Source organism: Pseudomonas sp. Yb2C2 (assembly GCF_052112325.1).
GTDB classification, from domain to species: domain Bacteria; phylum Pseudomonadota; class Gammaproteobacteria; order Pseudomonadales; family Pseudomonadaceae; genus Aquipseudomonas; species Aquipseudomonas marginalis.
The window spans coordinates 170,291-226,030 of sequence record NZ_JAVAJK010000001.1; the positions used below are offsets into that span (position 1 = coordinate 170,291).

The window sequence follows — 55,740 nt, forward strand, 5'->3', positions numbered from 1 at the left end:
TCCCTTGGGAATTACCACGCCTTCCCCGGCCTTGAGGCGCACCGTCAGTTCGGGGCTGGCGACGAACTCCAGCTCGCCTGATTCGACCCAAAACAGTTCGTCATTCGGGTGGGTATGCAGCACCGACAGCTCGTGTTCGGTCTCGGTAATCCTCAGGTCCACGGGTTTGTGGCCCTGGAGCGCCGCTGCCTGTGCGCGATGCTCATCGAACGCGTCATGCCAGTTGATATGGGCATACAACTCTTCGTCGGCGATGTCCTGAAGCAGCCTGAACTCTTCAAAGCCGCGAATAAGGTCGGGGATGATCTGGGGGCCGAACTGCTTGATCATGGGAATGATCAGGCGCTGGAGGGCCATTCTTCCGTGGTGCACATCGATGTGGGCATGCTCATCGAAATAGCCCGTGGAGACGCTGCCGTTAAAGATGGTCTTGATCGCGCGTGACTGGTGCTTGGTGGTCAGCGCCAATGTAGCTTCGGTGTAGTACATGGCGCCGATATAGCGGAAAAGCTCGCCATGGTTGGCCGATACGTAGTGGAAGTAGTTGGTGAGCGACAGCGACGCCGGCGTATAGAACTGCCAGTAGTGGTGCACATGATGGGACATGCCCATGTCCTGGAGCATGTCTTCAAAAATGGTGCTGTGCTTCTTTTTGTCGACGCCGTAGCCATACTCGTCGATCAGGATCTTGAACAATTCGCTGGTGTACACACCGCTGTTGCCCAGTACGTTGCGGGCCATGGCCGATGCTTCACTGAGGAAGTCTCCCGCACATTGCGTCATGAAAAACCTGGCGGCTCGCTCGGGATGGCGGCTGGTGGTCAGCACTTCATGGAGTTTGGACTCGGATCGGGCGACGTCATCCAATACTTTATCGGTGTGGGCGATAAAAGAGTCCAGGCACCAAGGGCCATTGATATGTACTTCTTCCTTGAGCCAGTTGTACAAGTAGTGTTCCAGCAACGGGCGGATCTTTTTGCCACTGGCCGCGTGCTGCGGATCATAGAAACGCTTGAACGCCTTGAAGTCCAGTTCCAATGGCGGCTTGGGCAAGAAGACCAGGTCTTGTTCGTAGATATTCAATAACAACCGCTGTGCCAATAGATGCTGGCTGTTTGAAAGCTGGTCGCTGGTCAGGCAGGTGGTGATGATTGAATCGGTTACGTCCTGCGGCCGCGAAGGGCGCTGGTAGGGGTTTTGGGTATAAAAATCGTGGGGTTGAGCAAAGGCGCCAGCACCACAATAGTGGGTCAATGCTTCGGCATTCGAACTTAATACAAAGTCTGCTGCATTATCGGAAAGCTGAGTTGTCCATAACATGAGGGGGGCCTTTTGCTGGCGTTGTTTGATGGCCAGATGCTAAGGCGTGGATTTTTTTTAAAACAGATTAGAAATAGTGCGCGCAAGTAGTGAAATTCACTAAAGGCGTAGGAGAAATTTTCTTTATGGAGTGGGCCCGTTGAATAATCGGCAGCAGCGGCTATACATAGACGCTGGCTTTTATCGGTCGTGTTTAGATGAATACGGTTGCGCCCATCGTCCTATATAGCGACGAGGCGCTTACCAGCCCCTCGTCGATATCGTTGTCACTACGCCGGGGTTTCCAAGGTTCGGGCAGTGCCTGCCAGGGCCAGTATCCCGGTGCGCAAGTCGGTGCCGCTGGGTTGCTGGTACAGGTTCAATCCGAACTCCGGCAACACGGCCAGCAGGTAGTCGAAAATATCCCCCTGGATCCGCTCGTAATCGGCCCACACGGTGGTGCGGGTAAAGCAGTAGATCTCCAGCGGCACGCCCTCGGCGGTGGTTTGCATCTGGCGCACCATGCAGGTCATGTTCGGCTGGATATCCGGATGGCTTTTGAGGTAGGCCAGGGCATACGCGCGGAAGGTGCCGAGGTTGGTCATGCGCCGGCGGTTCGCCGACAGTTGCGCGCTGTGGCCCTGGGCTTCGTTCCAGGCCTTGAGTTCGGCCTGCTTGCGCCCGATGTAGTCGGTGAGCAGGTGCACCTGGGTCATGCGCACTTCTTCATCGTCACGCAAAAAGCGCACGCCGCTGGCATCGATAAACAGGCTGCGCTTGATGCGTCGCCCACCCGAGGCCTGCATGCCGCGCCAGTTCTTGAACGATTCCGACATCAGGCGCCAGGTCGGGATGGAGACGATGGTCTTGTCGAAGTTCTGCACCTTGACCGTGTGCAGGGTGATGTCCACCACATCGCCATCGGCGCCGACCTGGGGCATTTCGATCCAGTCGCCGACGCGCAGCATGTCGTTGCTGGTCAATTGCACGCTGGCGACGAATGACAACAGCGTGTCCTTGTAGACCAACAGGATCACCGCCGACATCGCACCCAGGCCCGACAGCAGCAACAGTGGCGAACGGTCAATCAGGGTCGCGACGATGATGATCGCGCCAAACACGTACAGCACCATCTTCGCCAACTGCACGTAGCCCTTGATCGAGCGGGTACGCGCGTGTTCGGTGCGCGCATAGATGTCCAGCAGGGCGTTGAGCAGGGCGCTCATGGCCAGCATCAGGAACAGGATGGTCAGGGCCAGGGCCACATTGCCGATAAACAGGATGGCGGTCTTGCTCAGGTCCGGCACCAGGTACAGGCCGAACTGGATCACCAGCGACGGCGTCATCTGCGCCAGGCGGTGGAAGACTTTGTTGTGCCGCAGGTCGTTGAGCCAGTGCAGCGCCGGTTGCCGGCCGAGCAATTTGACGGCGTGGAGGATGAGGTAACGCGCCACCCGTCCGAGCAGCAGGGCCACCACCAGCAACACCAGGAAACCGAGGCTGGCATGCAGCAGCGGGTGTTCGTCGAGGGTGCCCCAGAGGTCTTGGACGTTGAGCCAGAGCTGTTTGATATCCATGGATGAAACCGATTCTTCTGTAAGACAAGACGGCGCGATTAGAGCATTTAAGTGCAACAAAGTTGATGCCGTGGACAAATGCTCTGACAAAAAAGCAACTGATTAGCGCCGTTCGCGTAAAGACACTCGGTTTGGACGCCCGAAACCGGTACCCTATGCAGCTGATTTTTTGTATTTCTTCGAGGTAGCACCCGTGTTTTCCCAATTCGCCCTGCACGAACGCCTGCTCAAAGCCGTGGCCGAGCTTAAATTTGTCGAGCCTACGCCTGTGCAGGCAGCGGCCATCCCGCTCGCGCTCGAAGGGCGTGACCTGCGGGTGACGGCTCAAACCGGGAGTGGCAAGACCGCCGCTTTCGTGCTGCCGATTCTTAATCGCCTGATCGGCCCGGCCAAAGTCCGCGTCAGCATCAAGACCCTGATCCTGCTGCCGACCCGCGAGCTGGCCCAGCAGACCTTGAAGGAGGTGGAGCGCTTCTCGCAGTTCACCTTCATCAAGTCCGGCCTGATCACCGGTGGCGAAGACTTCAAGGTCCAGGCCGCCATGCTGCGCAAGGTGCCGGACATCCTGATCGGCACGCCTGGGCGCATGATCGAGCAACTCAATGCCGGCAACCTTGACCTCAAGGAAGTCGAGGTGCTGGTGCTCGACGAAGCCGACCGCATGCTCGACATGGGCTTTGCCGACGACGTGCAACGCCTGGTGGCTGAATGCGTGAACCGCCAGCAGACCATGCTGTTCTCCGCTACCACCGGTGGTTCGACCCTGCGCGAGATGGTCGCCAAGGTCCTGAACAACCCTGAGCACCTGCAGGTCAACAACGTCAGCGACCTGAACGCCACCACGCGCCAGCAGATCGTCACCGCTGACCACAACGTGCACAAGGAACAGATCCTCAACTGGTTGCTGGCCAACGAGACCTATCAGAAGGCCATCGTGTTCACCAATACCCGCGCTGCCGCCGACCGCATCTACGGCCGCCTGGTAGCCCAGGACTACAAGGCGTTCGTGCTGCACGGCGAGAAAGACCAGAAGGACCGCAAACTGGCGATCGACCGTCTCAAGGCCGGCGGCGTGAAGATCCTGGTCGCCACCGACGTCGCCGCGCGCGGCCTGGACGTGGACGGCCTGGACATGGTCATCAACTTCGACATGCCCCGCAGCGGCGACGAATACGTGCACCGTATCGGCCGTACCGGGCGTGCGGGCAACGATGGCCTGGCGATCTCGCTGATCTGCCACGGCGACTGGAACCTGATGTCGAGCATCGAGCGCTACCTCAAGCAGTCGTTCGAGCGCCGCACCATCAAGGAAGTCAAAGGCACCTACACCGGGCCGAAGAAGGTCAAGGCATCGGGCAAGGCCGTTGGCGTGAAGAAGAAAAAGACCGACGCCAAGGGCGAGAAGAAAAAGGCCGGTGCCAAGTCGCCGACCAAGCGCAAGATCGCCAACCGGCCGAAGACCGACAACCTATCGCTCGTCAGCAAGGATGGCATGGCGCCGCTCAAGCGTCGCAAGCCAGAAGCACCCGCTGCCGAGTAAGGCTTGAGGAATGTGAAAAAACCGGACGTTGTCCGGTTTTTTTATAGCCTCAGTTTTTCGTTTTGGCGGCAGCTTCTTTCAATTCCTTGAGCCGGGCATCGATCAACTGACACTTGTCAGGGAACTCTGCGCTTTCAGTATCCAGGTCCATCTTCTGCAGCTCGTCGTTCATCTCCTTGGCCTTGGTCGGGTTCTGCTCGGTGAGTTTGGCCACTTCCTGGGCCAGTTGCTCGCGCTTGGCCGTGGCCTCTTCCGGGGTGCAGGCCCAGGCGGGCAGGGCGGTGAGCAACGTGGCGGCGATGGCCAGGTTCATCAGGGTTTTCATGGTCGGACCTCCTTGGCGGTGATGCTCAGTTGAGGGGGCGAACGTCTGGAAAGTTCAGAGAAATGACGCCCGTCGGTTGGTATGAACGGCCACAGCCCCATAGGGTCACTCCTACAGACGGGCTACTTTCCTTAGGCCTGCAGGAGGAATCAGGATGACGACTTACAACTGGGATCTGATCGAACGTCTGCTGCATGAAGTGCAGAACGGCGAGGGCAGTTTTGCCCCGCGCAAATACGCCGAGCAGGAAGCGGCCGAGAAGGCCACGGCGGGCGAGTCCACCGGTAACCTGGATGCGCTGAAAAAGACCGCCGCGGACTATGAAGCGCTGTTGTTCAAGCGTGGGTTTATCGAGTCGCGGCCTGAGGAAGAAGGCGGTAACGGAGAGAATTTCATTCTGACCGCCCTGGGCGCGCAGCTGTTGGCGCTGATCGACAGCTCCATCCCGGGCAATGATCATCCGCGCCAGGTGCTGGATGAGCAGGCCGATGCGTTGGACCCGGCGACCTTTGCAGAAGTGGCCTCCAAAGCGCAGATCGCCTGACCCCTCCATGCCCCGGCACCCAGGCGGTGCCGGGCACGCCGAAACTGTCGGATCGGTAATCTGCCGCTAAGGTTGCTGACAGCCGACGCCCCCTAATCTGCTGCCATTCAACTGACGGACTTGAATCGGCATGCACTCTACTACCTCCAGACGAACCTTCGTCAAAGGCCTGGCCGCCGGCGGCCTGCTCGGCGGGCTCGGGCTATGGCGCACGCCGGTATGGGCGCTGACAAGTGCGGGCGAGCCCACCGTGCTGGCGGGCAGCGAATTCGCTCTGTTTATCGACCAGACGCCGGTCAACCTCACGGGTCAACAGCGCACCGCGTTGACCATCAATGGCAGCCTGCCCGGCCCGTTGCTGCGCTGGCGTGAGGGCGACACCGTGACCCTGCGCGTGCACAACCGCCTCAGCGAGCCGACGTCGATCCACTGGCACGGCATCGTGTTGCCGTCGACCATGGACGGCGTGCCCGGCCTGAGTTTCAAGGGCATCGAGCCGGGTGGCGTGTTTGTCTATCAGTTCAAGGTCAGACAGCACGGCACTTACTGGTACCACAGCCATTCCGGGTTCCAGGAGCAGCAGGGGGTGTACGGCCCGCTGGTCATCGAGCCGTTGGAGCCCGAGCCCTTCACCTGCCAGCGCGACTACGTGGTGATGCTCTCGGACTGGACCGACGAAGACCCCGTCGCCCTGATGAAGACCCTCAAGAAGCAGTCCGATTACTACAACCGGCATAAGCCCACCGCGGGCGATTTCGTACGGGATGTGGGCAAGCAGGGCTGGTCGGCCACCGTCAGCGACCGGCTGATGTGGGCGCAGATGAAGATGAACCCTACCGATCTTGCGGACGTCAGCGGCCAGACCTACACCTACCTGCTCAACGGCCAGCCCCCCGGCCTCAACTGGACCGGGGTATTTGAGGCCGGGGAGAAAATTCGCCTGCGCTTTATCAACGGTTCGGCGATGACCTATTTCGATGTGCGCATCCCGGGGCTGAAGATGACCGTCATCGCCGCCGATGGCCAGCCGGTCAAGCCGGTCAGCGTCGATGAGTTCCGCATTGCGGTCGCCGAAACCTTCGATGTGCTGGTGGAGCCCACGGCAACGGCCTACACGCTGTTTGCCCAGTCCATGGACCGCACGGGTTATGCCCGTGGCACGCTTGCCCGCCAGGCGGGGGCGACGGCGCCCGTACCGGCGCTTGAGCCGCGCCTGTGGATAACCATGGACGACATGGGCATGGGTGGGATGGATCACGGCGCCATGGCGGACATGCCGGATATGGCGGGCATGGATCACAGTGCGATGGGCGCGATGTCGATGCAGAGCCACCCGGCCAGCGAGCAGAACAACCCTTTGGTGGACATGCAGGCGATGAGCCCGGTGCCCAAGCTCGACGACCCGGGGATCGGCCTGCGCAACAACGGTCGGCGAGTGCTGACCTATGCCGACCTGCACAGCACCTTCGACGATCCCGATGGCCGCGATCCCACGCGCACCCTTGAATTGCACCTCACCGGGCATATGGAGAAGTTCGCCTGGTCATTCAATGGTGTGAAGTTCTCCGATGCCGAGCCCTTGCAACTGACCTATGGCGAGCGCGTCCGGCTGGTGCTGGTCAACGACACGATGATGAGCCACCCGATTCACCTGCACGGCCTGTGGAGCGACCTTGAGGATGAAAACGGCCAGTTCCAGGTTCGCAAGCACACCATCGACATGCCGCCGGGCTCGCGCCGCAGTTACCGGGTGACCGCCGATGCCCTGGGGCGTTGGGCCTATCACTGTCACCTGCTGTACCACATGGAAATGGGCATGTTCCGTGAAGTGCGCGTGCATGAATGAGGAAGCGAGCATGAACCGTCGGGTTTTATCTGTGTGTATCGCGCTGGCCGGGTGGGCATTCGGCTCGCTGGCGCAGGCCGAGGAGTTTCAAGGCATGAGCCCGGCGGTTCCGGCGTTGAGCGAAAGCCGTACGCCGATCCCGCTGCTCACCGACGCGGATCGCGCCGCTGTGTATAACGCGCCGGGCGGGCATGTGGTGCATGACAGCGGCATCAACTCAATGCTGCTGGTCAATCAGCTGGAATGGCAAGGCGGCGGTGGCGGTGGTGCGCTGAACTGGGACATCAAGGGCTGGCTCGGTGGTGACATCGACCGCCTGTGGCTGCGCAGCGAAGGCGAGCGCAGCGCCGGTCGCACCGACAGCGCCGAAGCCCAGGCGTTGTGGGGGCACGCCATCAGCCCTTGGTGGGACCTGGTTGGCGGCGTGCGCCAGGACTTCAAGCCCGCAGATAGCCAGACCTGGGCGGCGTTCGGCCTGCAGGGCATGGCGCTCTACGACTTCGAGGCCGAGGCGACGCTGTTTGTGGGTGAGTCGGGCCACACCGCGGCACGTCTGGAAGGGGACTACGACATCCTGCTGACCAACCGCCTGATCCTTCAGCCGACGGCCGAACTCAATTTTTATGCGCAGAACGATCCGCAGCGCCGGGTGGGCGCAGGCCTGTCAGAAAGCGAGCTGGGCCTGCGCTTGCGCTACGAGGTGCGCCGGGAGTTGGCGCCTTACGTGGGGGTGAGTTGGAACCGCAGCTATGGGCGGACGGCGCAGTACGCTCGCGACGAAGGCGAAGACATCAGCCAGCTGCGCTGGGTGGTCGGTGTGCGCCTTTGGTTTTAACCGGTTTCTTATTCCTATAACTCGCCGCCTTGAGCGGCCTGGAGCCTTGCATGTCGATGTTGAAAACCGCGTTAACAGGGGGGGCGCTGTGGGTCGGATTGATGATCAGCCTGCCGGCCTCGGCCCATCCGAAACTGTTGTCCTCCCTCCCTCCAGCCGGGGCCCAAGGTGCCGCGCCGGCCGTCATTGAACTGCGCTTTTCGGAGAACCTGCTGACGCAGTTTTCCGGGGCCAGGCTGACCATGACCGATATGCCCGGCATGCCCAATTCGCCGATGCCCATCAAGGCCAGTGTCGCGGCGAGCACCGACCCCAGGGTGATGCTGATCAAGCCGGCCTCTGCACTGGCTACCGGCACCTACCGGGTCGATTGGCGCGCAGTGTCATCCGACACGCACCCGATTACCGGTAACGTGGTGTTCAGCGTCCAGCCATGAGCGAATTGACCCAAGTCACACTGCGCTTTGCGCTCTATCTTGACCTGATGCTGTTGTTTGGCCTGGGGCTCTTTGGTCTCTACGGGCTCAAGGCGCCGGAGCGCGTGCTGCTGAATTTGAAGGGCCTGCTGCGGCTGACGGCTGGCGTCGGGATAGTGCTGTCGATGGCGTCGCTGTTGACGCTGACCCAGGCCATGAGTGGCGCGACGGATTGGCAGACGCTGTGGCCGCATCTGCACATGATGCTCTGGCAGACCGACCTGGGCTTGACGTGGTGGCTACGGATGGCGGCGCTGGTGGTGGCTGCGCTTGGCACTCGCCTGCCATTGGCCACGTTGTCGGGCGCCGCCGCGTTGGTGACGCTGGCGTGGACCGGGCACGGCGTGATGCATGAAGGCACGCTGGGTGTGTGGCACATCCTCAGCGACGGCGCGCATCTGTTGGCGGCCGGCGGCTGGGTCGGGGCGTTGGCGGCGTTCGGGTTGTTGTCGAGGCGCACGTCTTTGCACGATGCTTATCACGTTCGGGTGCTGGCAAGGGCGCTGAAGGGGTTCGAGCATGTGGGAGCGGGATTTGTCGCGGTGCTGATCGGCACCGGTGTGGTCAACTATCTGCTGGTGGTCGGGCTGAATCTGGAGGGCCTTACCGGCGGTGTCTACGCGATCCTGTTGTGCCTGAAGCTGGGACTGTTTGGCTTGATGCTGGGGCTGGCGGCGCTCAATCGTTTCCACCTGACGCCGCTTCTGCAACGGTCCGTGGCGACCGGTGATTATGTCGCTGCCATGGCTGCGCTACGGCGCAGCATGGTGCTGGAGATGGGGGCAGGGGCGCTGATCCTCGCGCTGGTGGCCTGGTTGGGCACCCTGGCGCCCAATTAGGACTGCGCGCTTTTCAGGCATTTGAGCGCCTGGAAGTCACTGCGGACCTTGTCGATTTTCTGGGTGAGTTTCAGCCGTTGCGGCACGCTGCTGTCGGCCATGACGTCGATGATCAGGCTGCGCGCGGCGGCTTCGGTCTGGGCATACGCCGCGCGATACTCCGGTGTCCACAGGCTTTCGCGGTCCACCAGCAGTTGCTGGATTTTCTGCGGGAAATCGGCGCTGTGGCGTTGCTGCACGGCGTCGATGAATTGTGCCTGCCAGTGGGCACGGTTGCCGATCCACTGCTCGTTCTGCTCGCCCAGGCTGATGGACCAGGCCATGACCCGGTTCTTCTGGCTATCGCTCAGTGGCCCCATCCACGCATCCAGACGCTTGTTCATACGCTCGGCGCGGTCCTGGATCTGCTTGGCCAGCGGCGGCTTGAGGTATTCGTCCTGGCGTTTGCGCAGGTCCTTGGCCAGGGCATCGTTCATGTCGTTGACCTGTTGGTCATCCAGTCCTTGTAACAATTCAATCGCCGACGGGGTGATTTCCCGCGCCACCTCGGCAATCGCCTGCTTGGCCTCAACCGTGCGGGTTTGCAGCGCTGCATCGGTGACCTGGTTGCTCTCGACCATTGCTTGCAGGCGGTCGAGCCAGTCGAGGTAACCCGGCAATTGTGTGGTGCAGTGCCAGGCCAGGTGGTCCTTGAGCTTGTCGTTGAACCAGCTCTTCTGCCCGGCGTTCATGTCCAGGTAGTCGTTGAGGGTCCAGGGGATGATCACGTCCAGGTTGCGGTAGGCCAGGCCCACACGGTTGCAGCCGGCTAGCACCAGGCTCAGGGTCAGGAATACCACCAGCAGTTTGAGCCGATGCAACATGGGCGTGTCCTTGCGCATAGGGGAGTTAATGCATGTGAACCCGCGGCGCACGCGACAGTTCAGCCCATCAATAAAACGACCGCACCGCCTTCAGGGTCAACAGGCCATCGCATTGCGAATTGTGTCCGGAGTAGGCCGAACAATCGCCACCGCTGAGGCTGGAGTCGCTGTAGATCAGGTCCAGGTCGATGCCTTTCCAGGCGCGGGAGAACTGTACCGACCAGTCGCTGAAGCTGCTGATGGTGCCGCCCTCTACCGAAGCCGGCGTGCCCAGCTGATGGGTGGTGTATTTCATGCTGACGCCGATGCCGAAGGGCTGGGTACCGCCGAGGTCGGCGAACAGCGTGCTGTCCTGGCGGTCCGGGTCGTTGCTGAAGGAAGCGCCGAAACGATTGCCGAGTAGATTCAGACCGCCGTAGAACTCCTGGCTGTCGAGGGGGCTGAGCTTGGGGTAGCTGTAGTGGATCAGGCCGACTTCATAGCCCAGGGTCTGGTCGAAAGGGTGCTTGAACCCCATGTACGAATCGACTTCGAGAGTGCTGGCCGAGGACAGGCCCATGTTCGGCGAAAACTGGCCGAAGTACAGGCCGCTGTCATGGCTCAGGTCCAGCCCGCCATGGAACGAGTCACTGCCCGGCGAGGTCGGCTTGACCAGGCCCTGGGCCATGCTGCGGCTGGGGGTGGTGCCCAATTTCAGGTCGAAGTCGCCCAGTTCACGCTGGAAAATCTGCGCTTCGGCGAGAGGGCTGGCCGCCAGGATACTGGCCACGAAAATGCAGCGTTTAAGCATGCTTCACTCCATGAAAAGCGAGGAGCAGTAACGGAAAAATAGGGCAGATGCCCGTGCTAGACGTGTGCAAGCATACCGGCGAATGTCAGGAGGTGAGGCCCGTTCGTCGATTTGCACGTTCTGAAGGTGACGCGAGAGGGTATTTCGGGCTCTAGTCCTAGCGCCTTGAAGGCAAGACGCTTAGGGACCAGATGTGCTGCGCGGTATTACTTTTTACCCAGGCTGATCTGCTTGGACGGGCCGAAAGTCTGGCCGCTCACGCCCTTGGCAATTTGCTGGATTTCGCCACCGGACTTGAGGAAAGCAGCAATCTGGCTGTTGATCGATTCGCTGGTTTCAACGGCGGGAGCTGGCTTTGCTTTGCTGTTGGATGCTTTTACACGCATGGCGGCCACTAACCTGTAGAAAATTAACTTGGCCAGGCATCGTACAGGAAATACTTGACAATTGCTTGGTAAATATCCCCCGGGAATAAGAGCGGCAGCTGAAAACAGCCAAAGTTTATTTTTGATATTAGCCCCTAACTTACTGTTTTAACTCGAAACCACGGGCTGAGCCGGCACCGGCGGCGTGGCAAAACTCAGCCGAATGATCGGACGAGCGGGGCGGTGCCACTGGAACGCCAGGCAAACCCGCGATTTTTCAGGCGCACGCGCGTGGCAAGCGCAACTCGGGTAGAATGCCGCCCACGCAATGAGGGTATTGGAAATGGCTTTAGTCGGGCGCTACAACAGCTTGCAAGTGGTTAAACACACTAACTTTGGTTTGTACCTCGATGGTGCGCAAGATGGCGAAATCCTCTTGCCTAATCGGTATATCCCCAAAGATATTCCCAGTGAAGATGAAGACTGGCTTAACGTTTTCATTTATCTGGACAGCGATGACAAACTTATCGCCACTACCGAAAAACCGAAAGTTCAAGTCGGCGAATTTGCCAGTTTGAAAGTCGTGGAAGTCAACAGTATTGGCGTGTTCCTCGACTGGGGCTTGCCAAAGGATCTGTTGCTGCCGTATTCGGAAGAGAAACGTCAGATGACCGCCGGTGAATACTGCGTGGTGCATGTCTACCTCGACAAACACACCAAGCGTATTACCGCGACCGCGCGCCTCGACCGCTACCTGGACAAGACGCCGGCCAACTACGTCGTGGGCCAGGAAGTCGACCTGCTGGTCGCCGAAGCCACCGACATGGGCTTCAAGGCGATCATCAACAACAAGCACTGGGGCCTGATCCACAAGAACGAAGTGTTCAAGTTTCTGCGCCCGGGCAAGGAAGAGAAAGGCTTTATCAAAGAGATCCGCGCCGATGGCAACATCAGCCTGAGCCTGCAACCGGTCGGCCAGGAAGCGGCGTCCAGCCTCAACTCGAAGATCCTCGCCAAGTTGCGTGAAAACAACGGCAGTTTGCCGGTCAGCGACAAGAGCGATCCGGCGGTGATCAGCAACTTGTTTGGCGTGAGCAAGGGCAACTTCAAGAAAGCCATTGGTGCACTCTACAAGCAGGGCCAGATCGTGATTCACGCGGATCGCATTGAACTAAGCTGAGTGCGGTTTGCTCTTCTGTAGGAGCGAGCTTGCTCGCGAAAAAGGTCCATCCGACACCGTGATGCGCCTGGAATATTTTCGCGAGCAAGCTCGCTCCTACAGAGGCTGCATCAATGTCCAAGAAGTCTGTCTTTGCCTACCTCGGCACCTTGCTTGCCTTCCTGGTCCTCGACGGCCTCTGGCTTGGCGTCCTCATGGGCCCGACCTACAAATCCCTGCTGGGCCCGCTGATGCTCGATCAGCCTCGCCTGTTGCCCGCAGTGCTGTTCTATCTCCTGTATGTCCTCGGTTGCGTGGTGTTCGTGGTCTTGCCCAGTGCCAGCTGGCAGCGCGCGGCGCGACTGGGTGCATTGCTGGGCCTGGTGGCCTACGGCACCTATGACCTGAGCAATTGGGCCACGCTGCAAGGCTGGTCCGGCGGGTTGGCGGTGATGGACATGGCCTGGGGCACCTTCCTCACAGCGGCCTGTTGCACGGTCGGGTACTTGTGTGCACATCGGGTGCACCGGTGATTGTGTACAGGATTAATCTGCACCGTTGCTGAGCGCAGTCCCCGTTACTAAAGCTCTGTGTAGCCCTTTGGAACGCGGTTTTAGAGGGATTGTGTGCTATTGGCACGTATTCTGCTGACTGTCTCGTATACAAACCATGCCGCCTCCCGTATGCACCCCGTGACGGAAGCGCAGGCCGGTATGACGAGGAGCCCGCGATGACCGAACAATTGCCCAAAGGCTACAGCCCCCGCCTGTACAACCAGGACCTGGGGCCGCTGCCGCAAAAGTGGACCTGGTACAACATCTCTGCCTTCTGGATGAGTGACGTGCACAGCGTGGGTGGCTATGTGTTCGCCGCCAGTCTGTTTGCGCTGGGGCTGGCCAGTTGGCAGGTATTGATTGCCTTGCTGGCAGGCATTTGCATTGTGCAATTGATTGCCAACCTGGTGGCCAAGCCCAGCCAGCAGGCCGCCGTGCCCTATCCCGTGATCTGCCGGCTGGCGTTTGGCGTGTTCGGCGCGAACATTCCCGCCGTGATTCGCGGCTTGATTGCGGTGGCTTGGTACGGGATTCAGACCTACCTGGCGTCGAGTGCCCTGATCATTGTGGTATTGCGCTTTTTCCCACAGATGGCGGTGTTTGCAGAGCCGCATTTTGCCGGCCTGTCTTACCTGGGCTGGTTTGGTTTCCTCAGTTTATGGGTGTTGCAGGCGGCCGTGTTCTGGGCCGGCATGGAGTCCATCCGCCGCTTTATCGATTGGGCGGGGCCGGTGGTCTATGCGGTGATGTTTGCCCTGGCCGGCTGGATCGTCTGGAAGGCAGGGTGGGCAAATATCAGCTTTACCCTGGCGGAAAAATCCCTGTCGGGCTGGCAGGCGTTCGGCCAAGTGATCGTGGCGACGGCGCTGGTGGTGTCGTATTTTTCCGGGCCAACCCTGAATTTCGGTGATTTCAGCCGTTATTGCCGCAGCATGCAGGACGTGCGGCGTGGCAACTTCTGGGGCCTGCCGGTGAACTTCCTGGCGTTTTCCCTGGTGACCGTGGTGATCGTCTCGGGCACCTTGCCGGTGTTTGGCGAAATGCTCCATGACCCGATCGCTACCGTCTCGCGCATTGATAACAGCATGGCGGTGCTGCTGGGCGCTTTTGCATTTGTGACTGCCACCATCGGCATCAACATCGTCGCCAACTTCGTGTCACCGGCGTTCGACTTCGCCAACGTCGCACCGAGCAAAATCAGCTGGCGCGCCGGCGGCATGATCGCCGCGGTGGCGTCGATCTTCATCACCCCGTGGAACCTGTTCAATAACCCGCTGATGATCCACTACACCCTGGATATCCTCGCGGCCTTTATCGGCCCGCTGTTCGGGATTCTGCTGGTGGACTTCTACCTGATCAAAAAGCAGAAGATCGACGTGGACGCGCTGTTCGATGACAGCCCGAGCGGGCGCTATTACTTCGACGGCGGTGTGAACTGGACGGCGGTCAAGGCCCTGGTGCCTGCGACCCTGGCAGGTGTTGCGATCACCTTCACGCCGGCGTTGCAGGGCATGGCTAACTTTGCCTGGTTCACCGGCTGCTTCCTGGGTGGGCTGTTTTTCCTGGTGTTGGCGCGGCGTGAGCAGGTTCGTGCGCCGGCACCGTTGGTCGCCGGCTGACCAACACCCCTCCCGCCACTGACAGGCCTGCACCGGCAATCACCAACGCCGCTTGCAGGCCACCGCTCAGGTGGCTGCTCACCGACGCCAGCAACGGCCCACTCAACTGGCCGATGGCAAAGCTGGCGGTCAGCAGCCCGGTGTTGCGCTGATAGCCGTGGGGCGCAACGTCCCGCAGGCGCGCCATCACCAACTGCATGCAGGCCAGGAACGGCCCGCCGCACAGCAACACCCCCAGCGCCAGGCCCCAACCGTTGCCCAGCAGGCAGGCGAATACCCCGGCCGCCTGCAGCCACAACGTGGTCATCAGCCAGCGGCGGGTGGTGTCCGGGTCCTTGGGACGCAGGCTTGCGACCACTACCCCAATCGCCGCGGCCAAACCAAAGCAGGGCCAGAACAGATCAGCCTGCCAGGCGCCCTTGAATTGCGCGCTGGCCATCTGTGACAGGAAGGTCGCCGGAATGATGTAGCCCAGGCCGAACAACACGTAGATCCAGCACAGGTGAGTAATGCTGCCGTTGCTGGCCGTGTCGGCGCGGCTTGCAACAGGCGCAGTGACGGCGGACGGCTGTGGCAGGAAGGGCAAGATTGCCAGCAGCATCACCAGCGCCACTACGCCGTAGATCAGCCACAAGGTTGCAGAGCTTTGGCCCAACAGGTTGGAGCCCAGCGCCAGCAACCCGGTCAATACAATCCCCAGCCCCGGCCCGGCGAACACCAGGGCGCCGAGGCGTGCACGCCCGGCGGCAATCGCCAGCGGCTGGCTCAGGCTGGTGATCATCACCAATGCCCAGGCACTTGCAACGCCGGTACCGAAGCGCAACAGCATGTGTGGCCAGAAACCCTGGGTCCAGTAAGACGCCAGGGTCAGCAGCACGCACAACCAGAGCCCGCCATACAGGCGACCCCGCACATGGTGATGGCTGCGCGCAAAAATCGAATCCACCGCGCCTACGAAGTAGCCCAGGTAATTGGCCGCTGCGATCAGTCCGGCGCCGGTCAGGTCGATCTGGCCTTCACTGAGCAAGTGGGGCATTTGCGGGGTAAGGGCGAAGCGGCCAATGCCCATGGCCATCATCAGGGCGATAAAGCTGGCGAGTAAGCGGGTGAGGGGTGACATGGTCGGGTGTCCTGCGGGTAAGCGAATACCGTCAGGCTAGAGCGGATTGACTTTCTGTAAAAATGAATAATAGTGATTAACTTGTTCAGTTTTGGAGAAAGCCATGGAGTTCAGTCAATTGCGCATCTTCCAGGCCGTGGCGGAAGAGGGCTCCATCACCCGCGCTGCCGAGCGCCTGCATCGAGTGCCGTCGAACTTGTCGACCCGGCTCAAGCAGATGGAAGAACAGCTTGGCGTGGAATTGTTCGTGCGCGAGCGCCAGCGCTTGCAGCTTTCTCCGGCGGGCAAGGTGTTGCTGGACTACAGCACTCGTCTGCTGGCGCTGCATGATGAAGCCCATGGCGCCGTGCAAGGCGGGCAACCGGCCGGCAATTTTGTACTGGGCAGCATGTACAGCACGGCAGCAGTGCATTTGCCGAAGCTGCTGGCGTGCTATCACAAGGCGTATCCGATGGTGAACCTCCAGGTGCTGTCGGCGCCCAGCGGTGAACTGCTCGAAGGGTTGATCACCGGTCGCCTGGACGCCGCATTTGTGGACGGGCCCATCACGATTGCCTCCCTGGACGGTGTGGCCCTGTGCGAAGAACGCCTGGTGCTGATATGCGAAGCCGACCACCCACCGGTGCGCGGGCCACAGGATGTTGCTGGCCGTTCGGTGTTCACTTTTCGCCGCAGTTGCGCCTACCGCGCGCGCCTGGAAACCTGGTTTTCCCACGAGCACGTCGCCATGGGGCGGGCGATTGAGATCGAGTCTTACCAAGGCATGCTCGCCTGTGTCATCGCCGGTTCAGGGGTGGCGCTGATGTCCGAATCCATGCTCGACAGCCTGCCAGGTAAGGACAGCGTGTCCGTTCATCCGCTGACAGGGCAATTTGCCACTGCGACGACCTGGCTGATGTGGCGAAAGGGTATGCTCGGCGCTAACCTCAACGCATGGATCGACCTGCAGCAAGAGGGCAGGGCCGAGGTCCTGCAAGACGCACGTGCGATTGCTTGAGCGATCCGTCAGGATTTGCATCAATTCAGTAACAGTTCGTTGTGGTTTCATTCAAGCAATACGTAGGACTTAGGGCTACTATCAATGTAGGAAAAGGCGACAGAACTTGCGCCGACCAGCATTTCCCTCAAAGGGGGCAAACCATGAAAGAGAAAATCCAGAACTGGCTCCACGACCTTGGCGTTGCATTGGGCTTGATCGAGCCACCCCTGCAACCGGTGCCGATTCGTACCGATGACGAGCAGCGTCGTCCTCGCCGCAGATAATCTCTGGCTGAAGCAGGATTAAAGGTGGGGGCGAGTAAGCCCGCTCCCACCGTTTATTTTGCGCCAGGCAAAACCAGCGGGCGTGACATCCCACGTCGCAGCGTCCACACAGCGTTTCCAACGCCAGTCCTACCTCCCGCCGCCCCAGTCACCCTTGCCTCGGGCCTGCGCGATAGCCCCCTCACGCCATAACACTCACTCGCCCCTCGGTAGCTTGGGCGAGTAGTCCGAATCCATGCAGGTCAGTCAGGCCTCTGACCTTCACGTGTCGGAATCAGGCTACTTGTTCATCAGAATTGGCTGGCTTATTCAATTCAAACCATGAGCGTAGGTTGAGTTCCTCAACGGCCTTCCAATAACGCCCACCTTTATTGAAGGGCTCTCTGCGAGGCATCAGTCCGTCAGAAGTGTTGGAGACACAGCTATGAGGCTCTCTTCCATTCCGCCAGTCGCCGCGTCACTCATCGCCATAACCGGAAATATCCTGCATCTCGCACCAGTGTCGAGAGTCTGGAAGGCTCACGCACCCAGCAACGTGGTGTTCTTTCCCCCGACATTGACCAAACACGATCTGCTCATACAGATCGGTCTCCTGAGTCCATCGGCGATCATTGTCGGGGACCAGGCGATCGATGCAGACGTCATCGCTCAATGGCGCATATCCCACCCGTTTGGCGACCTCCATTTGATCCGCAGAGGTACGAGCCTGGATAAGGTGCGACTGGACCTTTGCGGCTCCAACGACATCCGCGTAGTCAATACGCCGGGGGTCAACGCGCCACATGTCGCCGCCTATATGGCGCGCTGGCTGACACTGGCCGATGGCTCCCTGCCGCGCGACATCTGTGTGCTGGGATACGGCAACGTGGGCAGGGAGCTGGTCAAGTTGTTGCTTGATCGAGATCCGGAGGTTCGGATCAAGGTATTGGATCGACATGGTCAGAGGCCGGACACTCTCGGCAGAGCCTATTCCGACAGCCGAGTGTCCTTTGGCGTGGACTGGTTCGAGGTGCTGGAGGGGGCTCGTGCCGTCGCTATCTGTTTATCCCTGAATGATGAGTCCACCCATCGCATTGATCGGGCCCTTATTCAGTGCCTGCACAGACAGGCTCGTCTGGTCTGCGTCGCCAAGCCGGATGTCTTCAGCGATGACGCTTTGCGGGCCCTGGCAACGGCTGAAGCTATCCAGCTTGTATTGGACTACGGGCCTGGGACACTGGATGCATTTCGGGTGCGCGCGCAGGCACTCGGCTGCAGTGTCTCCAAGTGGCGCAAACCGGCGACCCTGACAACCCAGGCGGCAATGACTGAAGCCTGCCATGGCGACCTTGACTATGCCGTCTCGATTCAACTGAGCCTGACCACCTTGCGCTGCCTGGTCCGGCGCAAACTTGCCCACTCATTGATGATCCCCGCGCAACAGGCAGATGCCGGCGCGCCGCGCGTATCGATCATCGGTCGAGGCATCAACGGCCTGCTCCAAGCCGTGATGTTCCGCCTGGCCAATTATCAGGTCTCGGTCTACGGAGGACATCAGCAGAGCGATGGCGCCACTCATAAGCAGGTGAACATGCGCCACCTTTCAGCCACGGAGACGACTGCAAAGCCGCTGGACAACGCTTATCTGACGCCTGGAAACCAGTACCTGGCCGTGGAGTGCAACCGTGCAGGCATTGAGCTGTTTGAAAAGTTTCTGGCCGACAATCCATCGTTAGCACGGTTTGCACGGTCGCGGATTGTACGAGCGTTTATGGACGACGCTAGTGGCGTAGAAGCCGCGATCCACGAGCAACGCGATATTGAAAAAAGGCCTTGGCCGAGTGGCAAGCCAGGACGTGAACTTGTAGAGATCAGTCGCCTTCAATTCCAGAAAAGTTATGGGGTCCCAGGGATCGCTCGGGCTATTGAAGTATCGGGTTACGATGTGGAATTTGTACAGCTAAGGGATGAGATAGTGGCGCTTTTGGCGCGCTCTGGGGTTCAGTTCCTACCCCAGCATCTAAGTCCTGTCCAAATTGCTGAGTTGAGCAGAGAACACGTCGTCGTCACTGCCATGGGGGTAGAGGAAGAAGAAGTCATCGCGATCATTGGCTGGTTTTTTAAGATGCGTGCTGTTGGTAGTGAAGCTGTCGGAATGCGCGGACTCAAACTGCAGTACGATCTGCCCATTGGTGTCATGAATTGCCGCTTGGACGGGGACTATATTCTTGTCTCTGGTGGGCAGGTTCCTCCCGATTCCACGCCTGCGTACAAGGAGCAGATACTGACGGCATGTCAAGCCGCCGTTTCTCGTCACTTTCCAAAGTCTTACCGCCGGGCGATCGAAAGTGGCGACTTGCAAATTATCGAATGTGCCAGGCCTGGCACTCCGGATGGACTGTCGATAGTTTATTGCTCCGCCTACAACCGCATTGCCGCCGGCGGAACGTATGCCGGCGGCACCACCCAGGGATTGGTGTGGGCCTCCTTGGTCGAGGAAATCATCCAGGCAAAGGCACCCGCAGTTTCGGCCATGTACTCATGATAAAAAACGGGCGCGACATCCGACGTCGCGCCCGCTGAAGAAACCGCTCCAACCCCCGTTATTGCTTACACCGCCCGAACCACCCCCGCCTCGGGCCGGCGTGACAGCACACTGACCAGCACAAAGCTCACCAGCCCTACCGCCAGGCTTTAGTAGATCGGCGTGTTTGTTTATCCCTTCCTTGATTATAAGCGGCTGTCGTTTGATGGTAATAGGGCGGTGAAATATAAATTTTGCATATGAGTCAGGCTTTAGTCTTCAAGTGTCGGAACTGGACTACGTGTTTATCGGAAGCGGTTGGCTTATTTGATTAAAAAAATAAGCGTAGGTTGAATGCTGAATAGGAAATAGTTTTATCGTGTGCGCTTCAATAACCTACTGATAAAAAGGACAGGTATATGAACGTAGAATTTAAATATGAAAAGCTGTTCCTCCAAAGAATAATGTGGCTCCAGTGCTTTCCTCAATGGTGCTAGCGCATGCGTATTTTAAGGAGTAAATTTCACCGGCCTAAAAGTAATACAGTATTTGCTAGAGTTGCCGAGTATCACACTTCGGGAATTGCTCTAGCGAGTCCTCCTGTTGTATCAGCGACCAATGTTCTCATGGACAGAACTACAGCAAATGTCGGAGTGGGGGATAGTTTGCTCGAGAAGCAAAGCGATAGAATCGACTCCAGTTTTCAATATGGGGCAATTAGTACACCTACCGTCGAAGCAGTAGCTAATTCTATCGCTATCTTGGAAGGCGGGAAGGGTGCCCTTTTGACACCGTCAGGACAGAGTTCATTGTTTCTGGTGATCTCTACAATTTCGCGCAGAGGTGGAACATTACTTGTTTCTGACTCGTTAACATACTCAACACTCAACTTGTTAAACGAACTTGCATGCCGTCTAGGGTTTCGGCTAAGGAGGCTCGGAGTTAGAGAAGTGTCGAAAGTAACAGTTGACGAGCTTGTGGCGGACTCAACATTCTGTGTGTTATTAGAAGCTCCTGGCGGTTTTGATTATGAAATTCCGGATATTAAAAAGGTTTTTGAGGTTGCTAAACAAGCGCAGGTCAAGTGTGTATTTGACAATACCTGGTCTTCATCTGTTTTCTTCTGCCCTATAAAATTTGGTGCCGATGTCGTAATCCTTTCACTAAGCAAGTGTTACGGAGGAACCGTGGGGGTTGCACTCGGTGCAATAGTTACTTGCGAAAAAAACATGGAGATAATTTTTCGAAAAAGTTCTGCCTTGCTCGGGTTGAGCGTGTCACCTACGTGCGCAGAGCGATTGGCAACGTGTTTAAGTACGTTGAGAATTAGAGTGGTCTCACAAGATTCATCCACTAGGCGTATATTGGCTTATATTCAATACAAATGTCCGCATGCTAGTTTTTTGCATCCTTCTTTAAGTTGCCACCCAAGCCATAAAAGCTGGAAAGAATATTTTTGTGGTGCGTGTTCAGTCTTCACTATTTGCTTTTTTGATGTGTCAATAAAAGAGTTGACTGCTGCGATGGACAGGTCAGTCCTATTTCGATCAGCGTACGGTTGGGGAGGTAATTCATCCTCATACTATATTTTTGACCCTGGCACTTGGAGAATTGCTTCAAATAATACGCTTTCTAGTTCGTCCTGCGTGAGGATATACGTAGGCCTGGAAGATTGGCGTGAGCTCGCAGAGGATTTAAATACCGTTCTTTTATCAATAGGTTCGTCAGAAGGTGTGGAGCTATGAAACTTCAGGTGATAGCGATTGCAGCGCCTGAGCATCTTTGCGGGAAAAAAGATTCAATAGTAAATAGTTTTGATCCGGTAAGTTTATTTAATGCTCTTCGTATTGCAGCGTTCGCCGCAGATGAAGGTAGAGGGGCATGGGGAGATAGTAATTGGGCCGATGGTTACCTGAAGCGGCGACAGTCGTGCATGCTGATGTATTCACTAGATGACTTGCCCGGATTAGATAAACTTTTGGAGTTGGAAAAACCAAACTTGGTGTTGATCGGGGCAATGTCCGTTTGTATGCGTGGAGCACTAGAGTGTGCCTCGTATATCAGGGCAAGGATGGGTGACCAGTGTGTCATAGTGCTCGGGGGGCGGCATGTCTCCGAATCTATGTATAAAGATGAAAGTAATAGAGTTGTTCATCATAGATCTTCGCCGCTTCAACTTGTTTCGAATGAGGAGTTGGAGGACGTATTCGACCTAGTGGTGGGAGGAGAGGCCGAAGATTTAATCTTCAGGTTGGGAGAGTCCTTAGGTAGAAAAAAATTTGAAGGGCGGTGTGATAGAAAACGTTTAATGTTGGATGTTAGTGATGCATCTGGCAACTGGGTCGCTGGCACAATAAATAGATCGAAGGAAATTTTCACGTTATCCAGCAAATATGGTCGAATCGAAAAAGCTACCTTGCCAAGTATTACAAAATTATTTGGTGCGACATCAAGGTTTACGGTTTTTGGTGGCCTCCATACAGCACATGTTTATAGCGATACGGGGGCGGGTTGTGTGTTCGACTGCGATTTTTGTAGCGAGCGATTAAGTGTGGTAGGGCGGCCTGAAAATATATCGGGAGCTCCATTCAGCCTCTATAGGCAATTAGGTGAGGCGGCGAACTCAATCTTTTTAGAGTATAGGGAGACGCAATCATCAGCTTTTGTTGAAGATTCAACATTTTTACTGGGGAAAAGATCTAATATAAGAACTTTTTGTGAGTTGATGGAGCGCGACAATTTGCCTGTGAGGTTTGGCGCACAGTTTACGGTTGATCAAATTATTTCTCGCCCGGAGGAGTTGGCTCGGTTATCTGCTGTTGGGTTAAGTTATGTTTTTCTAGGTATTGAAACACTAGATCCTTATTCAATAGGCGGAATGAATAAGGATACGTCAGCAAAATTGAGTTCCTGGGCAAGTCGAGTTGAGGAAGCATGTGACCTACTAAGTTCTTGTGGCATAAGGATCGGATTTGCGTTGCTCTTTGGACTTGGCGAGACGCATTTGTCGCGAATTAGGCTCCTCAATTTTATTGAAAAAATTAATTGTAGTGTTGAAGCGTCAGTAGTCGTATCTATGAACTGGGCTGTGCAACATCCATTAAAGGGTTTAGATAATGGAGCGAACTACAAATATCTCAAGTGGCCAGTTTTGGAAGTACATATGATGGATTTATTTCATCGCTTCGGAGAGGCTTCTACCGAGTACCCGATGCTGCACGTAGGAAAACCAAAGTATGAGGAGGTGTTTGAGGTGGTATGTCGATCGCGCGAATTACTGAGTCTTTGAGGAGAAACCAAATTCCAAATTATTTAGAAATTGGTGTGACGATTTTTGCTTTAAATAAAGTTGTGGTGAACCGTATTTAATCATAGTAAATATGGAGTGTAGTTATGATATGCGAAGATCAAAAATACGTTTCTTCGGAAGCAGAAATGTTAGAATTTTTGCAAGAACAATTGCTGGATTTTAATAGCCAGGACTTGGTGATTATGGGAGGGCATTTTATGCTGTTCTATGACTCGGAATCGAATTCATTAGTGCCTGGTGTGTCTCAAGACTTACAAGGTGAAATTATTAGGGCTAGGGTACGCGATAGAGTAGGTATTTTTCCTTTGTACACTTGGGAGATGGCTCTTAAAATAGGTGGAGTTTATAAAATTAAGACCAAAAATAAAGTCAGATTTTTGCTCTTGATAAATGATTGGCAATACACTCCCGAGTTTGGCTCGGCTGGTGAACATAGGGACCGGTTTTACAGACATTTTCAGAGCCTGCCTTCTTCGTACAAAAAATCTATGAAGGCCCAGGGCCTTTTTTCGGAAGAAGACATACTTCCTAGTCGAAAAAATAATCTCGCGTTTCCGGAAACCTGGCTGAAGTATAGATTTCAAAAAAGCGCTACTAAGCTTGTACAGCAAGGAAAGCTGGAAAGAAAGTATGTTGGTGATGGTTTAAAAGAAACGGAGATTTCCTTCGTTGATAATAATGGAAATTATAGTCAGCTAATTAGTTGTGGCGTAACTGGTTGTGCTGGGGAGATAACCGAGATGTTGCGTGAGGTGTATGAGTATGGCCATAGGCTGATTCTTATTTTTGCACCTAATGAATGCCACTCGCCCGTTAAGGTAGGAATAGAAATAGCTCTTAAACTTTACGAACTAAACGGGATGAAGGTTATTGTTGCTGATCCAGGAGGCAGCGGAGAAATGAGCGTCGATGCTATTTTCAATAAATTAGTTAGTGTGTCGGTTTTTAGATCCTAGTCAAAGAAGTTTTTATTTTTTTGCGCGTCCTATTTGTGAGGTCTGGCATGAAAACAATCTATTTGGATTTTGCAGCATCAACAAAGTGCGAAAGTGATATTGTTGATATTATGAAAGTTTATCAATTCGATGATTATGCTAACCCAGCTTCTCCTCATAGTATGGGGAAGGTAGCACGTCATGCAATAAATGTCGCTCGATCCAAGGTGGCTAAGCTATTACAAGTCGACCCGGCTGAGATATTATTTACGTCAGGTGCAACGGAAAGTAATAATATTGTAGTTCTAGGTGCATTTGAATATGGTGAGACTGCTCCCTCAAATGCAATATTTTCAGCCATTGATCATAAGTCAGTTACTGAGGCTGCACGTGAGCTTTGTCGCAGGGGGGTGGATGTTCGTTATGTTAAGATTGAGTCTGACGGTCGTATTAATAAAAAGTCCTTAGAGCGTGAAATTGATTCTAATACGAAATTGTTGAGCTTGTGTCATGTGAATTCCGAAGTGGGAGTAATTCAGGATCTGGATATGTTGTCGGAGGTTGCAGCATCGCGGGAAATAATACTTCATCTAGATGTTGTCCAGTCTTTTGGAAAAATTCCGTTAAGCTTAAAGGGGACGCGTATAGATTGTGTTTCTTTTTCTGCTCACAAAATAGGTGGTCCGAAAGGTATCGGAGGCTTGTATCTGAATGATAACGCTAGGAGGAAGTTGCGGCCATTATTTTTTGGTGGCGAAGTCAACAGTCTTCGAAGCGGAACTATGCCTACTCCGTTGATTGTTGGTTTTGGTGCGGCCTGCGAGTTGAGAAGTAGAGCTGACTTGCAAAAAGAGTGGAGGCAGGTAGCTAAATTAAGGTCGTGCTTCCTTTCAGTGATCAAGTCTCATGGAGCTAGATTTGAATTAAATGTGCCTGCTGAATATACGATTCCTCATATACTGAGCTTGCATTTTTATAAAGTAAGATCCGAAGTATTAATAAGCTCGTTAGAGGGCGTTTGTATAGCAGCGGGGTCGGCATGTAACTCCAATAATATGCAGGCTTCATATGTGTTAAAAGGTCTGGGGCTAAGTGATGAGCAGGCAAATTGCTCTATTAGAGTTTCCATTAGCCCAACTATTAAAGAGGAGGAGGTTAGAGAGGCTGCCGAGATTATTGCGGTTAAGGTGTTTAAACTTCAAAGCCTTGTTTAAATTTTAGGAGGGTGTATGAAAAATTCAAATTTTTTGATAATTAGAGGTGGTGACTCATCCGAAAGAGATGTGTCGTTTAGGACAGCAGAGTGTGTAGAGGAATCCTTTCGTAGAATGGGGCTTAAGTATCAGGTTCTAACAGTAGGGTCAGTTTTGGATCTTATGGATTTATCTTTAGATGACGTGGATTACATTTTTAATGCCATGCATGGCGGAGATGGCGAAAATGGTGTTGTGCAAGGGTTATTAGATTTGTTGGGGGTTCCCTATAATGGTGCCAGTAGGGAAGCAAGCTCTATATGTATGAGTAAAATTTTAACTAGGTTTGTAGCGTCCGCTAACTCTATTGTAGTACCTGAAGGGGTTGTAAGGGGCGCAGGGGGCATCGATTATAATGAAATAAGAAATCGTTTGGGTGGGCGTGTTGTTGTAAAGCCGGACTGTCAAGGTTGTAGTATAGGGGTGAGTGTGGTAGTTGATGATGTTGGGTTTGAACGCGCAGTTCTAAATGCAGAAGTGTTTAATGGTAGGTTATTGTTCGAGGAATTTGTTTGCGGTTTTGAAATAACAGTTGCTGTTCTTGCTGGGGAAATATTACCATTTTTATCTATAACTCATTCCAAAGATTTTTTTGATTTTAATGCTAAGTTTAATTCAAGTGATACTCGATACGAGGTCGCTGATTGCATCCCTGAGAGCGTTGTTGATTTAATCAAGGCGAGTATTTGTCGGCTGTGTGAGATTTTAAATTTTGGACGTTATGCCAGATTTGATTTTATTGTGAGGGAAGGGATTCCATATCTGCTTGAAGTAAATACATTGCCGGGTCTTAATGCTCAGAGTGTTTTTGTGAAAGCATGCCTACTTTCAGGTGTGGGTTACGATGAGATGATATGTAGGATAATAGGCAGTTCAAAAGTTTGATTTTTGTCAAGTGTCATTTGCGTTGGGGTGGTGAGATGAGGCACTTAAGCTCAAATGCTAATGTTATAAATTTTTCACTGTGTCTGCTGATTGTAATTTGGGTGGTTGGATGGTTTTTTACGATGATCGGTTTGGAATGGTCTACTCCGTTTTCCTTTTCCGCTTCCTGTTGGCCTCTTTGATAATGCATTTTTTTATTTTTTTTAGTTCGCGATATGTTAGTTATACCTTGAGTGAGTGGTTTTATATTTTGCTGGTTGGTCTCTTTCAGACCACAATTATGTTCTCTCTTGCATCATATGGAATAATTGAGGTTGGACTGGCTAAGTCAGCGATATTGATTTATACCACTCCGGTTTGGACAAGCTTGTTAGGCTGGTTTTTCTTGCGTGAAAGTCTTTCTATTTTTAAGGTTTTGGGTTTGGTTTCTGCTTGTGTTGGTGTTTTTTTAATGACGAGTTCTGGACTTTCGATTGATGATGGCATGGGAGTGCTATTGCTTATTGGATCTTCAGTATCTTGGTCGGTCTCTAGTTTAATTTTAAAAGCTAAGCTAGCCAAAAAAGACATGTTCTGCATAGCTGCGTGGCAGATGACGTTCGGTTCCGTAGGGCTTGTGGCTCTGGCTTATTATGTGGACGGTGGAATATTGTTTGAAGTTGTGTTTGATAGTGTTATTTCATTGGTCTATGTATGCATAGGGGCATCGGTTGTTGCCTTTACGTTATGGTTTTATATTGTGTCACGTGTGGCTTTGATTCGTTCAAGTATGGCTTCTTTAGCCGTTCCGGTTAGTGTGTTTGGTATTCAAGAAATGCGACCGGGACAGTATCTTGATTTGGTTTATGTCGTCGCTTCAGTATTTATTATTCTGGGCTTGGTCATGGTGATCATTGGAGGCAGAGATAGCTAACATTGGTACAGCTGAACAAAAAAAGGGCGCGACATCCGACGTCGCGCCCGCTGAAGAAACCGCTCTAAATCCCGCTCTATCTCAAACCGCGCTGGCCGCGACCCCCTCTGGCCGGCGTGACAACACACTCACCAGTACAAAACTCACCAACGCCACCGCCAGGCTGTAGTAGATCGGCGTGTTCGCATCCAGGCCATCCTTGAACATGAACACCAGCGCCGTCACGAAGCCCAGGGTCATGGACGTGATTGCCCCCGACGTGGTCGCGCGCTTCCAGAAGATCGCGCCGATCAGCGGGATCAGCATGCCACCCACCAGCAGGTTGTAGGCCAGGGTCAGGGCGCTGATCACGTCATTGACCACCAGTGCGATGCCCAGCACGACGATACCGGTCAGCATCGTGAACAGGCGGTTGATTGCCAGGCTCGATTGTCTGCCGCCGCGCAGGCGTGGCAGCAGGTCTTCGGTCAATACGGTGGAGGCGGCGAGCAAGCCGGCGCTGGCGGTGGACATCATCGCCGCCAGTGCCGCCGCGATCACCAGGCCGCGGATGCCGTCCGGCAGCGAGACTTTGACGATGGCCGCGAACGCGTTGTTGACGTTGTCCAGGTCCGGAATCAGTACATGGGCCGCCATGCCGATCAGCGCACAGGCGAGGCCGTAAAGGATGCAGTAGAAGCCGGCGAAAGTGCCTGCGTACTTGGCGACCTTTTCGTCGCGGGCGGTGAACACCCGCTGCCAGATGTCCTGGCCGATCAGGATGCCGAAGAAGTAGATCATGAAGTAGGTGATGATCGTGTCCCAGCCGATCGCGGTGAAGCTGAAGCTCGATGCCGGCAGCTTGGCCACCAGCTCATCCCAGCCGCCGACGCGGTACAGGCAGATCGGCAGCAGGATAAACATCAGGCCGACGGTCTTGATTACGAACTGCACGATGTCGGTGAGGGTCAGCGACCACATGCCGCCGATGGTCGAGTAGACCACCACCACACCACCGCCCAGCAACACCGAAATCCAGAACGGCAGGCCGAACAGCACTTGCAGCACCGTGCCGATGGCCAGGATCGAGGTCACGCCGATCATCAGCGCATAGGCCAGCATGATCACCGCACTCGCCTGGCGGGCCATGGGGTTGTAGCGTTTTTCCAGCACCTGGGTGACGGTGAAGATTTTCAGCTTGAGCAGCGGCTTGGCCAGGAACAGGTTCAGCGCGATGATCCCCATGCCCAACGCCGCACACAGCCAGAAGCCGGAGATGCCATGCACATAACCCAGGCGCACGGTACCGACGGTGGATGCACCGCCCAGTACCGTGGCGGCCATGGTGCCCATGTACAGCGACGGGCCCAGGTTGCGACCGGCCACCAGGTAGTCTTCGTGGGTCCTGGCGCGGCGCATGCCGTAATAGCCGAGCACGAGCATGCCGGCGGCGTAGATGAGTACGACGAATAAATCCAAAGCCATGACGGCGGGTCTCCGATTATTGTTTTAGGTAACAGGCGAACTTGTTGTGGGAGCGGAGCCTGCTCCCGCAGGGCTGCGAAGCGGACCCTTGGGGCCATACACCGAAGCCGGCTCCGGAAACACACGCAACAACGTCAGGTACACCACCGACGCCAACCCCAGCGTCACCGGCAGGCTGATATCGATGCCATCGGCCAGGTTGCCCAGCGGCCCGACAAACTGCCCCGGCAAGTTGACGAAGCACAGGCCCACCAGCGCACTCGGAATCCAGGCCCCCAGCCCGCGCCAGTTCCAGCCATGGCTGAACCAGTAGCGGCCGCCGGTTTCACCCCGGGTAAACACCTGCAGGTCATCCGGACAGTAGAAGCCGCGACGCACGATCAGGCCGATGATCATCATCACCATCCATGGCGTGGTGCAGGTGATGATCAGCACCGCGAAGGTCGACACGCTCTGCACCAGGTTGGCGGCGAAACGTCCGATAAAGATGAAGGCAATCGACATCACCCCGATCAGCAGCGTGGCCTTGACCCGCGACAGCAGGCGCGGGAACACGCTGGACATGTCCAGCCCGGTGCCATACAGCGAGGTGGTGCCGGTGGACATGCCGCCAATCACCGCGATCAGGCACACCGGCAGGAAGAACCAGGTCGGTGCCACCGCCAGCAGACCGCCGACGTAGTTGTTGGCCGCGATGTAGTCCGGCGCCTTGATCGCCACAATGGTGGCGGTGGCCAGGCCGAACAGGAACGGGATCAAGGTGGCGATCTGTGCCAGGACTACCGCCAGCATGATGCGCATTTTCGGCGTCTCACGCGGGATATAGCGTGACCAGTCACCCAGGAACGCCCCGAAGGAAATCGGGTTGCTCATGGCCACCAGCGCCGCGCCGATAAAGGCCGCCCAGAAGCCGGCCTGGCCCAGGGCTACGGTGCCGGCGAAGTGGCTGTCGAAGGTCGGCGCGAACGCGAAGATGCCCAACAGAAACAGCAGGCTTGCCGCCCAGACCGCAATGCGGTTGACCCACAGCATGAAGCGAAAGCCGTAGATGCACACCGTCAGGACAAGCATGGCGAATACGCCGTAGGCCAGGCCCAGGGTCAGGTCGGTTTCCGGCAGGCCGATCAGCCGTTTCGCACCGCCGACCAGCGCATCGCCTGAACTCCACACCGACAGTGAGAAGAAGGCAATCGCCGTCAGCAATGACAGAAACGAGCCGACAATCCGCCCGTGCACGCCGAAGTGCGCACCGGAAGACACTGCGTTGTTGGTGCCATTGATCGGCCCGAACAGGCCCATCGGCGCCAGGATCAACGCACCCACCAGCACACCCAGCACAATCGCCCAGACGCCGGCCTGGAACGACAGGCCGAACAACACCGGAAAGGAACCGAGCACGGCGGTGGCAAAGGTATTGGCGCCGCCAAAGATCAGGCGGAACAGATCCTTGGGGGTGGCGGTACGTTCGTTGTCCGGGATCTGTTCGACCCCGTTGGTTTCTATTGTGCGAATACTTTTATCGTTGTTTTTATTATTCATGATCAGCTCCGATCACATTGGCTAAGGGGACGGCAGCCCTTCCGGCATAGCGGACAAATGTTCGTGACAGGCCAGCCACGGGCCTTCTTGTTGTTCTGTGCGAGATCCTTGGCGTTTGAAGACAATGGTCTCGCGTTCCTGGCTAAAGAATTGCTCCCCGTTCATGCGCAGCTCGGTGGCCACGTTATGGATAAATATCGCCACGTCACCCTGCAGGCTGACCACGGCGTTACTTGAGGTGCAGGACAGCACCTCAAATCCTTCATCCCGGCGCCAGCTGTCCCACAACGCCTGGTAGGCATCGCGACTGAGCAGCGGTTGGGGGAGGGTGTAGAACACAAAGCTGGCATCGGCCGTGAACGCGCCGAAGTAGGCGGCGCGGTCGTTACGCGCAAAGGCCGACACCAGGTCGGCGGCGGCTTTCAATACCTGCGGCACGCTCATCAGCGGTGCGCCACGCCAGGCAGTACGCAGAGCATCTCGTACAGCAGGTTGGCGCCCAGCAGCGAGGTGTTGCCGGTGGTGTCGTAGGGCGGCGAAACTTCTACCAGATCGCAACCAACCAGGTCGAGGCCCTGGCAGCCACGGATGATTTCGATCGCCTGGATGGTGGTCAGCCCGCCGATTTCCGGGGTGCCGGTGCCGGGCGCCCAGGCCGGGTCGATGCCGTCGATGTCGAAGCTCAGGTACGCCGGGCCGCCGCCGACTTTTTCCCGCACCTCGGCCATCAGTGGCGCGAGGGAGTGGTGCCAGCATTCTTCGGCCTGCACTACGCGAAAGCCCTGTTTGCGGCTCCAGTTGAAGTCTTCGGCGGTATAACCCTGGGCGCGCAGGCCGATCTGCACCACGCGGTCGCAATCGAGCAGGCCTTCTTCCACGGCGCGGCGGAAGGTGGTGCCGTGGGCGATTTTCTCGCCGAACATATGGTCGTTGACGTCGGCGTGGGCATCGATGTGCACCAGCCCGACCTTGCCGTGTTTCTTGTGGATCGCCCGCAGGATCGGCAGGGTGATGGTGTGATCGCCGCCCAACGTCATCGGGATCACGTTGTGCTCGAGAATCTCATCGTAGGCCTCTTCGATGATGCGCACGGCGTCCAGCAGATTGAAGGTGTTGATCGCCACGTCGCCAATATCCGCCACTGACAGCGAGTCGAACGGCGCGGCACCGGTGGCCATGTTGTAAGGGCGGATCATCACCGACTCGGCGCGGATTTCACGCGGCCCGAAGCGGGTACCGGCGCGCAGCGAGGTGCCGATGTCCAGGGGCACGCCGATAAAGGCCGCATCCAGGCCCTTGGCCGATTGCAGGTGGGGAAGACGCATCATGGTGGCGATGCCGGCGAAGCGCGGCATTTCGTTGCCGCCCAGTGGTTGGTGGAAAATCTTGTCCACGGGATTGCCTCATCGTTGTTGTGTTTATCAGGGGCCGATTCTGCGAAAAGCGCAGGAAGGGAAGAATCGGCAGGGGCAAATACTTAGTTCAGGTTTTTCTAAACTAATGCGGGCAGGTAGACTGCCCACATCTACACCCGGAGCCGACCATGGCCAGCGCCTTGCCCGACCTGAAACTCCTGCGCATCTTCGTCAGCGTCGTGCGCCACCAGGGGTTCGCCAATGCCCAGCACGAACTCAACCTGTCCACCTCGGCCATCAGCACCTACATGAGCCAGTTGGAAAGTGCGTTGGGCCTGGTGCTGTGCCATCGCGGGCGGGGTGGGTTCAGCCTGACCAGCAAGGGCGAGCTGTTTCACCAGGAAACCTTGCGCCTGCTCGGCGAACTGGAAGGCTTCGAGCAATACGCCGCCGCGCTCAAGGGCGAGCTGCGCGGGACGCTCAAGCTCGGCGTGCTCGACTCTACAGTGAGCGACAAGGCCTTGCCGTTCGCCGAGGTTATCGGCGCCTACAGCCTGGAGCACCCGGCGGTGCACCTGAATCTATCGGTGATGAGCCCCTACGAACTGCAACTCGGCGTGCAGGACAACCGCCTGGACCTGGCCATCGGTGCCTTCTCCAACCGCATGAGCGGGCTGATCTACATGCCGCTGTACCGCGAGCAGCACTGGTTGTATTGCAGCACCCGCCATCCGTTGTTCAGCGAACGACGCATCCCCGAGCAGGTGATCACTCAGCAGCGCATGGTCGGGCGCGGCTACTGGAGCCAGGCCGAACTGGCGCGCCACGGCTTCAAACACAGCGCCGCCACGGTGGAAAGTATGGAAGCGCAGCTGATCCTGGTGCTCTCGGGTGCCTACATCGGCTACCTGCCCGAGCACTACGCCCAGGCCTGGGCCGACAAGGGCGACCTGCGCGTATTGCTGCCGGCGACCTTCGGCTACCAGGCGCCGTTCTCGATGATCATGCGCCGGGGTCGCAGCCGCGAACCGCTGATCCAGACCTTCCGCGATCTACTCAAAGCCCAGCTCAACCAGGCCTGAACAACCATGTCCCGACCCCACTGTTCCCGCTGCCTCAGGCCCGCCGCCCATTGCCTGTGCGCGCTGATTCCCAGCCTCGACAGCCGCACACGTGTGCTTGTTTTGCAGCACCCGAGTGAGGTCAACCATGCGCTCAATACCGCGCGGCTGGCGGCGTTGGGATTGAACAATGCGCAGTTGGTGGTGGGCGAGGTCTTTGATGACTTGCCGACCCTGTTGAACCCGCCCGGCTATCAGGCGCGGCTGTTGTTTCCGGCTGACGATGCCCAGCCGCTGCAAGCCTATGCTCCCGGCGATCAGCCGTTATTGTTAGTGGTGCCCGACGGCACCTGGCGCAAGGCTCGCAAACTGCTGCACCTCAATCCTTTGCTGGCGGCGCTGCCTCGGGTGACGCTGGTCGAGGGCGCCGTGTCCCGCTATCGACTGCGCAAGGCGCCGGGGCCAGGGGCGTTGTCGACGGTGGAGGCGATTGTGCAGGCGTTGCAGGTGCTGGAGGCGCCGGTGTCGTTCGAGCCGTTGCTCAAGCCGTTTGATGCATTGATCGAAGGGCAGATTGCGGCGATGGGGGAGGAGGTCTTTCGGAGAAATCATGGCGATGGGCATTTGCGCTAGGCGGGATATCGAGGCGCGGCCATCGGGGCAAGCCCCCTCCCACATTCGACCGAGTTCCAGCATGAGAATGCGGTCCAGTGTGGGAGGGGCTTGCCCCCGATGGCCATAGGTATCTACACAACTGTTAAAGGCTGACACATAACTCTGTGGTGAGCGGGCTTGTCGAATCGTCGCACCGCCCGCGCTGGGCTGCGAAGCAGCCCCAAAACCTTCACCTCGATTGATTCTGGCACTCTGCGGTGACCTTATTGGGGCCGCTTCGCAGCCCAGCGCGGGGCAAGCCCGCTCACCACAGAAGCCTAATTGCCATAGATTCCGTATTCACTGGAAGTTGTGTAGATACCCATGCCCCGATGGCGCCCGCCCAGCCAGCACCTCCCTCGCTTATTCCTTTAAGCCATAAGCACCACACTTTGCGTGATATGGCCCGCCGACCTTTCCCGGTATGATGTTCGCCCCCGCAGTCTGGATTGCGAATACGCCATGACCTTGCAGTACCCTACAATCGCCGATTGCGTCGGCAACACGCCCCTGGTCCGCTTGCAACGCATGGCGGGTGAAACCAGCAATACCCTGTTGCTCAAGCTCGAAGGCAACAACCCGGCCGGCTCGGTAAAAGACCGCCCGGCGCTGTCGATGATCACCCGCGCGGAACTGCGCGGGCAGATCAAGCCCGGCGACACCCTGATCGAAGCCACCTCGGGTAATACCGGGATCGCCCTGGCCATGGCCGCCGCGATCAAGGGCTACAAGATGGTGCTGATCATGCCCGACAACGGCAGCGCCGAGCGCAAGGCGGCGATGACCGCCTATGGCGCCGAGTTGGTGCTGGTCACCCAGGAAGAAGGCATGGAAGGCGCCCGCGACCTCGCCGAGCGCATGGCCGCCGAAGGCCGTGGCCAGGTGCTGGACCAGTTCGCCAATGGGGACAACCCCGAAGCGCACTACACCACCACCGGTCCGGAAATCTGGCGCCAGACCCAGGGCACCATCACCCATTTCGTCAGTTCCATGGGCACCACCGGCACCATCATGGGCAACTCGCGCTACCTCAAGGAGCAGAACCCGGCGATCCAGATCGTCGGCCTGCAACCAATGGAAGGCGCGGCGATCCCAGGCATTCGTCGCTGGCCCGAAGAGTATTTGCCGAAGATCTACAACGCGACGCGCGTGGACCGCATCATCGACATGGCCCAGCGTGAAGCCGAAGACACCACCCGCCGCCTGGCGCGTGAAGAAGGCATCTTCTGCGGCGTGTCGTCCGGCGGCGCCGTGGCGGGTATGTTGCGCTTGTCCAAGGAAGTGGAAAACGCGGTGATCGTTGCGATCATCTGTGACCGAGGCGACCGTTACCTGTCGACCGGCATTTTCGACGAACCCAACTGATGGCCAAGCACGAGAGAGGCCTGCGCTTCCAACCGACGGGCGGCAGCCGGGCCCCACAGATTCCCGTGGGCAAGAAGCAACGCCTGACCATCGAGCGCCTGGCCAACGACGGCCGCGGCATCGTGTTCTTTGAAGGCCGCACCTGGTTTGTCAACGGTGCGCTGGCCGGCGAAGAGGTTGAAGCGCGAGTGTTGGGCACCCACGGCAAGGTGGTCGAGGCCCGCACCGAGCGTGTGTTCACGGCCAGCGAACTGCGCCGTCCGGCACCGTGCGCGCACTTCGGTCGCTGTGGCGGTTGCAGCGTGCAGCACTTGCCCCATGCCGAACAACTTGCCCTGAAACAGCGCATGCTCGCCGAGCAACTGTCCCGCGTGGCCGGTGTCGAACCGCAGGAGTGGGCCGCTCCATTGAGTGGGCCGGAATTCGCTTACCGGCGCCGCGCCCGGGTGGCGGTGCGTTGGGATGCCAAGGCGAAGAAGCTCGAGGTGGGTTTCCGCGCCGTGGCCAGCCAGGACATCGTCGCCATCGATGATTGCCCGGTGCTGGTACAGGCCTTGCAACCGATCATGCAGCGCCTGCCGAACATGCTGCGCCGCCTGAGCAAACCTCAGGCCCTGGGGCATGTGGAGTTGTTCAGTGGTTCGTCCGTCGCCGTGTTGCTGCGGCATATGGCGCCGTTGTCGGGGGCGGACCTGCTGATCCTGAAAGAATTCTGCAGCTTCCATGACGCCCAGCTGTGGCTGCATGGTGAAGGTCAGCCGGAACCGATTGAGCCCGATCAGTCACTAGGGTTTCGATTGGACCCATGGGACTTGGAGTTGGCGTACCGACCGGGGGATTTTGTCCAGGTCAACGCCGGGGTCAACGAGGCGATGGTTGCCCAGGCCCTGGACTGGCTGGCGCCGCAACCTGCTGAGCGGGTGCTGGACCTGTTCTGCGGCCTGGGCAACTTTGCCCTGCCGCTGGCGAAACAGGTGTGCGAAGTGGTGGCGGTGGAAGGTGTGCAGACCATGGTGGACCGGGCTGCACGGAACGCCATCAGCAACAATTTGCATAATGCGCAGTTTTTTCAGGCCGATTTGTCCCAGCCTTTGAATGACGTGGAATGGGCCAAACAGGGCTTTTCTGCGGTACTCTTGGACCCACCCCGCGATGGTGCCCTGGAGGTTGTGCGCAAGCTCGCCACCCTGGGGGCCAGGCGCCTGGTGTATGTGTCCTGCAACCCGGCGACGCTGGCGCGGGACACGGTTGAGCTGGTCAAGCAAGGCTACCGGCTAAAACGTGCCGGGATCCTCGACATGTTTCCGCAGACAGCGCATGTCGAGGCCATGGCGTTATTTGAAGCGGGCTAGGATGCCCGTTTAATCCGACTGGCCTGCGTTCTCCAAGGCCTATGATCTGCCGCGGAGCTCGCAGTAAAAAGGTCGGCGATGATTTTGGCGCATCCAAGGTGCGTCATAGGGAAGGTAAGCAAGATGGTACAGGTGAGAGCACACCAGCCGATCAACACCGACGGCAGTATCAATCTCGAGGCATGGCTGGATCATGCCATCAGTGTCGACCCGGCACTGGACCGTGAAGCCTTGAAAGCAGCCTGCGAGTTCGCTCGTGAGTCTGAGCAACAAGACAATGCAGCGAAGAACCTGTGGGCCGAAGGCACTTCCAGCTTTCGCACCGGGTTGGAAATCGCCGAGATCCTTGCCGATCTCAAGCTGGACCAGGACTCGCTGATCGCCGCCGTGCTCTATCGCGGCGTGCGCGAAGGGCACATCCAGTTGCCGACCGTCAGCCAGCGTTTTGGCGCGGTGGTGGCCAAGCTGATCGACGGCGTGCTGCGCATGGCCGCCATCAGCGCCAGCCTCAGCCCGCGCCAGTCCATGGTGCTGGGCACCCAGGGTCAGGTGGAAAACCTGCGCAAGATGCTGGTGGCGATGGTCGACGACGTGCGTGTCGCCCTGATCAAGCTGGCCGAACGCACCTGCGCAATCCGTGCGGTGAAGACCGCGGACGACGAAAAGCGCAACCGCGTTGCCCGCGAAGTCTTCGACATCTACGCGCCCCTGGCCCACCGCCTGGGTATCGGCCATATCAAGTGGGAGCTGGAGGACTTGTCCTTCCGCTACCTCGAACCTGATCAATACAAACAGATCGCCACGCTGCTGCACGAGCGGCGGCTCGACCGTGAGCGCTTTATCAGCGACGTGATGGGCCAGTTGCGCGCCGAGCTGCAGGCCACCGGGGTCGATGCCGACATCAGCGGCCGCGCCAAACACATCTACTCGATCTGGCGCAAAATGCAGCGCAAGGGCCTGGCCTTCAGCCAGATCTACGATGTGCGTGCGGTGCGCGTGCTGGTGCCGGAAATGCGCGACTGCTACACCGCGCTGGGTATCGTCCATACGCTGTGGCGGCACATTCCCAAGGAGTTCGACGACTACATCGCCAACCCCAAGGAAAATGGCTATCGCTCGCTGCATACCGCGGTGATCGGCCCCGAGGGCAAGGTGCTGGAAGTGCAGATCCGCACCCACGCCATGCACGAAGAGGCAGAACTGGGCGTGTGCGCGCACTGGCGCTACAAGGGCACCGACGTCAAGGCCGGGTCCAACCAGTACGAGGAGAAAATCTCCTGGCTGCGCCAAGTGCTGGAATGGCACGAAGAACTCGGCGACATCGGCGGCCTGGCCGAACAGTTGCGCGTGGATATCGAGCCGGACCGGGTCTACATCTTCACCCCCGACGGCCATGCCATCGACTTGCCCAAGGGCGCCACGCCGCTGGACTTCGCCTACCGCGTGCACACCGAGATCGGCCATAACTGCCGAGGCGCCAAGATCAACGGGCGCATCGTACCGCTCAACTACAGCCTGCAAACCGGCGAGCAGGTCGAGATCATCACCAGCAAGCACGGCACGCCGAGCCGCGACTGGCTGAATCCGAACCTGGGCTACATCACCACATCGCGGGCGCGGGCGAAGATCGTCCATTGGTTCAAGCTGCAGGCGCGCGACCAGAACGTCGCCGCCGGCAAGACCCTGCTCGAACGCGAGCTGGGCCGCCTGGGCCTGCCCCAGGTGGACTTCGACAAGCTGGCCGAAAAGGCCAACATGAAGATCGCCGAAGACATGTTCGCCGCCCTCGGTGCCGGCGACCTGCGCCTGGCGCAACTGGTCAACCTGGCCCAGCAACTGGTCGAGCCGGAGCGCGGCAACGAACAACTGGAGCTGATCCCACGCAAGGCCACCGGCTACAAGCCCGGCAAGCGCGGCGATATCCAGATCCAGGGCGTCGGCAACCTGCTGACGCAAATCGCCGGCTGCTGCCAGCCGTTGCCGGGGGATGCCATCGTCGGCTACATCACCCAAGGCCGTGGCGTAAGCATTCACCGCCAGGACTGCGCCTCGGTGCTGCAACTGGGCGGGCGCGAGCCGGAGCGGATTATCCAGGTCAGCTGGGGTCCGGTGCCGGTGCTCACCTACCCGGTGGACATCATCATCCGTGCCTACGACCGTTCCGGCCTGCTGCGCGACGTCTCGCAAGTGCTGCTCAATGAGCGCATCAACGTGCTGGCGGTCAACACCCGCTCGAATAAAGAGGACAACACCGCGTTGATGTCCCTGACCATCGAGATTCCGGGGTTGGACGCGCTGGGGCGGCTGCTGGGGCGGATTTCCCAGTTGCCGAACATCATTGAGACGCGGCGCAACCGTACCCCATGATTCGCAGAATGAATGCAGGCTAAATGTGGGAGGGGGCTTGCTCCCACACTGATCGGACACAGAAAGATGTATTCACTTGAAGACCTGCTGCACCTGATGAACCGCCTGCGGGACCCGCAATACGGGTGCCCGTGGGACATCAAGCAAACCTACGCGACCATTGTCCCGCACACCCTGGAAGAGGCCTACGAAGTGGCCGACGCCATCGAACGCGGCGACTTTGATCATCTGCAGGGTGAGTTGGGCGACCTGTTGTTCCAAGTGGTGTATTACAGCCAGCTGGCGCGGGAAGAGGGGCGTTTCGAATTTGCCGGGGTGATCGACAGCATCACCCGCAAACTGATTCGCCGCCATCCCCATGTGTTCCCGACCGGCGATCTGTATGCGCCGCTGGATATTCCTCAACTGAGTGAAGAACAGGTCAAGGAACGTTGGGAGCAGATCAAGGCCGAGGAGCGTGCGGAAAAATCCGACGCGCCGGAGCAGCTGTCCCTGCTGGACGATGTGCCCAGCGCCTTGCCGTCCCTGTCCCGGGCCGCCAAATTGCAGAAGCGCGCCAGCCAGGTCGGCTTCGACTGGCCATCGGCGTTGCCGGTGGTGGATAACGTGCGCGAAGAGCTGGACGAAGTGCTCGAAGCCATGGCCGACAACGACCCGGAGGCCATCGCCGATGAAGTCGGTGACCTGCTGTTCGCGGCGGTCAACCTGGCCCGTCACCTCAAGGTCGACCCGGAAACCGCGCTGCGTGGCGCCAATGCCAAGTTCGAGCGACGCTTCCGATTTATCGAACAGGCATTGCGCGACACCCACCAACCCATAGAAGATTGCACCCTCGAAGAGTTGGACGCCCTGTGGGGCGAAGCCAAACGTCAGGAAAAGAACGTGTCCAGCTGCGGTTGAGCAGTTGCCTAAGTGAGTAAGCACCATGAGCCTTTCCCTTCGCGACCAGTTGCTCAAAGCAGGTCTGGTCAACCAAAAGCAGGCCAAGCAGGTCGGCAAAGAGAAACAGAAGCAGCAGCGCCTGGTCCACAAGGGCCAGGTCGAGGCCGATGACACCCAGGCGCGCCTGGCCGCCGAAGCGCAGGCCGAGAAGGTCAAGCGTGACCAGGAGCTGAACCGCCAGCAACAGGAAAAAGCCGAGGCCAAGGCCCGTACGGCCCAGGTCAAGCAACTGATCGAGACCTCGCGCCTGCCTAAGCTCACGACCGAGGACTACTACAACTTCGTGGATGACAAGAAGGTCAAGCGCCTGTCGGTCAACACGTTGATGCGCAACAAGCTTAGCAACGGCTCCCTGGCCATCGTGCATCACGGTGGCGGCTACGAGGTGATCCCCCGTGAAGCCGCGCTGAAGATCCAGGAGCGCGCCCCGGAACGTATCGTGCAGCTCAATATCCTCACCGAAAGCCAGGTGCCGGATGAGGATGATCCGTACGCGGCCTACCAGATCCCGGATGATTTGATGTGGTAAGGCTGTAGCTACGAATTGTGGTGAGCAGGCTTGCCCTGCGTTGGGCTGCGAAGCAGCCCCAGAACACACAAACCCCGCTCAAAAGGCGGGGTTTGTGTTTTATAGGCCCCCCAACTGCGTGGGGCTGGGGGGCCTACAGGATTTTGAAGTTTCAGGAGCTTTGCGCCTGGCGTTTCATCTCAAGGGCTTCGAGCTCGTTTTTATAATTATGAGCGTCGCTCTCGTTATGAAACATGCCGACCAGCAGGTCTTGTTGGTGGACATCCCAGATGTGAATCCCATGGCCCAGCGCTTCGTGGGACATATGTTCGTCGTCGCGTTCAGTTACTTTTACAGTCATCTGCTTGCTCCAATTTCTGGTGGGTATGCGGCAAGTCGTCGCAGGTCTTTTTATACGGTTTGTTAGCTTGCTAAGTAAACCGCTTTAGAGGTTTATGACAGAAGTTTCATGTTGGGCTCCCGATGACGGCAGACACTTGAACCCAAAACCCCCAGACGAAAAAAAGCCCCGCATTCAGCGAGGCTCTTCTCAGCTCATCAATCCAATCAGCTGCCCTTGATGGCTTTGCCGTCAACGGTACCGTCTTGCAACATGATGTTGTATTCCTTGCCGTCGGTTTCCACCTGACGCAGGGCTACCAGGATGCCACCCAGGTCCTTGGCGAACCACATCTGGGTGATGCGCTTGCTTTGAGTCGGGTCGCGTACGCGCTCAACCTTGATCGCGTCAATGCTGCCGACCTTGGTCTGGACCTTTTCCGGGCCGATCACACGGAAGTCGTAGGTGTCGACGTCGGTGCCTTCAACCACGTTGTAGCTCATGCTTTTCTTGCCGGCTGCCACGTCGCGCTGCAAGGCCAACTGGTAGGTCGACTTGTCGAGCATGCCGCTTTGCAGGGGCACATTGACCGGGTCTTTGTTTTCAAAACCCGTGACTTTCTTGGTCGACGGGTCGAAGTCCAGGTTGATCTTCTTGGTCTTGCCCAGGCCGCCGCGTTCGAAGGCGTAGCTCTTCGGTTGCAGGGTGTCCTTGTCGAACAGGATCACACTGGTTTCGGTCAGGCTGGCGATCATCATGGAAGCCTTGAAGTTCAAGGTCCAGGTGCCGTCACCGTTCTTGGTCAGGCTGCGTTCTGCCGAACCACTCATGGGCAACTGTTTCCAGTCGGCGGTGTAGCTGGCGGAGAACGGGTGTAGATCTGCCGCTTGCACGGCAGGCAAGGCGAACAGCGCAAAAGCGAAGAGCAAGGCGCGACGCATAAAATCTCCTAGGTTCGAATCAAGTGGCCGCTGGCCGCAAGTAACTGACCGTCCAATAATGCACCCTGGTCACCAAGAATCAACCGCCCCTCGGCAAACCAGCGCACAGCCAGCGGGTAAATCCTGTGTTCCTGGGTATGAACCCGTTGCGCAAGGGTCTGCGCCGAGTCGTCAGACTCTACCGGAACCACTGCCTGTACGACCAGAGGCCCGCCATCGAGTTCCTCGGTGACGAAGTGCACGCTGCAGCCATGCTCGCTGTCACCGGCATCCAGGGCGCGTTGGTGCGTGTGCATGCCTTTGTACTTGGGCAGCAGGGAAGGGTGGATATTCAGCAGGCGCCCGTCGTAGTGCCGCACGAAGCCCGGGCTGAGAATGCGCATGAAACCGGCCAGTACCACGAGTTGGGGGTTGAAGGCGTCGATCAGTTCGACCAAGGCGCTGTCGAAGGCCTCGCGGCCTTCGAAAGCCTTGTGATCCAGCGAGCGGGTTTCGATACCCGCGTCCCTGGCGCGTTGCAGGCCGTAGGCGTCGCTGCGGTTGGAGATCACCGCAGCGATGCGCACCGGGCTGTCGCCGGTGCGCGTGCTGTCGATCAGGGCCTGCAAGTTACTGCCAGTGCCGGAAAGCAGCACCACGACATCACAGGTCCGAGGCATCAGTGAGCCTTGAGGTTCTTCAGTTCAACCTGAGCCGCGCCTTCGGCAGCGGTGGCGATCTGGCCGATGACCCAAGGCTGCTCGCCGGCTTCACGCAATACGTTCAGCGCGGTTTCAACGTGTTCCTGCGCCACGCAGATCACCATGCCCACGCCGCAGTTCAGCACGCGGTGCATTTCGGTTTCATTGACGTTGCCTTTTTCCTGCAGCCAGTCGAATACCGCAGGACGCTGCCAGCTGGCCACGTCGACGATCGCCTGGGCGCCTTTTGGCAGTACGCGCGGGATGTTGTCCAGCAGGCCGCCGCCGGTGATGTGGGCCATGGCCTTGACCGCGCCGGTGTCCTTGATCAGCTTGAGCAGTGGCTTGACGTAGATGCGGGTCGGGGCCATCAGCAGGTCGGTCAGCGGCTTGCCGTCGAGCTGGATGTTCTCGATGTCGGCACCGGACACTTCGATGATCTTGCGGATCAGCGAGTAGCCGTTGGAGTGCGGGCCGGAGGATGGCAGGGCGAGCAGGGCGTCGCCGGCAGCCACTTTGGAGCCGTCGATGATCTCGGCTTTTTCCACCACGCCGACGCAGAAGCCGGCCAGGTCGTAGTCTTCGCCTTCGTACATGCCTGGCATTTCAGCGGTTTCGCCGCCGACCAGGGAGCAACCCGACAGTTCGCAGCCGGCGCCGATGCCGGTCACCACCTGGGTGGCGGTCTCGACGTTCAGCTTGCCGGTGGCATAGTAGTCGAGGAAGAACAACGGCTCGGCACCGCATACCACCAGGTCGTTGACGCACATGGCCACCAGGTCGATGCCGATGCTGTCGTGCTTGTTCAGGTTCAGTGCCAGGCGCAGCTTGGTGCCCACACCGTCGGTACCGGAAACCAATACAGGCTGCTTGTAGCCGGCCGGGATCTCGCAGAGGGCGCCAAAACCGCCCAGGCCGCCCATGACTTCGGGGCGCGCAGTGCGCTTGGCAACGCTCTTGATGCGTTCGACCAATGCTTCACCGGCGTCGATGTCTACACCGGCGTCCTTGTAGCTCAGGGAGGGTTGCTTGCTCATGATCCAGGCCTTTAGGGGGGATTCAGGGGTAACGACCGAGCGGGCGGGCACTTTTGGTAAAAGGCCCAGCCGTTGACGGTCTGCGAAGGCGCGCGATTTTATCAGGCTTGAGGGGCAGCGGCCATCCTCGGGCCGACGGGCAGGGCAGATAGATTTAAAAAAGCAGGTTAAAAAAATGCTGATCGGGTCTGTTCAGGCACGTATTAAGGTATAGCCTTTAAACCGCTGTCGTTAATGACATGGCGAAAACTTACCAGGACCCCGTGAATGTTTTAGTTGTCGCTGTGGTCACAGCCTGGCTATACCGATTTCACGCGGTCTGTTCCAGCCGCTAAATTTGTCGTTCGGGAATCTTCCATGCGTCTGTGTAATGTCTTTTTTGTAGGCTGCTTGTCGTTGATCAGCCTGGCGAGTCATGCCGAAACCCTCAATGGCCTGTACCAGGTACTCGAACCCGTCAGCAGCCAATCGCCGCAAGAGCGCGACCAGGCGACCCAGCGCGCGGTGGAGACCCTGGTGATCCGCCTCACCGGCGACGCCAAGGCTGCGCAAGGCCCGGGCCTGGCGGCGATTCGCAAGGATCCGCAGCAAATCATCACTCAATACGGTTACGACGCCGGCCCGCCCGAGAGCCTGCAAGTGGACTTCGACCCGGTCAGCACTGATCGCGCCTTGCGTGACGCCGGCCTGTCTATCTGGGGCAGCAATCGGCCATCAATCCTTGGCTGGTGGCTGAACGACTCCACCGAAGGCAGCAGCCTGGTCGGCGATGGCCAGGCCGCTGCCCAGGCGCTGCGCCGTGCGGCACAGCACCGTGGCTTGCCATTGCGCCTGCCCCTGGGGGACCTGGATGAACAGGTGGTCGCCACCGCGCCGAATCTTGAAAACGCCGATGCCACGCCGTTGCGCGCCGCGTCCGAGCGCTACGGTGCCGACGCCTTGCTGGCCGTGCATGCACGCCAGGAAGGCAATCAATGGCAGGCCAAATGGCGCCTGTGGCTGGGTGACAAGAGCGAGCAGGGCGCCGCGCAAGGCGCCGACACGGGCGCGCTGGCCGATGCAGTCATGCTGGCGGTCAGCCAAAAACTGGCGCCGCGCTTTGCGGTCAAGCCCGGTGTGAGTACCGAGCAACTGCTGGAAGTGCAGGGCATGAACCTGGAGCGGTACGCGGCCCTGGGGCATCTGCTTGAGCCGTTTGGCGGTCAGCCGCAATGGGTGGATGGCAATCGTATTGTGTATCGGGTCAACGGCAGCGCCGATCAGTTGCGTACCCAGTTGAGCCTGGCCAAGTTGCAGGAAGTGCCTGCCGGTGAGGCCCCGGCGCAGCAGCCTGCGGTCGATGGCACACAACCGGCAGCGGCACCTGCGCCCCAGGCGCAACTGCATTTTCGTTGGTAAAAGTTCTTCCTATATAGATAGAAGCAAATAATGGAGTGGTTTATGGCGGATACGCGTCGTTGGGTGTGGCTTGGCGGGATCGTCCTGCTGTGCGTTTTTGTGTTCCTGCTGCATTCGATCCTGACGCCGTTCCTGGTTGCGTTGCTGCTCGCCTATCTGTTCGATCCTGTGGTGGATCGCCTGGAAAAAGCCGGTCTGTCGCGGACCTTGGGCGTGGTTGCGGTGTTTGCGTTGTTCACATTGATCATCACCGCGCTGGTGCTGGTGCTGGTGCCGATGCTGGCCAAGCAACTGTTTCGTCTCTATGAGCTGGCGCCGCAGATGCTCGACTGGCTGCAGCACACGGCGATGCCGTGGGCCCAGGCCAAGTTGGGCCTGTCGGATGGTTTCTGGAAGTTCGACAAGGTCAAGGCGGCGATCAGCGAGCACATGGGCCAGACCACCGATATTGTGGGGGTGATCCTCAGCCAGGCGACCGCGTCCAGCCTGGCGCTGATCGGCTGGCTGACCAACCTGGTGCTGATTCCGGTGGTGGCGTTCTACCTGCTGCGCGATTGGGACATCATGATGGCCAAGATCCGCAGCCTGCTGCCCCGCAACCGTGAAGAGCGCATCGTGGCCCTGGCCGGCGAGTGCCATGAGGTGCTTGGCGCCTTTGTGCGTGGGCAGTTGCTGGTGATGCTGGCACTGGGGATCATCTACGCGGCGGGCTTGATGGCCATCGGCCTGGAGCTGGGCCTGTTGATCGGCCTGATCGCCGGCCTCGCCGCTATCGTGCCGTATATGGGCTTTGTGATCGGTATCGGTGCGGCGTTGGTGGCTGGCCTGTTCCAGTTTGGCGGCGACCTGTACCCGATGCTGGGGATTGTCGCGGTGTTCATGGTCGGCCAGGCCTTGGAAGGCATGGTGCTCACGCCGTTGCTGGTGGGGGACCGGATTGGCCTGCACCCGGTGGCAGTGATCTTTGCGATCCTGGCGGGCGGCGAACTGTTTGGTTTTACCGGCATTCTGCTGGCACTGCCGGTGGCGGCGGTGATCATGGTGCTGGTGCGTCATGTGCACGATCTGTACAAGGATTCCGACGCCTATACGGGGGTCGAAGACCCCGACCTGTAACCGCTGCGTCATAAACCCGGCTTCGGCCGGGTTTGTTGTTTATGGGGCTATGGCGTCAAACAATCCGCTTAAAACCGGCAAGTTAACGCAAACCTTTGATTTTGCTTGTGGTCTGCTGCATTGTGCGCCCGGCGTCACGGGTATAAACTTTGCAAACTTTACACAGAGGCCACTAACGGTTCGATGGGAGCCGTTCAGTCAGCATGAAACCGATTCAGCTGCCCTTAGGTGTGCGTCTGCGTGATGACGCTACCTTTATCAATTACTACCCAGGCGCCAATGCCGCTGCACTCGGCTATGTCGAGCGGCTCTGCGAAGCCGACGCCGGGTGGACCGAAAGCCTGATCTATCTGTGGGGTAAACACGGCGTAGGGCGTACCCACCTGTTGCAGGCCGCTTGCCTGCGTTTCGAGCAGATGGGCGAGCCGGCGGTTTACCTGCCCCTGGCCGAGTTGATGGATCGCGGCATCGGGATCTTCGACAACCTTGAGCAATACGAACTGGTGTGCCTGGACGATCTGCAGGCAGTGGCCGGCAAGGCGGATTGGGAAGAGGCGCTGTTCCATCTGTTCAACCGCCTGCGTGACAGCGGCCGGCGCTTGTTGATTGCGGCCTCCACCTCGCCACGGGAGTTGCCGGTGAAGCTGGCCGACCTCAAGTCGCGCCTGACCCTGGCGCTGATCTTCCAGATGCGCCCACTCTCCGACGAAGACAAACTGCGTGCCCTGCAATTGCGTGCATCCCGTCGCGGCCTGCACCTCACCGATGAAGTCGGGCACTTTATCCTCACCCGTGGCACCCGCAGCATGAGCGCGTTGTTCGATTTGCTCGAGCAGCTCGATCAGGCCTCCTTGCAGGCTCAACGAAAATTGACGATCCCTTTTCTCAAGGAAACGTTGGGCTGGTAACTGATTGAATCTACGGGGTTCGGCAATTTACAGGCGCCAGAAATCCTGCGTTTAAGCCACGTTGGCTACGCATGTGAACCGATAAATGGAATTACGGCTTAGATGTCATAGTCCAATCGCGAAGTCACATAGAGCACGATTGAATTTGCAAATCGATGTGATAGAAGGCATAGTCTCGACTTCTTTACATACCAGCCACGGTCGTGCCCATGCTAAATCGCTTCGCACCCCTCGTGCCCCTCGCACTCGTTACCCTGTTGTTTGGTTGCGCCTCCCACCCTCAACAGGTGGTTGAGCAGCAAAAACCTCAACAACAGTCCCAGGCAAAATTCGTTGCTGCACAGTCTGCTTCTGTCTATGAAGAAGAGGTGGCAACCGAAAAGGAACTGGCCGATTTTTCCGGCAACAAGCCTTACCAGCTTCCAGTCCTGGCCGACAGCATCCTCGAACGCGGCATGTCCCTGATCGGTACCCGTTACCGTTTCGGCGGTACCTCTGAAGCCGGTTTCGACTGCAGCGGTTTCATCGGCTACCTGTTTCGTGAAGAAGCTGGCATGAACCTGCCACGCTCCACTCGCGAAATGATCAACGTGAAAGCACCGTTGGTCGCGCGCAACAACCTCAAGCCCGGTGATCTGCTTTTCTTCAGTACTGCAGGTCGTGGTCGCGTCAGCCATGCCGGTATCTACCTGGGCGATAACCAGTTTATCCACTCCAGCAGCCGTCGCAGTGGCGGTGTTCGAGTCGACAGCCTGGGTGACAGCTACTGGAGCAAAACCTTCATCGAAGCCAAGCGCGCACTCGCCATGGCCCCGACTACGGTTACCGCCAGTAAGTAAACTTAAAGTGATACTTGAAGTTTGACGTGTAAGCGCTAGAATCCCTGGACATTGTTGTAATCCGTTCGCGCGAGCTTTGCTTGCGCGTTCTGGTTTTCAGCGTTCGGCAGCGATAGCCGCATCCAGACCAGGATTGTTCTGCACATGTCGACCTCAGCCCGCCTGCTCCTTATTCTCTGCGCCGCGCTTATCAGCGCCTGCGCCAGCCGGCCGCCGCCCGCTCCCGTTGCGGTCAAGCCCAAGCCGGTATTCAACTATTCCACCCAGAATTTCTCGCCTGCGGCCGAAGACGTACTCTTTCGTGCACTGGGCCTGGTCGGCACGCCTTACCGTTGGGGCGGCAACACGCCGGACTCGGGTTTCGATTGCAGTGGCCTGATCGGCTTCGTCTTCCGCGACGCCGCCGGCATCTCCCTGCCGCGCACCACTCGCGAACTGATCGTGATGCGCGCCCAGGATGTCAGCGAGCAGAACCTGCAGACCGGCGACCTGCTGTTCTTCGCCACCGGTGGCGGCTCCCAGGTCAGCCACGCCGGGATTTACGTGGGCGAAGGTCGCTTTGTGCATGCGCCGCAGACCGGCGGTACGGTCAAGCTGGACACCTTGTCCAAGGCGTATTGGCAGAATGCCTATCTGAGCGCCAAGCGTGTGTTGCCAGCAAACCTGGCACGTAATCCCTGAAATCAGCGATAAGCTTCAAGTCGTAAGCTGCAAGAGGGTGCAATCCCACCTTGCAGCTCCACGCTTGAAGCTTGCGGCTTCGCTACCTAGTGGCCGACACCCGCCACACCTTATTCCCCACATCATCCGCCACCAGCAAATCCCCTTGCTGATCGATCACCACGCCCACCGGCCGGCCCATGGCGTTCTCATCTTTATCGAGAAACCCGGTCAGCACGTCCACTGGCTGCCCTTTAGGCTGGCCTGCCTCGAACGGCACGAAGATCACCTTGTAGCCACTGTGGGGCTTGCGGTTCCATGAGCCATGCTGGCCGATGAACGCGCCGTTGCTGAACGGCGCCGGGAGTTTGCTGCCCTCGGCGAACGTCAGTCCCAAAGACGCGGTGTGCGGCCCTACCGCATAGTCCGGCACGATTGCCTTGGCCACCAGGTCCAGGTTCTGCGGCGTGACGCGTACATCCACATGCTGGCCGTAATAGCTGAAGGGCCAGCCATAGAACCCGCCATCCTTGACCGAGGTGATGTAGTCGGGCACCAGGTCGCTGCCGATCTCGTCGCGCTCGTTCACCGCCGTCCATAGCTTGCCGCTCTGGGGTTCCCAGGCCATGCCGTTAGGGTTGCGCAGGCCGGAAGCGAAAATGCGCTGCTGGCCGCTGGCGCGATCCACTTCCCAGATAGCCGCCCGGCCCTGTTCCGCCTCAAGACCGTTCTCACCGACGTTGCTGTTGGAGCCGACGCTCACGTACAGCTTGCTGCCGTCCTTGCTGGCGATCACGTTCTTGGTCCAGTGGTGATTCAGGGGCCCGCCCGGCAGGTCGACCACCTTGGTGCCAGGTGCCTTGATCGCGGTTTCGCCCGCTTGATAGGGAAAACGCAGCAGCTTGTCCGAATCGGCCACGTACAGGTCATTGCCGACCAGTGTCATACCGAAGGGCGAGTTGAGGTTTTCCAGGAACACCGTACGGGTCTCGGCAACCCCATCGTGATCGGCGTCGCGCAGCAGGGTAATGCGATTGGGGCTCGGCACCCCGGCACCGGCGCGGCCCATGACCTTCTCCATGACCCAGCCGCGAATGCCCTTGGAATCATCCGGCTTGGGCGGCGCATTGGTTTCTGCCACCAGCACATCGCCGTTGGGTAGCACATACAGCCAGCGCGGGTGGTCCAGGCCTTCGGCGAACGCCGCCACTTGGGTGCCGGCCGCCGCCGTTGGCTTCACGCCCTCCGGCCAGCCGATAGCCGGGGCAATGTTCACCGTGGGAATCAGGGTTTTGTTCGGCTCGGGTAGCTGCGGCGACGGCCCGGTGCCGTCGGACACCTGCAGGGTGGAGCTTTCACCGCAGGCCGCGAGGGTGCCGGCGAGCATGATGAGTAGGGCGAGTCTGGTTTTATGCATGGTGTTCTCCTTGATACCTGTAAGGGTAGAGGAGGGCGCTGGTGCGATGGTTCAAGTGCAAGGCCAGCTTTAATTGACGCTCCACCCCCAACCCACTAACCTTCGCGGCTTGTTCCAGGTGCTCTGTGACCCATGGGTCGACCGAGTGAAACAGGGAAGCCGGTGAGCGAGCGCACTTGTACACAGTGCTGCCGCGATTCCGGCGCTGCCCCCGCAACGGTAAATGAGTCAAGACGGTGCCTTTTGCCACTGTATCGCCCGCGATATGGGAAGGCGCGCCGTCGGCGTGTTCGCTCTGTCGATGAGCCAGCGCACCACTCATGAGTCCGGAGACCGGCCTGGATCATCCAACAGCATCACGGTGGGCGATGCTTGGCTGTCTGTTTTTTCCTGCCTGCCGTTTTTGTCCAGCCCCAACGGAGAGCTGCCATGACCGATACCCCCGACCGCGACGAACGCCACCTGGCGCGCATGCTGCGCAAAAAAGCCGTGATCGACGAGCGCATCGCCAATTCCCCCAATGAGTGCGGCTTGCTGCTGGTGCTGACCGGCAACGGCAAAGGCAAGAGCAGCTCGGCATTCGGCATGCTCGCGCGCGCCATGGGCCACGGCATGCAGTGCGGTGTGGTGCAGTTCATCAAGGGGCGCAACAGCACCGGTGAGGAGTTGTTCTTCCGTCGCTTCCCCGAGCAAGTGCGTTTCCACGTGATGGGCGAAGGCTTCACCTGGGAGACCCAGGACCGCCAGCGCGATATCGCTGCCGCCGAAGCCGCCTGGGCCGTGTCTCGCGAACTGCTGCAAGACCCGCGCATCGGCCTGGTGGTGCTGGATGAGCTGAACATCGCCCTCAAGCATGGTTACCTCGACTTGGACCAGGTCCTCAGCGACCTGCAAGCGCGTCCGCCGATGCAGCACGTGGTCGTCACCGGCCGTGGCGCCAAGCCTGAATTGATCGAAATGGGCGATACCGTCACCGAAATGGGCATGCTCAAGCACGCGTTCCAGGCCGGGATCAAGGCACAGAAGGGCGTCGAACTTTGAATCAGCCCCGTCACTGCCCGGCCGTCCTGATCGCTGCACCGGCGTCCGGCCAGGGCAAAACCACCGTCACCGCCGCGCTGGCCCGTTTGCACCGCAACCTGGGGCGCAGGGTACGCGTGTTCAAATGCGGCCCGGATTTCCTGGACCCGATGATCCACGAGCGCGCCAGCGGTGCGCCGGTGTATCAATTGGACATGTGGATGGTGGGCGAGCAGGAAAGTCGCCGCCTGCTGTGGGAAGCGGCGGGTGAGGCCGACCTGATCCTGATCGAAGGCGTGATGGGCCTGTTCGATGGCACACCGTCCAGCGCCGACCTGGCGCGGCATTTCGGCGTGCCGGTGCTCGGTGTGATCGACGGCACCGCCATGGCCCAGACGTTTGGCGCCCTGGCCCTGGGCCTGGCGCGCTATCAGCCGGACCTGCCGTTTGCCGGGGTGCTGGCCAACCGCGTCGGCACCCTGCGCCATGCGCAGTTGCTGGAAGGCAGCCTCACCGAAGGCTTGCGCTGGTATGGCGCCCTGTCCCGCGAAACCGGGATCGAACTGCCCAGCCGCCATTTGGGCCTGGTGCAGGCCAGCGAGCTGAATGACCTCGACGTGCGCCTGGACGCCGCCGCCCAGGCCCTGGGCAGCAGCTGCGAAGTCGCATTGCCGCCACCGGTGACCTTCGCCGCGCCGGAAGTGATCATGGCCGAACCATTGCTGGCCGGTGTGCGCATTGCGGTGGCCCGTGACGAAGCCTTCGCCTTCACCTATGGCGCCAGCCTCGACCTGCTGCGGGCGATGGGGGCCGAGTTGCACTTCTTCTCGCCGATCCATGATCGCCAGCTGCCCGAGGCTGACAGCCTGTATTTGCCCGGCGGTTACCCGGAATTGCACCACCAGGCGCTGTCGCAAAACACGCCGATGCTTGACGCCATTCGTAACCATCATGCCGCCGGCAAACCCTTGCTCGCCGAGTGTGGCGGCATGCTCTACCTGCTGGACTCGCTCACCGATGTCGACGGCACCCGCGCCGAACTGGTCGGCCTGCTGCAAGGCGATGCGGTGATGCAAAAGAAACTCGCGGCCCTGGCCCTGCAAAGTGTCGAACTGCCGGAAGGCGTGCTGCGCGGGCACACGTACCACCATTCCCTGACCAGCACCGAGTGCCAGCCGATTGCCCGTGGCCTGAGCCCGAACGGTGGGCGCGGTGCCGAAGCGGTGTTCCGGCAGGGGCGGATGACGGCCTCTTACGTGCACTTCTATTTCCCGTCGAATCCGACGGCGGTAGCCGCGTTGTTTGCCCCGGACCGAGCTGAAACCCCATCCACTGTGGGAGGGGGCTTGCCCCCGATAGGGCCATGACCGACAACGCTTTCCCCCAGGCCGACCGCGACGCCGTCTACCGCGCCATCGCCGAACGCCGCGACATGCGCCACTTCAGCGGCGGCAGTGTCGCGCCCGAATTGCTGCATCGCCTGCTCCAGGCCGCGCACCAGGCGCCCAGTGTCGGCCTGATGCAGCCCTGGCGGTTTATCCGCATCAGCGACCGCGCGTTGCGCAGCCGGATTCAACAGTTGGTGGAAGAAGAACGCGTGCGCACCGCCGAGGCGTTGGGCGAGCGCTCCGATGCGTTCATGAAGCTCAAGGTCGAAGGCATTCACGACTGCGCCGAAGTGCTGGTGGCGGCGTTGATGGATGATCGCGAGCGCCACATCTTCGGGCGGCGCACCTTGCCGGAGATGGACCTGGCGTCGCTGTCCTGTGCGATCCAGAACCTGTGGCTGGCCGCGCGGGTCGAGGGGTTGGGCATGGGCTGGGTCTCGCTGTTCGAACCCCAGGCCCTGGCCGACCTGCTGGGCCTGCCGCCCGGTGCGAAACCCCTGGCGGTCTTGTGCCTGGGGCCGGTGACGGAGTTTTACCCGGCACCGATGTTGCAGCTCGAAGGCTGGACCGAGCCTCGGCCGTTGAGTGACATGGTGTATGAAAATGCGTGGGGAGTGAGTCAATGAGTGTGGCCTTGCTGTGTGTCGCAGCAGTGGCGCTGGATGCGCTGCTGGGCGAGCCCAGGCGCTGGCATCCGCTGGTGGCGTTCGGCAATTTTGCCGGGCGCATCGAGCAGCGTTTCAACAGCGGTGGCCGGGGCTGGCGCAGCCATGGCGTGACCGCGTGGGTTATCGCCGTGGTGCCATTGACCCTGCTGGCCACCGCGTTGTCGTGGGCGCCGTATATCGGCTGGGTCCTGGAGATCCTCGCGTTGTACTGCGCCCTCGGCATGCGCAGCCTCGGCGAGCATGTGATCCCGGTGGCCCAGGCCCTGCGCAGCGATGACCTCGACGCGGCCCGCACACGGGTGAGCTACCTGGTCAGCCGCCAGACCAGTGAACTGGATCGCACCGAAGTCGCCCGTGCCGCCACCGAATCGGTGCTGGAAAACGGCAGCGATGCGGTGTTTGCCGCGTTGTTCTGGTTTGTCGTCGCCGGCGTACCGGGCGTGGTGCTCTACCGCCTGAGCAATACGCTCGACGCGATGTGGGGCTATCGCAACGAACGCTTCGAGCGTTTCGGTTGGGCCGCGGCCAAGATCGACGATGTACTCAACTATGTGCCTGCACGCCTGGTGGCCTTGACCTACGCCGTGCTGGGCAAAACCCGCCTGGCCCTCAAATGCTGGCGCACCCAGGGGCCGACCTGGGACAGCCCCAATGCCGGGCCGGTGATGGCATCCGGCGCTGGCGCGTTGGGCGTTGAGCTGGGTGGCGCCGCGATTTACCACGGCGAGGTGCACCAGCGTCCGCCACTGGGCGAAGGCCCGGCGGCGGATGCCGACTCTATCGACCGCGGCTGGCAACTGGTGCAGCGCGGCGTATGGTTGTGGTTGCTGATTCTCTGCGTGGGGGGGCAATTTTATGCTTGAGCACGGTGGCCGGCTGCGCAAGGCAGCGATTCAGTACGGGATTGCCGAGGCCGATTGGCTGGACCTGTCTAGCGGCCTCGCACCCTGGCCATGGCCGATCCCGGAGATTCCGCTGCGGGCCTGGGCGCGCTTGCCGGAGTCCGACGACGGCCTGGAACAGGCGGCCAGCGAGTATTACGGCGCCGCGCATCTGCTGCCGGTGCCCGGCTCCCAGGCGGCGATTCAGTTGCTGCCGCGCCTGCGCCGTGCCGGCAAGGTCGGCGTGCTGTCGCCGTGCTACGCCGAACATGCCGAGGCCTGGCGGCGTGCCGGCTACGTGGTGCGTGAAGTGCAGGAGCAGGAAGTCGACTTCTTCCTCGACGTCCTCGACGTGCTGGTGGTGGTCAATCCCAATAACCCCACCGGGTTGAGCCTGGCCCCGCAACGCCTGCTGGACTGGCACACAAGGCTGGCCCAGCGCGGCGGCTGGCTGGTGGTGGACGAAGCGTTCATGGATGTCACCCCGCAGTTGAGCCTGGCGAGCCAGGCCCATCAGGTCGGCCTGATTGTGCTGCGTTCGTTCGGCAAGTTTTTCGGCCTGGCCGGGGTGCGCCTGGGCTTTGTGCTGGCCGAGCGCAGGCTGCTCAAGTTGCTGGCCGAACAGGTTGGGCCCTGGGCTGTCAGCGGGCCGACGCGGGTACTGGGCCAAGTGTGCCTGCGCGATACTGCCGGTCATGCACGGCAGCGGGCACGCTGCATCGAGGCCGGCCAGCGTTTGTTTGAACTGCTCGAGCGTCGTGGCTTTCAACCCCAGGGCGGCTGCGCGTTGTTCCAATGGTTGATCACCCCGCACGCCGAGCGCATGCACGAATTCATGGCCCAGCGCGGCATCTTGCTGCGCCTGTTTGTGCACAACAGCAGCGTGCGGTTTGGCCTGCCCGACACCGAGGCCGATTGGTCGCGTCTCGACGAAGCGCTGGCTGCCTACAAGGACGCCTCATGAGTACGCTGATGGTGCAAGGCACCACCTCCGATGCCGGCAAAAGTACCCTGGTGACCGCGTTGTGCCGTTGGCTGGTACGCCAGGGCATTGCCGTGGTGCCGTTCAAACCGCAGAACATGGCGCTCAACAGTGCGGTGACGGCCGAGGGCGGCGAGATCGGTCGTGCCCAGGCGGTGCAGGCCCAGGCGGCCAACCTGGCGCCCCATACCGACATGAACCCGGTGCTGCTCAAGCCCAACAGCGACACCGGCTCCCAGGTGATCATCCATGGCCGCGCCGTGACCAGCATGAACGCGGTGGCCTATCACGACTACAAAGCCATCGCGATGCAGGCGGTGCTGGCTTCCCACGCGCGGTTGAGCGAAGCCTACCCGGTGGTGATGGTGGAAGGCGCAGGCTCCCCGGCGGAGATCAACCTGCGCGCCAACGACATTGCCAATATGGGCTTCGCCGAGGCCGTCGACTGCCCGGTGCTGCTGATTGCCGACATCAATCGCGGCGGGGTGTTCGCCCATCTGGTCGGCACCCTGGAATTGCTCTCTCCCAGCGAACAGGCGCGGGTCAAGGGCTTCATCATCAACCGCTTTCGCGGCGACATCGCACTGCTGCAACCCGGCCTGGATTGGTTGCAGGCACGCACCGGCAAACCGGTGGTGGGCGTATTGCCCTACGTGATGGACCTGCACCTGGAAGCCGAGGACGGTATCGACCAACGCCAGATCGACAAGGCGGCGCAGGTGCTCAAGGTGGTGGTGCCGGTGTTGCCGCGCATCAGCAACCATACGGATTTCGATCCGCTGCGCCTGCATCCTCAGGTGGACTTGCAGTTCATCGGGCCGGGCCAGCCGATTCCGGCCGCCGACCTGGTCATCCTGCCGGGCTCGAAAAGCGTGCGCAGCGACCTCGCGTACCTGCGTGCCCATGGCTGGGACACCGCCGTGGCGCGGCACTTGCGCTACGGCGGCAAGGTGCTGGGGATTTGCGGCGGCTTGCAGATGCTCGGTGAGCAGGTGCACGACCCGTTGGGCCTGGAAGGGCCGGCCGGCTCCAGCGACGGCCTGGGGCTGCTGGCGTTCAGCACCACCCTGGAAGAAGAGAAGCAACTGCGTAATGTTCGCGGGCGTTTGTTGCTGGAGGACGCCGAGGTCAGTGGCTATGAGATCCATGCCGGCGTGACGTGCGGCGCGGCCCTGGCGAACGCCGCCGTGCTGCTGGAGGACGGTCGCCGTGACGGCGCGCAAAGTGCTGATGGGCAGATTCTTGGCACGTATCTGCATGGCGTGTTCGAGACTCCGGCGGCTTGCAGTGCGTTGCTGCGTTGGGCTGGGTTGCAGGATGTGCAGGAGGTGGATTATCACGCCCTTCGCGAGCGTGATATCGAACGGTTGGCGGATCTGGTGGAGAACCATCTGGACACCGATTTATTGCGCAAGCTGTGTGGGGTTTAAGGGTGTACACACGGTTCAAATGTGGGAGGGGCGGTGCGACAATTCGACTTGCCCCCGATAGCGGTGTATCAGGTGCTGAATTGTTCAGGTATACCGAGTACATATCCATTCCTGCGGTAACGGCCACTTATGGTTCCGCTCTTACAGCGGCTCACTTTTGGAAAGGCCCAAAAGTAAGCAAAAGGCCTTCGCCCCACCACTCGGCACCTCGCTTGGGCTCGGTGTGCCCGAACGCAGGCTTGAATCCGTGGGCCGCCGCAATGGGCCATCCCTGGCCCAGTGCGGCTAACCCGGCGTCCTGCCGGGTTACCCACGGATTCAAACCTGCGTTCGGCCAGCGTGGTTTACGGGGCGACTTCAGATCAAAAGCAGGATCAAAAACGACTCGCTTCGCATCGTGGAGTGGTGGGTGGGGAGGGGGGGCCTCATGCTTCAACTGATTTTAGGCGGCGCCCGCTCCGGCAAAAGCCGCCTTGCTGAAAAGCTTGCTGCAGAGTGTGGTTTTTCCGTCATTTATATCGCCACCAGCCAGCCGCTTGACGGCGAGATGAATGCCCGTGTTGCCTTGCATCGCGAGCGTCGCCCTGATCATTGGGGTTTGATCGAAGAACCTGT

General features: G+C 58.9%; 53 protein-coding genes, 1 pseudogene and 1 riboswitch (2 of these 55 only partly in view). Of the genes and pseudogenes, 37 read left to right on the forward strand and 17 right to left on the reverse strand.

The window, feature by feature from the left end:
- Both Q8X51_RS00795 and Q8X51_RS00800 read right to left on the reverse strand, forming a co-directional pair.
- On the reverse strand, positions 1 to 1,320 hold the 5' portion of the coding sequence (locus tag Q8X51_RS00795; protein WP_242001066.1) for an iron-containing redox enzyme family protein. The gene continues 60 nt to the left of window position 1, outside the view; the window shows 1,320 of its 1,380 coding nt (coding positions 1-1,320); its start codon is at positions 1,318 to 1,320; its stop codon lies off the left edge, out of view.
- A 269-nt stretch (positions 1,321 to 1,589) separates the two neighbouring features.
- Positions 1,590 to 2,876: a mechanosensitive ion channel family protein gene (locus Q8X51_RS00800; RefSeq protein WP_065924707.1), complete on the reverse strand. Its 1,287-nt coding sequence runs from the start codon at positions 2,874 to 2,876 to the stop codon at positions 1,590 to 1,592.
- Between the two features lie 193 nt (positions 2,877 to 3,069).
- Between Q8X51_RS00800 and Q8X51_RS00805 the strand changes: the two genes are divergently transcribed.
- The gene (locus tag Q8X51_RS00805; protein WP_027603770.1) at positions 3,070 to 4,416 is read left to right on the forward strand and encodes a DEAD/DEAH box helicase; all 1,347 of its coding nucleotides are present in this window, start codon (positions 3,070 to 3,072) and stop codon (positions 4,414 to 4,416) included.
- A 49-nt stretch (positions 4,417 to 4,465) separates the two neighbouring features.
- On the opposite strand, the gene Q8X51_RS00810 is transcribed toward Q8X51_RS00805, so the two are convergent.
- Positions 4,466 to 4,741 carry a hypothetical protein gene (locus Q8X51_RS00810; RefSeq protein WP_407693416.1) on the reverse strand — a complete coding sequence of 92 codons (276 nt, stop codon included), beginning with the start codon at positions 4,739 to 4,741 and terminating at the stop codon, positions 4,466 to 4,468.
- A 154-nt stretch (positions 4,742 to 4,895) separates the two neighbouring features.
- On the opposite strand from Q8X51_RS00810, the gene Q8X51_RS00815 reads away from it, so the two are divergent.
- The 5 genes from Q8X51_RS00815 (at position 4,896) to copD (ending at position 9,281) form a co-directional block, all read left to right on the forward strand.
- The gene (locus tag Q8X51_RS00815; RefSeq protein WP_017134854.1) at positions 4,896 to 5,285 is read left to right on the forward strand and encodes a hypothetical protein; all 390 of its coding nucleotides are present in this window, start codon (positions 4,896 to 4,898) and stop codon (positions 5,283 to 5,285) included.
- A 130-nt stretch (positions 5,286 to 5,415) separates the two neighbouring features.
- The gene (locus Q8X51_RS00820) at positions 5,416 to 7,131 is read left to right on the forward strand and encodes a copper resistance system multicopper oxidase (protein ID WP_407693417.1); all 1,716 of its coding nucleotides are present in this window, start codon (positions 5,416 to 5,418) and stop codon (positions 7,129 to 7,131) included.
- A 10-nt stretch (positions 7,132 to 7,141) separates the two neighbouring features.
- Positions 7,142 to 7,966, forward strand: a complete 825-nt coding sequence (locus tag Q8X51_RS00825; protein ID WP_330214975.1) for a copper resistance protein B — start codon at positions 7,142 to 7,144, stop codon at positions 7,964 to 7,966.
- 50 nt (positions 7,967 to 8,016) lie between these two features.
- Complete coding sequence (gene copC / locus Q8X51_RS00830; RefSeq protein ID WP_027603774.1) at positions 8,017 to 8,403, forward strand: copper homeostasis periplasmic binding protein CopC; 387 nt, start codon at positions 8,017 to 8,019, stop codon at positions 8,401 to 8,403.
- The gene (gene copD / locus Q8X51_RS00835; RefSeq protein ID WP_074847432.1) at positions 8,400 to 9,281 is read left to right on the forward strand and encodes a copper homeostasis membrane protein CopD; all 882 of its coding nucleotides are present in this window, start codon (positions 8,400 to 8,402) and stop codon (positions 9,279 to 9,281) included. Before copC ends, copD begins: the two co-directional genes overlap by 4 nt.
- On the opposite strand, the gene Q8X51_RS00840 is transcribed toward copD, so the two are convergent.
- The 3 genes from Q8X51_RS00840 to Q8X51_RS00850 form a co-directional block, all read right to left on the reverse strand.
- Positions 9,278 to 10,144, reverse strand: a complete 867-nt coding sequence (locus tag Q8X51_RS00840) for a DUF6279 family lipoprotein (protein ID WP_065924702.1) — start codon at positions 10,142 to 10,144, stop codon at positions 9,278 to 9,280. The two genes, copD and Q8X51_RS00840, sit on opposite strands and share 4 nt — an antisense overlap.
- Before the next feature lie 67 nt (positions 10,145 to 10,211).
- The gene (locus Q8X51_RS00845; RefSeq protein ID WP_027603777.1) at positions 10,212 to 10,934 is read right to left on the reverse strand and encodes a TorF family putative porin; all 723 of its coding nucleotides are present in this window, start codon (positions 10,932 to 10,934) and stop codon (positions 10,212 to 10,214) included.
- Positions 10,935 to 11,140: 206 nt separating this feature from the next.
- Positions 11,141 to 11,320: a hypothetical protein gene (locus tag Q8X51_RS00850; RefSeq protein ID WP_003193095.1), complete on the reverse strand. Its 180-nt coding sequence runs from the start codon at positions 11,318 to 11,320 to the stop codon at positions 11,141 to 11,143.
- Between the two features lie 322 nt (positions 11,321 to 11,642).
- On the opposite strand from Q8X51_RS00850, the gene Q8X51_RS00855 reads away from it, so the two are divergent.
- From Q8X51_RS00855 to Q8X51_RS00865, 3 genes are all read left to right on the forward strand, one after another.
- On the forward strand, positions 11,643 to 12,479 hold the full coding sequence (locus Q8X51_RS00855) for a CvfB family protein (protein WP_053133042.1): 837 nt from the start codon (positions 11,643 to 11,645) through the stop codon (positions 12,477 to 12,479).
- 113 nt (positions 12,480 to 12,592) lie between these two features.
- Positions 12,593 to 12,991: a DUF2177 family protein gene (locus tag Q8X51_RS00860; RefSeq protein WP_407693418.1), complete on the forward strand. Its 399-nt coding sequence runs from the start codon at positions 12,593 to 12,595 to the stop codon at positions 12,989 to 12,991.
- A 197-nt stretch (positions 12,992 to 13,188) separates the two neighbouring features.
- Positions 13,189 to 14,631 (forward strand): NCS1 family nucleobase:cation symporter-1, encoded by a 1,443-nt coding sequence (locus Q8X51_RS00865; RefSeq protein ID WP_407693419.1) that lies wholly within the window; start codon positions 13,189 to 13,191, stop codon positions 14,629 to 14,631.
- Here Q8X51_RS00865 and Q8X51_RS00870 read toward each other — a convergent pair.
- Positions 14,543 to 15,751, reverse strand: coding sequence for an MFS transporter (locus Q8X51_RS00870; protein ID WP_407693420.1), 1,209 nt, complete (start codon positions 15,749 to 15,751; stop codon positions 14,543 to 14,545). The genes Q8X51_RS00865 and Q8X51_RS00870 overlap by 89 nt on opposite strands.
- Before the next feature lie 103 nt (positions 15,752 to 15,854).
- Here Q8X51_RS00870 and ptrR point away from each other — a divergent pair, with 103 nt between their 5' ends.
- From ptrR to Q8X51_RS00885, 3 genes are all read left to right on the forward strand, one after another.
- Positions 15,855 to 16,748, forward strand: coding sequence for a putrescine utilization regulator PtrR (gene ptrR, locus Q8X51_RS00875; RefSeq protein ID WP_065946851.1), 894 nt, complete (start codon positions 15,855 to 15,857; stop codon positions 16,746 to 16,748).
- A 143-nt stretch (positions 16,749 to 16,891) separates the two neighbouring features.
- Positions 16,892 to 17,014: a PA1414 family protein gene (locus Q8X51_RS00880; RefSeq protein WP_003193089.1), complete on the forward strand. Its 123-nt coding sequence runs from the start codon at positions 16,892 to 16,894 to the stop codon at positions 17,012 to 17,014.
- Positions 17,015 to 17,438: 424 nt separating this feature from the next.
- On the forward strand, positions 17,439 to 19,538 hold the full coding sequence (locus Q8X51_RS00885) for an NAD(P)-dependent oxidoreductase (RefSeq protein ID WP_407693421.1): 2,100 nt from the start codon (positions 17,439 to 17,441) through the stop codon (positions 19,536 to 19,538).
- Between the two features lie 65 nt (positions 19,539 to 19,603).
- Here the strand turns inward: Q8X51_RS00885 and Q8X51_RS00890 are convergent.
- Positions 19,604 to 19,705: pseudogene (locus tag Q8X51_RS00890) on the reverse strand (hypothetical protein); the annotation flags it as partial.
- Between the two features lie 312 nt (positions 19,706 to 20,017).
- On the opposite strand from Q8X51_RS00890, the gene Q8X51_RS00895 reads away from it, so the two are divergent.
- The 6 genes from Q8X51_RS00895 (at position 20,018) to Q8X51_RS00920 (ending at position 26,813) form a co-directional block, all read left to right on the forward strand.
- Positions 20,018 to 21,262, forward strand: coding sequence for a PLP-dependent transferase (locus Q8X51_RS00895; RefSeq protein ID WP_407693422.1), 1,245 nt, complete (start codon positions 20,018 to 20,020; stop codon positions 21,260 to 21,262).
- Entirely contained in the window at positions 21,259 to 22,806 is a 1,548-nt protein-coding gene (locus Q8X51_RS00900; RefSeq protein WP_407693423.1) for a B12-binding domain/radical SAM domain-containing protein, read from the forward strand. Before Q8X51_RS00895 ends, Q8X51_RS00900 begins: the two co-directional genes overlap by 4 nt.
- A gap of 104 nt (positions 22,807 to 22,910) precedes the next feature.
- Complete coding sequence (locus Q8X51_RS00905; RefSeq protein ID WP_407693424.1) at positions 22,911 to 23,783, forward strand: hypothetical protein; 873 nt, start codon at positions 22,911 to 22,913, stop codon at positions 23,781 to 23,783.
- A 47-nt stretch (positions 23,784 to 23,830) separates the two neighbouring features.
- On the forward strand, positions 23,831 to 24,976 hold the full coding sequence (locus Q8X51_RS00910; RefSeq protein WP_407693425.1) for a cysteine desulfurase family protein: 1,146 nt from the start codon (positions 23,831 to 23,833) through the stop codon (positions 24,974 to 24,976).
- Positions 24,977 to 24,991: 15 nt separating this feature from the next.
- Positions 24,992 to 25,900: a D-alanine--D-alanine ligase family protein gene (locus tag Q8X51_RS00915; protein ID WP_407693426.1), complete on the forward strand. Its 909-nt coding sequence runs from the start codon at positions 24,992 to 24,994 to the stop codon at positions 25,898 to 25,900.
- Between the two features lie 136 nt (positions 25,901 to 26,036).
- A complete protein-coding gene (locus Q8X51_RS00920; protein WP_407693508.1) occupies positions 26,037 to 26,813 on the forward strand; it encodes a DMT family transporter in 777 nt (258 codons plus the stop codon).
- 81 nt (positions 26,814 to 26,894) lie between these two features.
- On the opposite strand, the gene Q8X51_RS00925 is transcribed toward Q8X51_RS00920, so the two are convergent.
- Genes Q8X51_RS00925 through speB form a run of 4 tightly spaced genes read right to left on the reverse strand, consistent with a single transcriptional unit; the run spans position 26,895 to position 31,210 of the window.
- Positions 26,895 to 28,277, reverse strand: coding sequence for a sodium:solute symporter (locus Q8X51_RS00925; protein ID WP_407693427.1), 1,383 nt, complete (start codon positions 28,275 to 28,277; stop codon positions 26,895 to 26,897).
- Between the two features lie 24 nt (positions 28,278 to 28,301).
- Entirely contained in the window at positions 28,302 to 29,816 is a 1,515-nt protein-coding gene (locus Q8X51_RS00930) for a purine-cytosine permease family protein (protein WP_074847427.1), read from the reverse strand.
- Positions 29,817 to 29,837: 21 nt separating this feature from the next.
- A complete protein-coding gene (locus Q8X51_RS00935) occupies positions 29,838 to 30,260 on the reverse strand; it encodes a YybH family protein (RefSeq protein WP_065946848.1) in 423 nt (140 codons plus the stop codon).
- Entirely contained in the window at positions 30,260 to 31,210 is a 951-nt protein-coding gene (gene speB / locus Q8X51_RS00940; RefSeq protein ID WP_407693428.1) for an agmatinase, read from the reverse strand. The genes Q8X51_RS00935 and speB overlap by 1 nt, the downstream gene beginning before the upstream one ends.
- A 149-nt stretch (positions 31,211 to 31,359) precedes the next feature.
- On the opposite strand from speB, the gene Q8X51_RS00945 reads away from it, so the two are divergent.
- From Q8X51_RS00945 to Q8X51_RS00975, 7 genes are all read left to right on the forward strand, one after another.
- Positions 31,360 to 32,253 carry a LysR family transcriptional regulator gene (locus Q8X51_RS00945; protein WP_065924693.1) on the forward strand — a complete coding sequence of 298 codons (894 nt, stop codon included), beginning with the start codon at positions 31,360 to 31,362 and terminating at the stop codon, positions 32,251 to 32,253.
- Between the two features lie 6 nt (positions 32,254 to 32,259).
- Entirely contained in the window at positions 32,260 to 32,865 is a 606-nt protein-coding gene (locus Q8X51_RS00950) for a tRNA-uridine aminocarboxypropyltransferase (RefSeq protein ID WP_137212108.1), read from the forward strand.
- Between the two features lie 483 nt (positions 32,866 to 33,348).
- Positions 33,349 to 34,251: a cysteine synthase CysM gene (gene cysM / locus Q8X51_RS00955; protein WP_015885254.1), complete on the forward strand. Its 903-nt coding sequence runs from the start codon at positions 33,349 to 33,351 to the stop codon at positions 34,249 to 34,251.
- Positions 34,251 to 35,603: a 23S rRNA (uracil(1939)-C(5))-methyltransferase RlmD gene (gene rlmD / locus Q8X51_RS00960; protein WP_065924912.1), complete on the forward strand. Its 1,353-nt coding sequence runs from the start codon at positions 34,251 to 34,253 to the stop codon at positions 35,601 to 35,603. The genes cysM and rlmD overlap by 1 nt, the downstream gene beginning before the upstream one ends.
- A 123-nt stretch (positions 35,604 to 35,726) precedes the next feature.
- Positions 35,727 to 37,970: a GTP diphosphokinase gene (gene relA, locus Q8X51_RS00965; RefSeq protein WP_027603791.1), complete on the forward strand. Its 2,244-nt coding sequence runs from the start codon at positions 35,727 to 35,729 to the stop codon at positions 37,968 to 37,970.
- Positions 37,971 to 38,036: 66 nt separating this feature from the next.
- Positions 38,037 to 38,870 carry a nucleoside triphosphate pyrophosphohydrolase gene (mazG, locus tag Q8X51_RS00970; protein WP_065924913.1) on the forward strand — a complete coding sequence of 278 codons (834 nt, stop codon included), beginning with the start codon at positions 38,037 to 38,039 and terminating at the stop codon, positions 38,868 to 38,870.
- 25 nt (positions 38,871 to 38,895) lie between these two features.
- Positions 38,896 to 39,441, forward strand: a complete 546-nt coding sequence (locus Q8X51_RS00975) for a DUF2058 domain-containing protein (protein WP_407693429.1) — start codon at positions 38,896 to 38,898, stop codon at positions 39,439 to 39,441.
- A 151-nt stretch (positions 39,442 to 39,592) separates the two neighbouring features.
- On the opposite strand, the gene Q8X51_RS00980 is transcribed toward Q8X51_RS00975, so the two are convergent.
- From Q8X51_RS00980 to purM, 4 genes are all read right to left on the reverse strand, one after another.
- On the reverse strand, positions 39,593 to 39,781 hold the full coding sequence (locus Q8X51_RS00980) for a hypothetical protein (RefSeq protein WP_065924914.1): 189 nt from the start codon (positions 39,779 to 39,781) through the stop codon (positions 39,593 to 39,595).
- Between the two features lie 206 nt (positions 39,782 to 39,987).
- Entirely contained in the window at positions 39,988 to 40,701 is a 714-nt protein-coding gene (locus Q8X51_RS00985) for a DUF3108 domain-containing protein (protein ID WP_027603794.1), read from the reverse strand.
- 8 nt (positions 40,702 to 40,709) lie between these two features.
- The gene (gene purN / locus Q8X51_RS00990; RefSeq protein WP_074847423.1) at positions 40,710 to 41,360 is read right to left on the reverse strand and encodes a phosphoribosylglycinamide formyltransferase; all 651 of its coding nucleotides are present in this window, start codon (positions 41,358 to 41,360) and stop codon (positions 40,710 to 40,712) included.
- Positions 41,360 to 42,418: a phosphoribosylformylglycinamidine cyclo-ligase gene (purM, locus tag Q8X51_RS00995; RefSeq protein WP_014719398.1), complete on the reverse strand. Its 1,059-nt coding sequence runs from the start codon at positions 42,416 to 42,418 to the stop codon at positions 41,360 to 41,362. Before purM ends, purN begins: the two co-directional genes overlap by 1 nt.
- A 357-nt stretch (positions 42,419 to 42,775) precedes the next feature.
- Here purM and Q8X51_RS01000 point away from each other — a divergent pair, with 357 nt between their 5' ends.
- The 5 genes from Q8X51_RS01000 to Q8X51_RS01020 all read left to right on the forward strand — a co-directional run bounded on the left by Q8X51_RS01000 (position 42,776) and on the right by Q8X51_RS01020 (position 47,360).
- The gene (locus Q8X51_RS01000; protein WP_065946847.1) at positions 42,776 to 43,816 is read left to right on the forward strand and encodes a DUF2066 domain-containing protein; all 1,041 of its coding nucleotides are present in this window, start codon (positions 42,776 to 42,778) and stop codon (positions 43,814 to 43,816) included.
- A 42-nt stretch (positions 43,817 to 43,858) separates the two neighbouring features.
- A complete protein-coding gene (locus Q8X51_RS01005; RefSeq protein ID WP_065940599.1) occupies positions 43,859 to 44,932 on the forward strand; it encodes an AI-2E family transporter in 1,074 nt (357 codons plus the stop codon).
- Between the two features lie 203 nt (positions 44,933 to 45,135).
- Complete coding sequence (hda, locus tag Q8X51_RS01010; protein WP_027603798.1) at positions 45,136 to 45,840, forward strand: DnaA regulatory inactivator Hda; 705 nt, start codon at positions 45,136 to 45,138, stop codon at positions 45,838 to 45,840.
- A 209-nt stretch (positions 45,841 to 46,049) separates the two neighbouring features.
- Complete coding sequence (locus Q8X51_RS01015) at positions 46,050 to 46,679, forward strand: C40 family peptidase (RefSeq protein ID WP_027603799.1); 630 nt, start codon at positions 46,050 to 46,052, stop codon at positions 46,677 to 46,679.
- Positions 46,680 to 46,823: 144 nt separating this feature from the next.
- On the forward strand, positions 46,824 to 47,360 hold the full coding sequence (locus Q8X51_RS01020) for a C40 family peptidase (RefSeq protein ID WP_027603800.1): 537 nt from the start codon (positions 46,824 to 46,826) through the stop codon (positions 47,358 to 47,360).
- Positions 47,361 to 47,442: 82 nt separating this feature from the next.
- On the opposite strand, the gene Q8X51_RS01025 is transcribed toward Q8X51_RS01020, so the two are convergent.
- The gene (locus tag Q8X51_RS01025; protein ID WP_065924918.1) at positions 47,443 to 48,756 is read right to left on the reverse strand and encodes a PQQ-dependent sugar dehydrogenase; all 1,314 of its coding nucleotides are present in this window, start codon (positions 48,754 to 48,756) and stop codon (positions 47,443 to 47,445) included.
- Between the two features lie 99 nt (positions 48,757 to 48,855).
- Positions 48,856 to 49,112: riboswitch (cobalamin riboswitch) on the forward strand.
- A 73-nt stretch (positions 49,113 to 49,185) separates the two neighbouring features.
- On the opposite strand from Q8X51_RS01025, the gene cobO reads away from it, so the two are divergent.
- The 7 genes from cobO to cobU form a co-directional block, all read left to right on the forward strand.
- Positions 49,186 to 49,797, forward strand: coding sequence for a cob(I)yrinic acid a,c-diamide adenosyltransferase (gene cobO / locus Q8X51_RS01030; protein WP_065924919.1), 612 nt, complete (start codon positions 49,186 to 49,188; stop codon positions 49,795 to 49,797).
- Complete coding sequence (locus tag Q8X51_RS01035) at positions 49,794 to 51,143, forward strand: cobyrinate a,c-diamide synthase (RefSeq protein WP_074847420.1); 1,350 nt, start codon at positions 49,794 to 49,796, stop codon at positions 51,141 to 51,143. Before cobO ends, Q8X51_RS01035 begins: the two co-directional genes overlap by 4 nt.
- Positions 51,140 to 51,790 carry a 5,6-dimethylbenzimidazole synthase gene (bluB, locus tag Q8X51_RS01040; RefSeq protein ID WP_065946844.1) on the forward strand — a complete coding sequence of 217 codons (651 nt, stop codon included), beginning with the start codon at positions 51,140 to 51,142 and terminating at the stop codon, positions 51,788 to 51,790. Before Q8X51_RS01035 ends, bluB begins: the two co-directional genes overlap by 4 nt.
- A complete protein-coding gene (cbiB, locus tag Q8X51_RS01045) occupies positions 51,787 to 52,695 on the forward strand; it encodes an adenosylcobinamide-phosphate synthase CbiB (RefSeq protein WP_065924922.1) in 909 nt (302 codons plus the stop codon). Before bluB ends, cbiB begins: the two co-directional genes overlap by 4 nt.
- Positions 52,688 to 53,677, forward strand: a complete 990-nt coding sequence (cobD, locus tag Q8X51_RS01050) for a threonine-phosphate decarboxylase CobD (RefSeq protein WP_065924923.1) — start codon at positions 52,688 to 52,690, stop codon at positions 53,675 to 53,677. The genes cbiB and cobD overlap by 8 nt, the downstream gene beginning before the upstream one ends.
- Positions 53,674 to 55,125, forward strand: a complete 1,452-nt coding sequence (locus Q8X51_RS01055) for a cobyric acid synthase (protein ID WP_407693430.1) — start codon at positions 53,674 to 53,676, stop codon at positions 55,123 to 55,125. Before cobD ends, Q8X51_RS01055 begins: the two co-directional genes overlap by 4 nt.
- A gap of 427 nt (positions 55,126 to 55,552) precedes the next feature.
- On the forward strand, positions 55,553 to 55,740 hold the 5' end (the start) of the coding sequence (gene cobU, locus Q8X51_RS01060) for a bifunctional adenosylcobinamide kinase/adenosylcobinamide-phosphate guanylyltransferase (RefSeq protein WP_407693431.1). The gene runs 334 nt beyond the window's last position; the window shows 188 of its 522 coding nt (coding positions 1-188); it begins with the start codon at positions 55,553 to 55,555; the stop codon falls past the right edge of the window.

What these genes read in the sequence shown, in the direction of transcription:
- Q8X51_RS00800 (WP_065924707.1), bottom strand. Translation starts at nt 2,876, where the DNA reads ATGGATATCAAACAGCTCTGGCTCAACGTCCAAGACCTCTGGGGCACC.
- Q8X51_RS00810 (WP_407693416.1), bottom strand. Translation starts at nt 4,741, where the DNA reads ATGAAAACCCTGATGAACCTGGCCATCGCCGCCACGTTGCTCACCGCC.
- Q8X51_RS00815 (WP_017134854.1), top strand. Translation starts at nt 4,896, where the DNA reads ATGACGACTTACAACTGGGATCTGATCGAACGTCTGCTGCATGAAGTG.
- Q8X51_RS00820 (WP_407693417.1), top strand. Translation starts at nt 5,416, where the DNA reads ATGCACTCTACTACCTCCAGACGAACCTTCGTCAAAGGCCTGGCCGCC.
- Q8X51_RS00825 (WP_330214975.1), top strand. Translation starts at nt 7,142, where the DNA reads ATGAACCGTCGGGTTTTATCTGTGTGTATCGCGCTGGCCGGGTGGGCA.
- copC (WP_027603774.1), top strand. Translation starts at nt 8,017, where the DNA reads ATGTCGATGTTGAAAACCGCGTTAACAGGGGGGGCGCTGTGGGTCGGA.
- copD (WP_074847432.1), top strand. Translation starts at nt 8,400, where the DNA reads ATGAGCGAATTGACCCAAGTCACACTGCGCTTTGCGCTCTATCTTGAC.
- Q8X51_RS00840 (WP_065924702.1), bottom strand. Translation starts at nt 10,144, where the DNA reads ATGTTGCATCGGCTCAAACTGCTGGTGGTATTCCTGACCCTGAGCCTG.
- Q8X51_RS00845 (WP_027603777.1), bottom strand. Translation starts at nt 10,934, where the DNA reads ATGCTTAAACGCTGCATTTTCGTGGCCAGTATCCTGGCGGCCAGCCCT.
- Q8X51_RS00850 (WP_003193095.1), bottom strand. Translation starts at nt 11,320, where the DNA reads ATGCGTGTAAAAGCATCCAACAGCAAAGCAAAGCCAGCTCCCGCCGTT.
- Q8X51_RS00855 (WP_053133042.1), top strand. Translation starts at nt 11,643, where the DNA reads ATGGCTTTAGTCGGGCGCTACAACAGCTTGCAAGTGGTTAAACACACT.
- Q8X51_RS00860 (WP_407693418.1), top strand. Translation starts at nt 12,593, where the DNA reads ATGTCCAAGAAGTCTGTCTTTGCCTACCTCGGCACCTTGCTTGCCTTC.
- Q8X51_RS00865 (WP_407693419.1), top strand. Translation starts at nt 13,189, where the DNA reads ATGACCGAACAATTGCCCAAAGGCTACAGCCCCCGCCTGTACAACCAG.
- Q8X51_RS00870 (WP_407693420.1), bottom strand. Translation starts at nt 15,751, where the DNA reads ATGTCACCCCTCACCCGCTTACTCGCCAGCTTTATCGCCCTGATGATG.
- ptrR (WP_065946851.1), top strand. Translation starts at nt 15,855, where the DNA reads ATGGAGTTCAGTCAATTGCGCATCTTCCAGGCCGTGGCGGAAGAGGGC.
- Q8X51_RS00880 (WP_003193089.1), top strand. Translation starts at nt 16,892, where the DNA reads ATGAAAGAGAAAATCCAGAACTGGCTCCACGACCTTGGCGTTGCATTG.
- Q8X51_RS00885 (WP_407693421.1), top strand. Translation starts at nt 17,439, where the DNA reads ATGAGGCTCTCTTCCATTCCGCCAGTCGCCGCGTCACTCATCGCCATA.
- Q8X51_RS00895 (WP_407693422.1), top strand. Translation starts at nt 20,018, where the DNA reads ATGCGTATTTTAAGGAGTAAATTTCACCGGCCTAAAAGTAATACAGTA.
- Q8X51_RS00900 (WP_407693423.1), top strand. Translation starts at nt 21,259, where the DNA reads ATGAAACTTCAGGTGATAGCGATTGCAGCGCCTGAGCATCTTTGCGGG.
- Q8X51_RS00905 (WP_407693424.1), top strand. Translation starts at nt 22,911, where the DNA reads ATGATATGCGAAGATCAAAAATACGTTTCTTCGGAAGCAGAAATGTTA.
- Q8X51_RS00910 (WP_407693425.1), top strand. Translation starts at nt 23,831, where the DNA reads ATGAAAACAATCTATTTGGATTTTGCAGCATCAACAAAGTGCGAAAGT.
- Q8X51_RS00915 (WP_407693426.1), top strand. Translation starts at nt 24,992, where the DNA reads ATGAAAAATTCAAATTTTTTGATAATTAGAGGTGGTGACTCATCCGAA.
- Q8X51_RS00920 (WP_407693508.1), top strand. Translation starts at nt 26,037, where the DNA reads ATGGTCTACTCCGTTTTCCTTTTCCGCTTCCTGTTGGCCTCTTTGATA.
- Q8X51_RS00925 (WP_407693427.1), bottom strand. Translation starts at nt 28,277, where the DNA reads ATGGCTTTGGATTTATTCGTCGTACTCATCTACGCCGCCGGCATGCTC.
- Q8X51_RS00930 (WP_074847427.1), bottom strand. Translation starts at nt 29,816, where the DNA reads ATGAATAATAAAAACAACGATAAAAGTATTCGCACAATAGAAACCAAC.
- Q8X51_RS00935 (WP_065946848.1), bottom strand. Translation starts at nt 30,260, where the DNA reads ATGAGCGTGCCGCAGGTATTGAAAGCCGCCGCCGACCTGGTGTCGGCC.
- Q8X51_RS00945 (WP_065924693.1), top strand. Translation starts at nt 31,360, where the DNA reads ATGGCCAGCGCCTTGCCCGACCTGAAACTCCTGCGCATCTTCGTCAGC.
- Q8X51_RS00950 (WP_137212108.1), top strand. Translation starts at nt 32,260, where the DNA reads ATGTCCCGACCCCACTGTTCCCGCTGCCTCAGGCCCGCCGCCCATTGC.
- cysM (WP_015885254.1), top strand. Translation starts at nt 33,349, where the DNA reads ATGACCTTGCAGTACCCTACAATCGCCGATTGCGTCGGCAACACGCCC.
- rlmD (WP_065924912.1), top strand. Translation starts at nt 34,251, where the DNA reads ATGGCCAAGCACGAGAGAGGCCTGCGCTTCCAACCGACGGGCGGCAGC.
- relA (WP_027603791.1), top strand. Translation starts at nt 35,727, where the DNA reads ATGGTACAGGTGAGAGCACACCAGCCGATCAACACCGACGGCAGTATC.
- mazG (WP_065924913.1), top strand. Translation starts at nt 38,037, where the DNA reads ATGTATTCACTTGAAGACCTGCTGCACCTGATGAACCGCCTGCGGGAC.
- Q8X51_RS00975 (WP_407693429.1), top strand. Translation starts at nt 38,896, where the DNA reads ATGAGCCTTTCCCTTCGCGACCAGTTGCTCAAAGCAGGTCTGGTCAAC.
- Q8X51_RS00980 (WP_065924914.1), bottom strand. Translation starts at nt 39,781, where the DNA reads ATGACTGTAAAAGTAACTGAACGCGACGACGAACATATGTCCCACGAA.
- Q8X51_RS00985 (WP_027603794.1), bottom strand. Translation starts at nt 40,701, where the DNA reads ATGCGTCGCGCCTTGCTCTTCGCTTTTGCGCTGTTCGCCTTGCCTGCC.
- purN (WP_074847423.1), bottom strand. Translation starts at nt 41,360, where the DNA reads ATGCCTCGGACCTGTGATGTCGTGGTGCTGCTTTCCGGCACTGGCAGT.
- purM (WP_014719398.1), bottom strand. Translation starts at nt 42,418, where the DNA reads ATGAGCAAGCAACCCTCCCTGAGCTACAAGGACGCCGGTGTAGACATC.
- Q8X51_RS01000 (WP_065946847.1), top strand. Translation starts at nt 42,776, where the DNA reads ATGCGTCTGTGTAATGTCTTTTTTGTAGGCTGCTTGTCGTTGATCAGC.
- Q8X51_RS01005 (WP_065940599.1), top strand. Translation starts at nt 43,859, where the DNA reads ATGGCGGATACGCGTCGTTGGGTGTGGCTTGGCGGGATCGTCCTGCTG.
- hda (WP_027603798.1), top strand. Translation starts at nt 45,136, where the DNA reads ATGAAACCGATTCAGCTGCCCTTAGGTGTGCGTCTGCGTGATGACGCT.
- Q8X51_RS01015 (WP_027603799.1), top strand. Translation starts at nt 46,050, where the DNA reads ATGCTAAATCGCTTCGCACCCCTCGTGCCCCTCGCACTCGTTACCCTG.
- Q8X51_RS01020 (WP_027603800.1), top strand. Translation starts at nt 46,824, where the DNA reads ATGTCGACCTCAGCCCGCCTGCTCCTTATTCTCTGCGCCGCGCTTATC.
- Q8X51_RS01025 (WP_065924918.1), bottom strand. Translation starts at nt 48,756, where the DNA reads ATGCATAAAACCAGACTCGCCCTACTCATCATGCTCGCCGGCACCCTC.
- cobO (WP_065924919.1), top strand. Translation starts at nt 49,186, where the DNA reads ATGACCGATACCCCCGACCGCGACGAACGCCACCTGGCGCGCATGCTG.
- bluB (WP_065946844.1), top strand. Translation starts at nt 51,140, where the DNA reads ATGACCGACAACGCTTTCCCCCAGGCCGACCGCGACGCCGTCTACCGC.
- cbiB (WP_065924922.1), top strand. Translation starts at nt 51,787, where the DNA reads ATGAGTGTGGCCTTGCTGTGTGTCGCAGCAGTGGCGCTGGATGCGCTG.
- cobD (WP_065924923.1), top strand. Translation starts at nt 52,688, where the DNA reads ATGCTTGAGCACGGTGGCCGGCTGCGCAAGGCAGCGATTCAGTACGGG.
- Q8X51_RS01055 (WP_407693430.1), top strand. Translation starts at nt 53,674, where the DNA reads ATGAGTACGCTGATGGTGCAAGGCACCACCTCCGATGCCGGCAAAAGT.